The organism is Streptomyces tyrfis, assembly GCF_037034285.1.
Lineage (GTDB): Bacteria > Actinomycetota > Actinomycetes > Streptomycetales > Streptomycetaceae > Streptomyces.
In genome coordinates this window covers 112,263-167,292 of sequence record NZ_JBAGJZ010000011.1, presented here as the reverse complement: position 1 = coordinate 167,292, position 55,030 = coordinate 112,263, and the positions used below count along the sequence as shown (strand labels likewise).

Annotated in this window: 57 protein-coding genes and 1 pseudogene (1 of these 58 running past the window's edge); 32 read left to right on the top strand and 26 right to left on the bottom strand. The window is 71.6% G+C overall.

The window, feature by feature from the left end; all coding sequences use genetic code 11:
• Positions 1-101 precede the first annotated feature (101 nt).
• The 12 genes from pstB to WA762_RS11445 form a co-directional block, all read right to left on the bottom strand.
• Positions 102-878: a phosphate ABC transporter ATP-binding protein PstB gene (gene pstB, locus WA762_RS11500; RefSeq protein ID WP_335935395.1), complete on the bottom strand. Its 777-nt coding sequence runs from the start codon at positions 876-878 to the stop codon at positions 102-104.
• Positions 879-942: 64 nt separating this feature from the next.
• The gene (gene pstA, locus WA762_RS11495) at positions 943-2,022 is read right to left on the bottom strand and encodes a phosphate ABC transporter permease PstA (RefSeq protein ID WP_335935393.1); all 1,080 of its coding nucleotides are present in this window, start codon (positions 2,020-2,022) and stop codon (positions 943-945) included.
• Complete coding sequence (pstC, locus tag WA762_RS11490) at positions 2,019-3,014, bottom strand: phosphate ABC transporter permease subunit PstC (protein WP_335935391.1); 996 nt, start codon at positions 3,012-3,014, stop codon at positions 2,019-2,021. Before pstC ends, pstA begins: the two co-directional genes overlap by 4 nt.
• Before the next feature lie 226 nt (positions 3,015-3,240).
• Positions 3,241-4,374, bottom strand: a complete 1,134-nt coding sequence (gene pstS / locus WA762_RS11485) for a phosphate ABC transporter substrate-binding protein PstS (protein WP_335935389.1) — start codon at positions 4,372-4,374, stop codon at positions 3,241-3,243.
• A 375-nt stretch (positions 4,375-4,749) separates the two neighbouring features.
• Positions 4,750-5,148, bottom strand: coding sequence for an NUDIX hydrolase (locus WA762_RS11480; RefSeq protein WP_335935424.1), 399 nt, complete (start codon positions 5,146-5,148; stop codon positions 4,750-4,752).
• A gap of 113 nt (positions 5,149-5,261) precedes the next feature.
• Complete coding sequence (locus WA762_RS11475) at positions 5,262-6,260, bottom strand: CHAD domain-containing protein (protein WP_335935387.1); 999 nt, start codon at positions 6,258-6,260, stop codon at positions 5,262-5,264.
• On the bottom strand, positions 6,247-8,502 hold the full coding sequence (locus tag WA762_RS11470) for an RNA degradosome polyphosphate kinase (RefSeq protein WP_335935385.1): 2,256 nt from the start codon (positions 8,500-8,502) through the stop codon (positions 6,247-6,249). The genes WA762_RS11475 and WA762_RS11470 overlap by 14 nt, the downstream gene beginning before the upstream one ends.
• 353 nt (positions 8,503-8,855) lie before the next feature.
• Positions 8,856-9,830, bottom strand: coding sequence for an ABC transporter permease subunit (locus WA762_RS11465; RefSeq protein WP_335935383.1), 975 nt, complete (start codon positions 9,828-9,830; stop codon positions 8,856-8,858).
• Positions 9,827-10,777, bottom strand: coding sequence for an ABC transporter ATP-binding protein (locus WA762_RS11460; protein ID WP_335935423.1), 951 nt, complete (start codon positions 10,775-10,777; stop codon positions 9,827-9,829). Before WA762_RS11460 ends, WA762_RS11465 begins: the two co-directional genes overlap by 4 nt.
• A gap of 5 nt (positions 10,778-10,782) precedes the next feature.
• The gene (locus WA762_RS11455) at positions 10,783-11,193 is read right to left on the bottom strand and encodes a GntR family transcriptional regulator (RefSeq protein ID WP_335935381.1); all 411 of its coding nucleotides are present in this window, start codon (positions 11,191-11,193) and stop codon (positions 10,783-10,785) included.
• Between the two features lie 209 nt (positions 11,194-11,402).
• Entirely contained in the window at positions 11,403-12,326 is a 924-nt protein-coding gene (gene mshD / locus WA762_RS11450) for a mycothiol synthase (protein ID WP_335935379.1), read from the bottom strand.
• A 40-nt stretch (positions 12,327-12,366) separates the two neighbouring features.
• Positions 12,367-13,035 (bottom strand): DUF1016 N-terminal domain-containing protein, encoded by a 669-nt coding sequence (locus WA762_RS11445; RefSeq protein ID WP_335935377.1) that lies wholly within the window; start codon positions 13,033-13,035, stop codon positions 12,367-12,369.
• A gap of 299 nt (positions 13,036-13,334) precedes the next feature.
• Here WA762_RS11445 and WA762_RS11440 point away from each other — a divergent pair, with 299 nt between their 5' ends.
• Together WA762_RS11440 and WA762_RS11435 are read left to right on the top strand one after the other, a co-directional pair.
• Positions 13,335-15,182 (top strand): bifunctional metallophosphatase/5'-nucleotidase, encoded by a 1,848-nt coding sequence (locus WA762_RS11440; RefSeq protein WP_335935376.1) that lies wholly within the window; start codon positions 13,335-13,337, stop codon positions 15,180-15,182.
• Between the two features lie 262 nt (positions 15,183-15,444).
• A complete protein-coding gene (locus WA762_RS11435; RefSeq protein WP_335935374.1) occupies positions 15,445-16,221 on the top strand; it encodes a MerR family transcriptional regulator in 777 nt (258 codons plus the stop codon).
• 122 nt (positions 16,222-16,343) lie between these two features.
• On the opposite strand, the gene WA762_RS11430 is transcribed toward WA762_RS11435, so the two are convergent.
• Positions 16,344-16,997, bottom strand: coding sequence for a DinB family protein (locus tag WA762_RS11430; protein WP_335935372.1), 654 nt, complete (start codon positions 16,995-16,997; stop codon positions 16,344-16,346).
• A 178-nt stretch (positions 16,998-17,175) separates the two neighbouring features.
• Between WA762_RS11430 and WA762_RS11425 the strand changes: the two genes are divergently transcribed.
• On the top strand, positions 17,176-17,673 hold the full coding sequence (locus tag WA762_RS11425; protein WP_335935370.1) for an SMI1/KNR4 family protein: 498 nt from the start codon (positions 17,176-17,178) through the stop codon (positions 17,671-17,673).
• A gap of 170 nt (positions 17,674-17,843) precedes the next feature.
• Here the strand turns inward: WA762_RS11425 and WA762_RS11420 are convergent, their stop codons facing one another.
• From WA762_RS11420 to WA762_RS11410, 3 genes are all read right to left on the bottom strand, one after another.
• The gene (locus WA762_RS11420) at positions 17,844-18,218 is read right to left on the bottom strand and encodes an inositol monophosphatase family protein (RefSeq protein WP_335935422.1); all 375 of its coding nucleotides are present in this window, start codon (positions 18,216-18,218) and stop codon (positions 17,844-17,846) included.
• Positions 18,128-18,328 (bottom strand): hypothetical protein, encoded by a 201-nt coding sequence (locus WA762_RS11415; RefSeq protein WP_335935426.1) that lies wholly within the window; start codon positions 18,326-18,328, stop codon positions 18,128-18,130. The genes WA762_RS11420 and WA762_RS11415 overlap by 91 nt, the downstream gene beginning before the upstream one ends.
• Positions 18,329-18,540: 212 nt before the next feature.
• Positions 18,541-18,984, bottom strand: coding sequence for an ATP-binding protein (locus WA762_RS11410; RefSeq protein WP_335935368.1), 444 nt, complete (start codon positions 18,982-18,984; stop codon positions 18,541-18,543).
• A gap of 247 nt (positions 18,985-19,231) precedes the next feature.
• Here WA762_RS11410 and WA762_RS11405 point away from each other — a divergent pair, with 247 nt between their 5' ends.
• The 5 genes from WA762_RS11405 to WA762_RS11385 all read left to right on the top strand — a co-directional run bounded on the left by WA762_RS11405 (position 19,232) and on the right by WA762_RS11385 (position 22,248).
• Complete coding sequence (locus WA762_RS11405) at positions 19,232-20,083, top strand: helix-turn-helix domain-containing protein (RefSeq protein ID WP_335935366.1); 852 nt, start codon at positions 19,232-19,234, stop codon at positions 20,081-20,083.
• A gap of 13 nt (positions 20,084-20,096) precedes the next feature.
• Complete coding sequence (locus tag WA762_RS11400) at positions 20,097-20,291, top strand: DUF397 domain-containing protein (RefSeq protein ID WP_335935364.1); 195 nt, start codon at positions 20,097-20,099, stop codon at positions 20,289-20,291.
• Positions 20,292-20,624: 333 nt separating this feature from the next.
• Positions 20,625-20,750: a hypothetical protein gene (locus WA762_RS11395; protein ID WP_335935362.1), complete on the top strand. Its 126-nt coding sequence runs from the start codon at positions 20,625-20,627 to the stop codon at positions 20,748-20,750.
• 127 nt (positions 20,751-20,877) lie between these two features.
• Positions 20,878-21,771: a phosphatidylinositol-specific phospholipase C gene (locus WA762_RS11390; RefSeq protein ID WP_335935360.1), complete on the top strand. Its 894-nt coding sequence runs from the start codon at positions 20,878-20,880 to the stop codon at positions 21,769-21,771.
• Between the two features lie 117 nt (positions 21,772-21,888).
• Positions 21,889-22,248 (top strand): DUF1330 domain-containing protein, encoded by a 360-nt coding sequence (locus tag WA762_RS11385; RefSeq protein WP_335935358.1) that lies wholly within the window; start codon positions 21,889-21,891, stop codon positions 22,246-22,248.
• A gap of 108 nt (positions 22,249-22,356) precedes the next feature.
• Here the strand turns inward: WA762_RS11385 and WA762_RS11380 are convergent, their stop codons facing one another.
• Positions 22,357-23,040, bottom strand: coding sequence for a hypothetical protein (locus WA762_RS11380; protein ID WP_335935356.1), 684 nt, complete (start codon positions 23,038-23,040; stop codon positions 22,357-22,359).
• A 191-nt stretch (positions 23,041-23,231) separates the two neighbouring features.
• Here WA762_RS11380 and WA762_RS11375 point away from each other — a divergent pair, with 191 nt between their 5' ends.
• Positions 23,232-23,699 (top strand): helix-turn-helix domain-containing protein, encoded by a 468-nt coding sequence (locus tag WA762_RS11375; protein WP_335935354.1) that lies wholly within the window; start codon positions 23,232-23,234, stop codon positions 23,697-23,699.
• A 390-nt stretch (positions 23,700-24,089) separates the two neighbouring features.
• Here the strand turns inward: WA762_RS11375 and WA762_RS11370 are convergent, their stop codons facing one another.
• From WA762_RS11370 to WA762_RS11350, 5 genes are all read right to left on the bottom strand, one after another.
• Entirely contained in the window at positions 24,090-25,523 is a 1,434-nt protein-coding gene (locus tag WA762_RS11370; protein ID WP_335935353.1) for a sensor histidine kinase, read from the bottom strand.
• Entirely contained in the window at positions 25,520-26,251 is a 732-nt protein-coding gene (locus WA762_RS11365; protein WP_335935351.1) for a response regulator transcription factor, read from the bottom strand. The genes WA762_RS11370 and WA762_RS11365 overlap by 4 nt, the downstream gene beginning before the upstream one ends.
• Before the next feature lie 244 nt (positions 26,252-26,495).
• A complete protein-coding gene (locus WA762_RS11360; protein ID WP_335935349.1) occupies positions 26,496-27,512 on the bottom strand; it encodes a S1C family serine protease in 1,017 nt (338 codons plus the stop codon).
• Positions 27,513-27,856: 344 nt separating this feature from the next.
• On the bottom strand, positions 27,857-28,897 hold the full coding sequence (locus WA762_RS11355) for a LacI family DNA-binding transcriptional regulator (RefSeq protein ID WP_335935347.1): 1,041 nt from the start codon (positions 28,895-28,897) through the stop codon (positions 27,857-27,859).
• 51 nt (positions 28,898-28,948) lie between these two features.
• Entirely contained in the window at positions 28,949-29,773 is an 825-nt protein-coding gene (locus WA762_RS11350) for a winged helix-turn-helix transcriptional regulator (protein WP_335935345.1), read from the bottom strand.
• Between the two features lie 539 nt (positions 29,774-30,312).
• Here WA762_RS11350 and WA762_RS11345 point away from each other — a divergent pair.
• From WA762_RS11345 to WA762_RS11315, 8 genes are all read left to right on the top strand, one after another.
• Positions 30,313-31,251, top strand: coding sequence for an alpha/beta hydrolase family protein (locus WA762_RS11345; RefSeq protein ID WP_335935342.1), 939 nt, complete (start codon positions 30,313-30,315; stop codon positions 31,249-31,251).
• Between the two features lie 24 nt (positions 31,252-31,275).
• Positions 31,276-31,530 carry a MoaD/ThiS family protein gene (locus WA762_RS11340; protein ID WP_335935341.1) on the top strand — a complete coding sequence of 85 codons (255 nt, stop codon included), beginning with the start codon at positions 31,276-31,278 and terminating at the stop codon, positions 31,528-31,530.
• Between the two features lie 10 nt (positions 31,531-31,540).
• Positions 31,541-33,328 (top strand): hypothetical protein, encoded by a 1,788-nt coding sequence (locus tag WA762_RS11335; RefSeq protein ID WP_335935339.1) that lies wholly within the window; start codon positions 31,541-31,543, stop codon positions 33,326-33,328.
• A 183-nt stretch (positions 33,329-33,511) separates the two neighbouring features.
• Positions 33,512-34,204, top strand: a complete 693-nt coding sequence (locus tag WA762_RS11330) for an LmeA family phospholipid-binding protein (protein ID WP_335935336.1) — start codon at positions 33,512-33,514, stop codon at positions 34,202-34,204.
• A gap of 231 nt (positions 34,205-34,435) precedes the next feature.
• Positions 34,436-34,543 (top strand): putative leader peptide, encoded by a 108-nt coding sequence (locus WA762_RS35680; RefSeq protein ID WP_443080565.1) that lies wholly within the window; start codon positions 34,436-34,438, stop codon positions 34,541-34,543.
• Between the two features lie 170 nt (positions 34,544-34,713).
• Entirely contained in the window at positions 34,714-35,559 is an 846-nt protein-coding gene (locus tag WA762_RS11325) for a sulfurtransferase (RefSeq protein WP_335935334.1), read from the top strand.
• Positions 35,560-35,606: 47 nt separating this feature from the next.
• Positions 35,607-35,894, top strand: a complete 288-nt coding sequence (locus WA762_RS11320; protein ID WP_335935333.1) for a DUF1416 domain-containing protein — start codon at positions 35,607-35,609, stop codon at positions 35,892-35,894.
• A 419-nt stretch (positions 35,895-36,313) separates the two neighbouring features.
• Positions 36,314-36,571, top strand: a complete 258-nt coding sequence (locus tag WA762_RS11315) for a DUF3099 domain-containing protein (RefSeq protein WP_335935331.1) — start codon at positions 36,314-36,316, stop codon at positions 36,569-36,571.
• 107 nt (positions 36,572-36,678) lie between these two features.
• Here WA762_RS11315 and WA762_RS11310 read toward each other — a convergent pair whose 3' ends face one another.
• Entirely contained in the window at positions 36,679-37,041 is a 363-nt protein-coding gene (locus WA762_RS11310; protein WP_335935329.1) for a DsrE family protein, read from the bottom strand.
• Positions 37,042-37,372: 331 nt separating this feature from the next.
• Between WA762_RS11310 and WA762_RS11305 the strand changes: the two genes are divergently transcribed.
• From WA762_RS11305 to ygfZ, 3 genes are all read left to right on the top strand, one after another.
• Positions 37,373-37,945, top strand: coding sequence for a heme-binding beta-barrel domain-containing protein (locus WA762_RS11305; RefSeq protein WP_335935327.1), 573 nt, complete (start codon positions 37,373-37,375; stop codon positions 37,943-37,945).
• Positions 37,946-38,149: 204 nt separating this feature from the next.
• Entirely contained in the window at positions 38,150-38,665 is a 516-nt protein-coding gene (locus WA762_RS11300) for a Fur family transcriptional regulator (RefSeq protein WP_335935326.1), read from the top strand.
• A 21-nt stretch (positions 38,666-38,686) separates the two neighbouring features.
• Entirely contained in the window at positions 38,687-39,652 is a 966-nt protein-coding gene (ygfZ, locus tag WA762_RS11295) for a CAF17-like 4Fe-4S cluster assembly/insertion protein YgfZ (RefSeq protein WP_335935325.1), read from the top strand.
• Positions 39,653-39,714: 62 nt separating this feature from the next.
• Here ygfZ and dtd read toward each other — a convergent pair whose 3' ends face one another.
• A complete protein-coding gene (gene dtd / locus WA762_RS11290; protein ID WP_335935323.1) occupies positions 39,715-40,164 on the bottom strand; it encodes a D-aminoacyl-tRNA deacylase in 450 nt (149 codons plus the stop codon).
• Positions 40,165-40,294: 130 nt separating this feature from the next.
• Between dtd and WA762_RS11285 the strand changes: the two genes are divergently transcribed.
• From WA762_RS11285 to WA762_RS11270, 4 genes are all read left to right on the top strand, one after another.
• Positions 40,295-40,912 carry an RsiG family protein gene (locus WA762_RS11285; RefSeq protein WP_335935322.1) on the top strand — a complete coding sequence of 206 codons (618 nt, stop codon included), beginning with the start codon at positions 40,295-40,297 and terminating at the stop codon, positions 40,910-40,912.
• Positions 40,913-40,959: 47 nt separating this feature from the next.
• Complete coding sequence (locus WA762_RS11280) at positions 40,960-41,952, top strand: asparaginase (RefSeq protein WP_335935321.1); 993 nt, start codon at positions 40,960-40,962, stop codon at positions 41,950-41,952.
• 143 nt (positions 41,953-42,095) lie between these two features.
• The gene (locus tag WA762_RS11275) at positions 42,096-43,346 is read left to right on the top strand and encodes a GNAT family N-acetyltransferase (RefSeq protein ID WP_335935320.1); all 1,251 of its coding nucleotides are present in this window, start codon (positions 42,096-42,098) and stop codon (positions 43,344-43,346) included.
• 284 nt (positions 43,347-43,630) lie between these two features.
• On the top strand, positions 43,631-44,230 hold the full coding sequence (locus WA762_RS11270; RefSeq protein WP_335935421.1) for a TetR/AcrR family transcriptional regulator: 600 nt from the start codon (positions 43,631-43,633) through the stop codon (positions 44,228-44,230).
• A 94-nt stretch (positions 44,231-44,324) separates the two neighbouring features.
• Here WA762_RS11270 and WA762_RS11265 read toward each other — a convergent pair whose 3' ends face one another.
• The gene (locus WA762_RS11265; RefSeq protein ID WP_443080567.1) at positions 44,325-44,786 is read right to left on the bottom strand and encodes a DUF2199 domain-containing protein; all 462 of its coding nucleotides are present in this window, start codon (positions 44,784-44,786) and stop codon (positions 44,325-44,327) included.
• Between the two features lie 308 nt (positions 44,787-45,094).
• Positions 45,095-46,174, bottom strand: a complete 1,080-nt coding sequence (locus WA762_RS11260; protein WP_335935317.1) for a MerR family transcriptional regulator — start codon at positions 46,172-46,174, stop codon at positions 45,095-45,097.
• Positions 46,175-46,363: 189 nt separating this feature from the next.
• Here WA762_RS11260 and WA762_RS11255 point away from each other — a divergent pair, with 189 nt between their 5' ends.
• The 8 genes and pseudogenes from WA762_RS11255 to WA762_RS11225 all read left to right on the top strand — a co-directional run.
• Entirely contained in the window at positions 46,364-46,891 is a 528-nt protein-coding gene (locus tag WA762_RS11255; protein WP_335935316.1) for a DinB family protein, read from the top strand.
• 346 nt (positions 46,892-47,237) lie between these two features.
• Positions 47,238-48,056, top strand: a complete 819-nt coding sequence (locus WA762_RS11250) for a TnsA-like heteromeric transposase endonuclease subunit (protein WP_335935314.1) — start codon at positions 47,238-47,240, stop codon at positions 48,054-48,056.
• A complete protein-coding gene (locus tag WA762_RS11245; RefSeq protein WP_335935313.1) occupies positions 48,053-50,395 on the top strand; it encodes a transposase in 2,343 nt (780 codons plus the stop codon). The genes WA762_RS11250 and WA762_RS11245 overlap by 4 nt, the downstream gene beginning before the upstream one ends.
• A gap of 1 nt (position 50,396) precedes the next feature.
• Complete coding sequence (locus WA762_RS11240; RefSeq protein ID WP_335935311.1) at positions 50,397-51,698, top strand: ATP-binding protein; 1,302 nt, start codon at positions 50,397-50,399, stop codon at positions 51,696-51,698.
• A gap of 121 nt (positions 51,699-51,819) precedes the next feature.
• Positions 51,820-52,116, top strand: a pseudogene (locus WA762_RS35675) (TniQ family protein); the annotation flags it as partial.
• 129 nt (positions 52,117-52,245) lie between these two features.
• Positions 52,246-52,923, top strand: coding sequence for a hypothetical protein (locus tag WA762_RS11235; RefSeq protein WP_335935310.1), 678 nt, complete (start codon positions 52,246-52,248; stop codon positions 52,921-52,923).
• 2 nt (positions 52,924-52,925) lie between these two features.
• Positions 52,926-54,095 (top strand): TniQ family protein, encoded by a 1,170-nt coding sequence (locus WA762_RS11230; protein ID WP_335935308.1) that lies wholly within the window; start codon positions 52,926-52,928, stop codon positions 54,093-54,095.
• 130 nt (positions 54,096-54,225) lie between these two features.
• A protein-coding gene (locus WA762_RS11225; protein ID WP_335935306.1) for a dsDNA nuclease domain-containing protein crosses the window boundary here: on the top strand, positions 54,226-55,030 show its 5' portion. It continues 575 nt past the right edge of the window; 805 of the gene's 1,380 nt are visible here — the first part of the coding sequence; the start codon lies at positions 54,226-54,228; the stop codon falls past the right edge of the window.

Sequence of the window (55,030 nt, the reverse complement as noted above, 5' to 3'; positions counted from 1 at the left end):
GGCCAAAGGGGCCGGCGGCGCGTGTCCGCGCCGCCGCCTCCGGGCCCTCCGGTCCGGGTCGACCGGTCCGCGTCATACGAACCGGGCCGTCCGGGACCGGGTCATCCGAACCGGCCCGAGATGTAGTCCTCGGTGGCCTGGACGGACGGGTTGGAGAAGATCCGCGCGGTGTCGTCGATCTCGATCAGCTTGCCGGGCTTGCCGACCCCGGCGAGGTTGAAGAACGCCGTGCGGTCCGAGACGCGGGCCGCCTGCTGCATGTTGTGCGTCACGATGACGATCGTGAAGCGTTCCTTCAGCTCGCCGATCAGGTCCTCGACGGCGAGGGTGGAGATCGGGTCCAGGGCGGAGCACGGCTCGTCCATCAGCAGCACCTCCGGCTCGACCGCGATCGCGCGGGCGATGCACAGACGCTGCTGCTGACCGCCGGAGAGGCCGGAGCCGGGCTTGTTCAGCCGGTCCTTGACCTCGTTCCAGAGGTTGGCGCCCCGCAGCGACTTCTCGACGATGTCGGAGAGCTCGCTCTTCTTGTAGGAGCCGTTGAGCCTCAGGCCCGCCGCGACGTTGTCGAAGATCGACATGGTCGGGAACGGGTTGGGGCGCTGGAAGACCATGCCGACCGTGCGGCGCACGGTGACCGGGTCGACGTTCGGCCCGTACAGGTTCTCGTCGTCCAGCAGCACCTTGCCCTCGACGCGGCCACCCGGGGTGACCTCGTGCATGCGGTTGAGGGTGCGCAGGAAGGTGGACTTGCCGCAGCCGGACGGGCCGATGAAGGCGGTCACGGAGCGGGGCTCCACGGTCATCGAGATGTCCTCGATGGCGAGGTGGGAGCCGTAGTAGGCGGACAGGCCGCTGACGTCGATGCGCTTGGCCATCTGAATCACTGCTTCTTTCTGTGGCCGCGTCCGGCGGCCGGTCACGCGGCGCGAGCCGCACGTGTCAGTGCTTCGGGGCCTTCCAGCGGGCGATGCCGCGGGCCACGAGGTTGAGGATCATGACGAAGGCGATCAGCACGAGGGCGGCCGCCCAGGCGCGGTCGTACGACTGCTCGGTGCCGACCCTGTACTGCTCCCAGATGTAGAAGGGGAGCGAGGACTGGGCGCCTTCGAAGGGGTTGGTGTTGATCAGCTGGCTGCCGAAGACGAGCAGCATGATCGGCGCGGTCTCACCGGCGATACGGGCGATCGCGAGCATCACACCAGTGGTGATGCCGCCGAGCGCGGTCGGGAGGACGACCTTCAGGATCGTGCGCCACTTCGGGACGCCGAGGGCCAGCGACGCCTCGCGGAGCTCGTTCGGGACGAGCTTGAGCATCTCCTCGGTGGAGCGGACCACGACCGGGATCATCAGGATCGTGAGCGCCAGCGCGCCCATCAGACCGGACGGGTCGGTCTTCGTCATCAGCATGATCGAGAGGATGAAGAGACCGGCGACGATCGACGGGATGCCCGTCATGACGTCGACGAAGAAGGTCACGGCCTTGGCCAGCGCGCCCCGGCCGTACTCGACCAGGTAGACGGCGGTCAGCATGCCGATGGGGGCGGCGATGAGGGTCGCGAGGCCGACCTGCTCCAGCGTGCCGATCAGCGCGTGGTAGACGCCGCCGGTGGCCTCGGAGCCGAGCACCCCGGCCATCGAGTGGCTCAGGAAGTACCCGTCGAGGCGCTCGGCGCCCCGGCTGACCGTCGTCCACAGCAGGGAGGCGAGAGGCGCGACGGCCAGCAGGAAGCACACCCAGACGACGCTGGTGGCGAGCCGGTCCTTGGCCTGGCGCCGGTTCTCGACGACCGAGGTCGTGACGTACGAGATGACGACGAAGAGGAGGGCGGAGAACAGTCCCCACTGGGTGCGGCTCTGCCAGCCGGCGAAGGCGCCGGTGCCGATGCCCAGCACGAGCGCGACGGCCGCGAAGCCGAGCGGAGCCCAGCGGGGCAGCGCGCGCTTGCCGAGGGTGCTGCGGGGCGCGGCCGCGGCGGGGGCGGGGATCTCCTGGACGCCGGTGTTGGCTGCCTGGCTCATGCGTTGGCCCCCGAGTACTCCTTGCGGCGGGCGATGATGAGCCGGGCCGCGCCGTTGACCAGCAGGGTGAGGACGAAGAGGACGAGGCCGGAGGCGATCAGGGCGTCCCGCCCGAACTGGTCGGCCTCGTCGAACTTCGCCGCGATGTTCTGGGCGAACGTTCCGCCGCCCGGATTGAGCAGGTGCCCGGAGATGACGAAGCTCGGGGACAGCACCGTGGCGACGGCCATCGTCTCGCCGAGCGCGCGGCCCAGGCCCAGCATCGACGCGGAGATCACGCCGGAGCGGCCGAAGGGGAGCACGGAGAGGCGGATGACCTCCCAGCGGGTGGCGCCGAGGGCGAGGGCGGCTTCCTCGTTCATCCGCGGGACCTGGAGGAACACTTCGCGGCTGACGCTGGTCACGATCGGCAGGATCATGATCGCGAGCAGGATGCCGACGGTGAAGAGCGAGCGGGCGACGCCGACCTCGGTCTTGTCGAAGACGTACGTCCAGCCGAAGAACTCGTCGAGCCAGAGGTTGAGGCCCTCCAGGTACGGGACGAGGAAGAGGGCGCCCCAGATGCCGTACACGATGCTCGGCACGGCGGCGAGCAGGTCGATGACGTAGCCGAGGGGCGCGGCCAGCCTGCGCGGCGCGTAGTGCGAGATGAAGAGGGCGATGCCGACGGCGACCGGGACGGCGATGACCATCGCGACGATCGAGCTGGCGATCGTGCCGAAGAGGAGGACCGCGATGCCGAAGACCGGCGGGTCGCCGGCCGGGTTCCAGTCGAAGGCGGTGAAGAAGTTGCCCTCGTCCTTGGAGACGGCGAGCGTGGCGCGGTAGGTGAGGAACACGGCGATCGACGCCATGATCACAAGCAGCAGGATGCCCGAGCCCCGGGAGAGCCCCAGGAAGATCTTGTCGCCCGCGCGCCCGGTACTGGGGGCGCGGCGACCGGGTGCCGCCGGTGGGGCCGGCGGCGTGTCTATCGGTGTGGTGGAAGCCATGGTCTTTCCGGTCTGTGTGGGGGAGCGGAGTGGCTCCCCTGGCGGCGGTGCACCGGATGGGCGGTGGCGGGCCGGTCCGGAGGGGTGCGCCGGACCGGCCCGCCGGTTGTCGCTGGTGTCGCTTCTTCTGCTCTCGTCCCCGGTGTCGCGCGGTGCTCCGGGGCCCGTGTCCCCCGGCTCCGTGAGCACCGCGGCGGCGGGCCGTGACGACCGGCCCGCGTCCCGGTTACGAGAGGGAGGCGATGGTCTCGCGGACCTTGGCGTTGATCTCGGCGGGGATCGGCGCGTAGCCGGCCTCGGTGAGGAGCTTCTGGCCCTCGTCACCGGCGGTGTAGTTCAGGAAGGACTTGACCGTCGGCAGGGTCTCGGACTTGTTGCCCTTGTCGCAGACGACCTCGTAGGTGACCAGGACGATCGGGTAGGCGCCGTCGGCCTTGGTCGTGTAGTCGAGGTCGAGCGCCAGGTCCTTGCCGGTGCCCTTGATCTTGGCGGCGGCGATGGCCTTGGAGGCGTTCTCCGGGGTGGCCTTGACCGGGGCGGCGGCGCCGGTGGCGATGTCCACGGTGGGGATCGACTGGGCGGTGGCGTAGCTGAGCTCGAAGTAGCCGATCGAGCCGTCGACGGCCTTCACCTGGGAGGCGACGCCGGAGGAGCCGGACGCGGCCTGGCCGCCCGGGGCCGGCCACTTCTTCTCGGCCTCGTACTTCCAGTCGCTCGGCGCGGCGGCGCCCAGGTACTTGCCGAGGTTCTGCGTGGTGCCGGAGTCCTCGGAGCGGTGGAAGGGCTGGATCGCCTTGTCCGGGAGCGTGACGCCGCTGTTGAGCTTGGCGATCGCCGGGTCGTTCCACTTCTTGATCTTCGTGTCGAAGATCTTGGCGAGGGTGGGGGCGTCCAGCGTCAGGCTGTCGACGCCCTCCAGGTGGAAGCCGATGGCGATCGGGCCGCCGACCATGGGCAGGTTGATGCCCTGGCCGCCCTTGCAGATCTTCTTCGACTCGGCGACCTCTTCGGGCTTCAGCGCGGAGTCGGAACCGGCGAAGCCGACCGTGCCCTGGTTGAAGGCGATGATGCCTTCGCCGGAGGAGGACGACTTGTAGTTGATCTCGACGCCCGAGCAGCCGGCCATGTAGTTCTTGGCCCACAGGTCCATGGCGTTCTTCTGCGCGCTGGAGCCGGAGGCGAGCAGCTGGCCCTTGGCGTCGTCGCACTTGATGTCCGACGCGGCGCTCGTCTTGCCGCCGCCACCGGTGGACCCGTTGCTGTTGTCGTCCGAACCGCACGCCGTGAGGACCAGGGCGCCGGAGACGGCGAGGGCACCGAGCGCGGTGGCACGAAGCCGGTTCTTGCGCTGAAGCTTCACTTTTCGGGTGTTCCTTCCAGGAGCCGCCGATGCCTTTGTTGTTCTACGACGGCGCGCGATGTGGTGGGTGCCGCGGCATTGCGCCGTGCACCGTGCACCGCCGAAGTTAAGCAGGACAGGTGAAGCGGTTGACGGGGGTTGGTGAACGGGAGGTGAACCGTGTCGAACGGTGCGGTTCCGGGCCGTTCCGAGCGGTTCCGAGCGGTTCCGCACAGCCCCGGCCGCCGCGCGGGGGCACGGACCCGTTCGCGCGCCGGGGCACGCGGGCGTACGGACCCGGCCGCGCGCCGGGCGCACGCGGCGGGGTACGGACCGGGCCGGGCGCCGGGCGCACAAGGCGGGGTACGTGCCCGGCCGGGCGCCGGGCGCGCGGGCTCAGGCGTCCGGCAGGCCCGCCAGCCAGGCGTCGAGCACATCCCGGTCGTGGTCCCGGGTGAGGCGCTCCCGGGCCGCCGCCGGGGCGAGCCAGCTCACCCGGTCGACCTCGGCGCAGGGTGTGAACGCGCCGCCGGTGGCCTCGGCCGCCCAGTAGGCGACCTCCTTGGGCCGCCCGTTCACGGCGTACCGGACGGTGGGCAGGGCGGCGCCCAGCGCGCAGCGGTGCCCGGTCTCCTCCAGGACCTCGCGCAGGGCGGCGTCCCGCGCCGACTCGCGGCGCTTCAGCTTGCCCTTCGGATGCGACCAGTCGTCGTAGCGGGGCCGGTGGACCAGGCAGACCTCCAGCTCGCCGGAGCGCTCCGCGCGCCGCCACAGCACACACCCCGCGGCGAGCACCGGCCCGGCCGCGGGCTTCCCGGCCCGGTCCGGCGCGTCCCCGGCGTCGCGGTCCCGGGCGGCGTCGCGTCCCTTGGCGGGCCTCCTCGCGCCGCCGGGCGCGGGCGGCCGGCTCACGGCGCGCTCACCGCCGCCGTCGCGTACGGCCAGCTCGCCCGGAACATGCCGCGCGCCGCCCCCGCCTCGTGCCGCTGGTCCGCGTGCAGCACCCCCAGGGCGTACGCGGTCGCGGGCGCGATCCGCGGGGTGCGGGCCGCCGACGCCGCCGCCGCGGCCGCCTCCGCCGCGTCCCGGTGCAGGTCGAGCGCGCGCCCCGCCGCGGCCAGGACCGGGTCCGGGGCGCCCCGCACCACCTCGTGGGCGTACCGGTGCAGCCGCAGCAGCAGCCGGGTCCGGTGCCAGGGCGCGTCCTGCGCCTCGTTGTACGGTTTCGCCGCCCCGTCGGGCGGCAGCGCCGCCACCGCGCCCAGCAGCTGCTGCTCGGCCCGTTCGGCGGGGGCGCCCAGCATCTCCTCGGCTGGGGCGGTCGCCGACGCGGCCAGCGGCACCTCGGACGCCAGCAGCGCCACCGCGTCGGCCACCGCGTGGAAGCGGGAGGAGCCGAGCGCCTGGAGCGCGGCGGAGTGGGCGCGGGTCCGGGCCAGGGTCAGCTGCCGCTCCAGCAGGGCCCCGGCGCGGGCCGCGCCGACGCCGAGGGCGGCGCGGTCCTTGTCGTCCGGGCCGGCCCCCGGGGCCTGGCGGGCGGTCGGCAGGGCGCCGCCGGACAGGCTGTGCAGCGCTTCGAGGAGGCGATTCAGCCGGGTCGCGTAGGCGTGCTCCCGGGCCAGGGTGCCGGACAGCCAGGCGAGTTCGGCCCGGAGCTGTTCGGCCCAGGCCGGGTCCAGCACGGTGCGGAAGGTGTGCAGGGTGCCGCCGATCCGGCGGGAGGAGCGGCGGAGCGCGGCCGCCGCCTCGTCGGCGCCGCGGGTCCCGGCGTCCGAGGACGCGCTGTGCTCGCGGTGCAGGCGCAGGCTGCGGAGGAATTCGGCGGCCCGCTCCTGGAGGTAGGGCGCGAGGACCGCGCCCGCCGTGAGGTCCGCCTGCGTCGTCGTCTGCTGTTCATGGCGTCGCACGCCGGCGCCTCCGGGCGTCAATGAGCATTTCCTGTACGTGCCGCAGCGGTTGGCCGTCCCCGTCCATGGCGTGGCGGGTCCAGTTCCCGTCCGGACCCAGATGCCAGGAGGAGGTGGTGTCGGCCATGCCGGTCTCCAGGAGCCGGTTGAGCGCGGCACGGTGGGCGGGGTCGGTGACCCGGACCAGTGCCTCGATCCGGCGGTCGAGGTTCCGGTGCATCATGTCGGCGCTGCCGAACCATACTTCGGGTTCGCCGCCGTTGCCGAACGCGAAGATCCGGGAGTGTTCCAGGAAGCGGCCCAGCACCGAGCGGACCCGGATGTTCTCGGAGAGCCCGGGGACCCCGGGGCGCAGGGCGCAGATGCCGCGTACCCAGACGTCCACCGGCACGCCCGCCATCGCGGCCCGGTAGCAGGCGTCGACGACCGCCTCGTCGACCATGGAGTTGACCTTGATGCGGACGTAGGCGGACCGCCCGGCCCGTTGGTGGGTGATCTCCTTGTCGATCCGGGCGATCAGTCCGTCGCGCAGGGAGCGCGGGGCGACCAGCAGTCGGCGGTAGGTCTCCCGGCGGGAGTAGCCGGACAGCCGGTTGAACAGGTCGGAGAGGTCCGCCCCGACCTGCGGGTCGGCGGTCAGCAGCCCGATGTCCTCGTACAGCCTGGCCGTCTTGGGGTGGTAGTTGCCGGTGCCGACGTGCGCGTAGCGGCGCAGTGTGTCGCCCTCCTGGCGGACGACGAGCGAGAGCTTGCAGTGGGTCTTGAGGCCGACGAGCCCGTAGACGACGTGGCAGCCCGCCTCCTCCAGCTTGCGCGCCCACTTGATGTTGGCCTGCTCGTCGAAGCGGGCCTTGATCTCGACGAGCACCAGGACCTGCTTGCCGGACTCGGCGGCGTCGATCAGCGCGTCGACTATCGGCGAGTCGCCCGAGGTCCGGTAGAGCGTCTGCTTGATGGCGAGGACGTCGGGGTCGGCGGCGGCCTGCTCCAGGAACGCCTGCACGGAGGTGGAGAACGAGTCGTACGGGTGGTGCAGCAGCACGTCGCGTTCGCGCAGCGCGGCGAAGACGTCGGGCGCGGAGGCGGACTCCACCTCGGCCAGGTCGCGGTGGGTGCCCGCGATGAACTTCGGGTACTTCAGCTCGGGCCGGTCCAGGGACGCTATGCCGAAGAGCCCGGTCAGGTCGAGCGGCCCGGGCAGCGGGTAGACCTCGGCGTCGGACACCTTCAGCTCGCGCACCAGCAGGTCCAGCACGTACGGGTCGATGGACTCCTCGACCTCCAGGCGGACCGGCGGGCCGAAGCGGCGCCGCATGAGCTCCTTCTCCAGGGCCTTGAGGAGGTTCTCGGCGTCGTCCTCCTCGACCTCCAGGTCCTCGTTCCGGGTGACCCGGAACATGTGGTGCGCCAGGACTTCCATGCCCGGGAAGAGCTCTTCGAGGTGGGCGGCGATGACGTCCTCTATGGGCACGTACCGCTGCGGCGAGGCCTCCAGGAAGCGGGTCAGCAGCGGCGGCACCTTGACCCGGGCGAAGTGGCGGTGGCCGCTGACCGGGTTGCGCACCACGACGGCCAGGTTGAGCGAGAGCCCGGAGATGTACGGGAAGGGGTGCGCGGGGTCGACGGCCAGCGGCGTCAGCACGGGGAAGACGCGCTGCCGGAAGAAGGTGAACAGGCGGGCCTGCTCCTTCTCGGTCAGCTCCGGCCAGCGGATCAGCTGGATGCCCTCGTCGGACAGGGCGGGGGAGATGTCCTGCTGGTAGCAGGCGGCGTGCCGGGCCATGAGCTCGCGCGAGCGGGTCCAGATCAGGTCGAGGACCTCGCGGGGCTGGAGCCCGGAGGCGGAGCGGGTGGCGACGCCGGTGGCGATCCGGCGCTTCAGCCCGGCCACCCGGACCATGAAGAACTCGTCCAGGTTCGAGGCGAAGATCGCCAGGAAATTAGCCCGTTCGAGGAGGGGGGTCGCCGGGTCCTCGGCCAGTTCGAGCACCCGCTCGTTGAACGCGAGCCAGCTGCGTTCCCGGTCCAGGAAGCGGTCGCGGGGCAGCTCGTCGCCGTCGACGTCGGGTTCGTACGCGTCGACGTCGCCGTCGATGTCGGGATCGAGGTCCGCGGCGGTCGACAGCGCCGCGCCGCCTCGTGCGGGGGCGGCGACGGCACGCGGCCGGTGCGCGGCGAGCGAGCCGACCGACGGCTGAACGGCGGACCGGACAGGGACCTCGGAGCTGGACTGCTGCCTCATGGACCCATTCTTCCGCGTCCGGGGCTTCGAGGGCGCGCCGGAGGACGCGGAGACCACGGGGAACACGCGGCCCGCGCGGTCGCCGGGGTCCGCGCCCCCGGCCCGCTCGGCGCGCTCGTCGGGGGCCGTACGGTCCGCGCGGTCGCCGGGTCCCCGGCGGGCCGCGCGGTTCGGGTGGGCTCCGCGGTTCGCGTGGTCTCCGCCGTCGGGATCTCTCCCGCCGCGAGGGGTCGGCACAGCTGGCTGCATTCTGCGAGGGTGGCAAGCCCTTCTGAATGCTCGGTAACGGCGACATGACGTGCAGGAAGCGGTGTGCCGTGCGGGCCCGTACGGACCGGGGGCGGCGGGGCCGTTCAGCCGTGCCGGCGGCGCAGCACCCGGAAGGCGAGGAGCACGGCGAGCCCGGCCAGGGCGAGCAGGATGCCGGTCTCGACGAGCTGGAGCGGCCAGAAGTGCGAGGCGGGGTGGTAGTCGACGTAGCCCCGGACGATGTGCTCGTCGGCCAGGCACTGTTCGAGGCCGGCGCCCCCTCTCGGGCAGGTGCTCCAGGGCAGCCGCGCGCCGTCGGCGGTCAGCCAGCCCGACGCGACGGAGGAGGCCCCGCCGGGCAGTTCGGGCGTGCTCTCCGGGGCGTACGTGCTGTGCGCGGTGGGCCACAGACCGTCGCGCACGGTGTTCAGGGCCGCCGCCAGCACGCCGTAGCCGATCACGGTCGTGACCATCGCGGCCACGGTGCGCCGCAGCACCAGCCCGGCGAGCGCGCCCAGGGCCAGCATGCACAGGGCGTAGCCGACCGGGACCGTGCCCATCGAGCCGTACGCCATGCGGTCGTCCCAGTCGACCGGGTAGTGCGTCCGGTCGGTCCGTGACCGGGCCCAGGAGCAGACCGCCGACAGCACACCGACTCCGACCAGGGTCAGTACGGCGGGCACCGCGAGCTTGGCGGCGAGCCAGCGCGCCGGTGAGACGGACTGGGTCCACGCCAGCTTGTACGTGCCGCTCTCCAGCTCACGGCCGATCACCGGACCGGCGACGAACAGGCCGACGAACGCGGGCAGGACCGTCATCACCGCGGCCGCGCGGCCGACGGCCTGATGAATCCGGTACTCGGAGTCGAGGAAGTCGCGGACGATGTCACCGCAGCCCCGGACCGTGTGCTCGACCGAGCAGCCGGAGTCCGCGAACGCGCCGGCGGCGGAGTCCGGCCACAGGAGGAAACCGGCCAGCGCGGCGATTCCCGCGAGCGCGAGGACGCCGGCGCCCCACAGGGGCCACCGGTGCTGGCGGATCACGACCCGGGCCGGGCCCGGCAGGGAGAGCGCGCTCACGCCGCCACCCCCTCGCCGGTCCCGGCCGCGGCGCTCGGCGTCAGCAGGGCGGGCGCCTCCGGCGACCGCAGGTGGGCCAGCAGCAGCTCCTCCAGCGAGGGTTCCGCCGCCTCCCAGACGTCCGCGTCCACCGGGCCCCGCCTGCGGACCAGCGCGGTCCGCACCCGCCCGGTCGTGCGGGACTCGACGACGGTGTGCGGGGCGGTGTCCCGCGCCGGGCCGGTGAGCACGGCGTGCGCGGCGAGGAGGTCGTCCGTCTCGCCGCCCAGGCGGACCCGGCCGCCGTCGACCAGCAGCAGGTAGTCGCAGGCGTTCTCCAGCTCGCCGAGGATGTGCGAGGACATCACGATGGTGGTGGCGTGCTCGGCGGCCTCCGCCATCAGCGCGCCCATCAGCCGGTGGCGGGCGAGAGGGTCGAGGTCGGCCATCGGCTCGTCCAGCAGGAGCAGTTCGGGCCGCTTGCCGAGGGCGAGGGCCAGCGCGAGCCGGGTGCGCTGGCCGCCGGAGAGGGTACGGACCACGGCGTCGCGCGGGAGGTCCCCGGCGATCCGCTCGGCGGTGTCCTGGTCCCAGGTGCCCGGGTTGAGCTCGGCGCCCGCCCAGAGCGTCGCGGCGACCGTCAACTGCGGGTACAGCGGCTTGTCCTGGGCCACGAACGCCACCCGCGACCGCGCCTCGCCGGGCGGCGCGCCCAGCACCCGTACCGTCCCCTCGGCGGGCCGCAGAAAGCCCGCGGCCAGGGCGAGCAGGGTGGACTTCCCCGCGCCGTTGGGCCCGACCAGGGCGCACACCCGCCCGGCCGGCAGCCGGAACGAGCAGTCGCGCAGCGCCCAGCCCCCGCCTCTCCTGTTCCGGTACTTCATCCCGAGGCCGACGGCCTCGATCGCGGTGCCCGCCGTCGTGGCGTCCGCCGTCGCGACGCCTGTCCTCGTCGTGGCGCCTGTCATCCGGGTCATCCGGGCTGATCCCCCTCGAAAGTCCTGTCCAGTACGGCGGTGAAGAGCGCGCTCACGTCGTCCTTCTCCAGACCGGCCGCGCGGGCCCGCCGGGCCCACTCGGCGAGTTCGGCGCGCAGCGGGCCGTCGTCGGCGGCCGCCGCGCCGCCGAGCGTCCGCGTGACGAAGGTGCCGAGGCCGCGTCGGCCCTCGGCGAGGCCCTCGCGCTCCAGCTCTCGGTACGCCTTGAGCACGGTGTTCGGGTTGATGGCGGTGGCCTCCACGACCTCCCGCGCGGCGGGCAGCCGGTCGCCGGGCTCCAGCAGGCCGAGCCGGAGGGCCTGTTTGGTCTGCTGGACGATCTGGAGGTACGTGGCGACGCCGCTCCGCCGGTCGATGCGGTACTGGATCGCCGCGGGCCCTGCCATACTTTCCCCCTTTCACTAAGCAAGTAGTGAAAGACTGGGCCGGAAAAGGGGCGGTGTCAAGCGGACCACCGCTCACCGGAGTCCGCTCGACACCGCCCCGCACGCCGCGCCGGACGGCTCCGCCCCCACGCCGCGCCGGACGGCTCCGCCCCCACGCCGCGCCGGACGGCTACCGCCCCCACGCCGCGCCGGGCGGTCCCCGCTCCGGCTCAGGTCTCCGTGCGGTACATCAGGTCCACCTCGTGCGTCGCGAAGCCCATGCGCTCGTAGACGCTCAGGGCGGCCTTGTTGTCCGCGTCGACGTAGAGCATCGCCGTCGGCAGCCCCTGGGCGGCCAGGTGGCGCAGCCCGATCGCGGTGAGCGCCTTGCCGAGGCCGCCGCCCTGCGCGTCGGGCCGGATGCCGAGGACGTAGACCTCGCCCAGCTGCTCCTCGGCGTGCACCTTCGTCCAGTGGAAGCCGATGAGCTCGCCGTCGCGCTCGGCCAGGAAGAAGCCCTTGGGGTCGAACCAGGGCTGCGCCCTGCGGTCGTCCAGGTCGCGCTGGGTCAGCGCGCCCTGTTCGGGGTGGTGGGCGAAGGCGGCGCGGTTCACCGCGAGCCAGGCCTCGTCGTCCTGGCCGGGGACGAAGGCGCGGACGGTGACACCGGGCGGAAGCGTCGGCTCCGGGATGTCCCGCAGGGCCAACGGTCGGCGCAGCTGCCGCAGTTCGCGGAAGAGGGAGAGGCCGAGGACCTGGGCCAGGTGCCGGGCGGCGGACTTCCCGCCGTGCGCCCACACCCGCAGCCGCTTGCCGGTCAGGGCCAGCAGTGCCGCTCCCAGCGCCCGCCCGTGCCCCTGCCCGCGGTACGAGGGGTGGACGACCAGCTCGGCGGCCGGCGCCTCGACGGGGTCGGTGTCCTCCAGCTGCGCGTACCCCACCAGGGCCGGCCCGCTGCTGAGCAGCAGATGCCGCACCCCCTCGCGCCGGCCGCCCCGCAGCTGGAGGCGTCCCTGCTCGGACACGGCCTGCCTGCCGTCGGAGGCGGCCGCCTCGTCGAGCAGACCGGACACCGCGTCGGCCTGTTCGGGGGAGAGCACGTCGAGCGTCTGGATCTCCCGCCCGGGGGCGGGCAGCGGTACGTCAGTCGTCATGTGTACGAGCGTACGGGGGCGAGGCGGCCGCCGGGGGCTGTCAGGGCCCCGGGGCGGCCCCCGGGGGCGTCCGGCAGGGCCCCGGGACCCCGCCGTCGTCCCTGCTGCCGTCCCCGCCGTCGCCGCTGCCGTCCCCGTCGGCGTTCCCGTCGGGGCGGAGCGCCTGCCGGGCGACCCGGAACAGGTCCTCCGAGGTCGGCATGAGCTCCCGCACGCCCGGCGGGAGAGTCGCGTACGGGCTGACCGCGAGCGGCTGGTTCCGCAGCTGAAGGGCGAACTCCACGATCGTCTCGTCCCGGCTCTCCGCGACGAGGATGCCGAGGGTCTGGTCGTCGCGCTCCGGGTCGCGGTAGACGGCGTGCTGGGCGTGGAAGTCCAGCACGAAGCGGGTTTTGCAGGTGCTCATGAGGGTGATGACGTGCCCCCAGGGCATTTGCGCAACAGCCTGTTGCGCAAATGACCCGTCCCACTTCCTGGCGAGCTGCTGCATGTACTGGAGGTTGCGCGTGTTGAAGCCGCGCTGGTCCGGGAAGTCCGTGCGCAGCTCGGTCGCGATCCGCTCGGTGATCTCCGCCACCCACTTCTCCCGCCCCTGCCGTTCCAGGACGACCCGTCCGATCTCCCAGTGCATCCGGAGCATCTCGGTGTTGACCTCGAGCTGAGCGCGGACGCGCGAGCCCCGCACGATCGACTTGAGGTCGGCGCCCATCTCATGGAAACCGGGCGGAAGTTCCGAGGCCGGTCGTTGCCGGGCGGGTACGGTCGGCCGGGGTCATGGGTTCCTTCTCCATGCCGCACAGGCTTCCGGAGGCCATGTGTGCGGTGACGTTTCTGCCCGCATATGTAAGCCGTACGGGTGATAAGAGTGCCTCGGTCATGATTCCGGCCGCATGGCAACCAGTTCGTAACCCTGTACGTCTGTCGCGCTACGCGCGTTGAACCTAGGCTGCGCACGAAGTCTCCCGACTCGTCACCACTTTGACCTCCGCTGAACTCACAAGGGGACCGATGTCAGCGAAACCGCAGAAGAACCGCGCGTCCCGGCGGGTGCTCGCCGCCGCGGCCGGGCTCGCCACCGTCGGCGCGCTCGTGGCCGCGATGCCGGCCGGCGCCCACGACCGTGGCCATGGCCACGGTCACGGCAACGGGCACCACAAGCCGGCCCGTACCGTCGACGTGCAGCTGCTGTCCTTCAACGACCTGCACGGGAACCTGGAGCCGCCGGCCGGCTCGGCGGGCACGGTCACCAAGACGCGGCCCGACGGCACGACGGAGGCGGTCCCGGCCGGCGGCGTCGAGTACCTCGCCTCCTCGCTGCGCACGGCGCGCAAGGGGCACCCGTACTCGATCACCGCGGCCGGCGGCGACATGGTCGGCGCGAGCCCGCTGCTGTCGGGGCTCTTCCACGACGAGCCGACCATCGAGGCGCTCAACAAGCTGGGCCTCGACGTCACCAGCGTCGGCAACCACGAGTTCGACGAGGGCGCCACCGAGCTGGCCCGCCTCCAGAACGGCGGCTGCCACCCGGTGGAGGGGTGCTACGAGAAGGGCAAGAAGTTCAAGGGCGCCGACTTCCCGTACCTCGCCGCCAACGTGACGAACGAGAAGACCGGCAAGCCGATCCTCAAGCCGTACACGGTGTGGAAGAAGAACGGCGTCAAGATCGGTTTCATCGGTGTGACCCTGGAGGGCACCCCGGACATCGTCACGGCCAACGGCGTCAAGGGCCTGAAGTTCCACGACGAGGTCGAGACGATCAACAAGTACGCCAAGGAGCTCGACCGGCAGGGCGTCAAGTCCATCGTCGCGCTGATCCACGAGGGCGGACAGCCGGCCTCCGGTTCGTACGACTACGACTGCGACAGCTCCGGCCCCGGCAGCGGCATCTCAGGTCCGATCGTCGACATCGCCAAGGGCATCACGCCCAAGGTCGACGCGCTGGTCACGGGCCACACCCACCAGGCGTACGTGTGCACGGTCCCGGACCCCGCGGGCAACCCGCGCATGGTCACCTCGGCGTCCTCGTTCGGCAAGCTGTACACGGACACGACGCTGACGTACGACCTCCGCACCAAGGACATCGTCCGCACGTCGGTGAAGTCGGCCGGCGCGCTGAACCCGCGGTCGGCGAACCACATCGTCAGCCGTGACCAGCCCAAGGCCAACGACATGACGGCCCTGATCGCGCGCTGGAACGCCCTCGCGGCGCCCATCTCCAACCGGCCGCAGGGCTACATCAGCGCCGACATCAACGGCCGCGGCTCCGCGGCGCCCGAGAAGCCGCTCGGCGACCTGATCGCGGACGCCCAGCTGGAGGGCCTGGCCCCGGCGGACAAGGGCGGGGCGGTCCTGGCCCTGATGAACCCGGGCGGCATCCGCGCGGACCTGGTGTACAAGGCGTCCGGCGGCGAGGGCGACGGCGTGGTGACGTACGGCGAGTCCTTCACCGTGCAGCCCTTCACCAACATGATGAACGTGGTCGACCTGACCGGCGCCCAGCTGATCACCGCGCTCCAGCAGCAGGTCAGCGGCCCCAACGAGGCGAGCCCGAAGATCCTCCAGATCTCCGAGGGCCTGACGTACACCCTCGACATGACGAAGTCGGGCGCGGCCCGGGTGGTCGTCGACACCGTCAAGCTGAACGGTGAGGCGATCGACCCCGCGAAGACGTACCGCGTCGCGATGAACGAGTTCCTGGCGGGCGGCGGCGACGGCTTCGCGGCCCTGGGCCAGGGCACGAACAAGCTGGTCGGCCCGTCCGACCTGGACGTGTTCAACGCCTACCTGGCGGCCCACTCCTCGGCCTCCGCGCCGCTGGACCCGCCGGCGGCGAACCGGATCACGGTCATCCGGTAACCCTCTCACGGGGAGACTCCGTCACATGGATCTCGGGGCGGCGGGCCGGACGGGCCCGCCGCCCCTCGGCGTTCCCCGGCCCCCTCCGGACCTTCCCGGACCGGACACGGCGCGCCCGGCGTTCCCGGTGTTCCCGGCGGGCGGGAGCGCGGCGAAAGGCGGGGGCGCGTCAGCGGTTGAAGTTGCCGTTGCGGCAGCTTCTACCGTCCTCACCAGGGCCGGAGAAGCCGGCCCTGGTGAGGCGGTTCGTGAGGAGGACGTCGTGGAGGAGAAGACGAGGGAGTGGCCGATCGAGGAGGTCGCCCGGATGTCCGGGGTGACGGCGCGGACCCTGCGCCACTACGACGAGATCGGCCTGCTGCCACCGGCCCGGATCGGGTTCAGCGGCCACCGCTACTACGAGGAGCGCCAACTCCTGCTGCTCCAGCAGATCCTCGTGCTGCGGGCGCTGGGCGTCGGCCTGGCCGACATCGGCCGGATCCTGACCGAACAGGTCGACGAACTGGAGGCCCTGCGCGGCCACCACCGTCGCCTGCTCGCGGAGCGGGACCGGCTCGACGCCCTGGTCGCCACGGTCTCCCGCACGATCGCCGGACTGGCAGAGTCCAGAAAGGACGGCAGACCCGTGACCACCATCAACCGACCGGAGAACCTGTTCGAGGGCGTGGAGCCTTCCCAGTACGAGGAGAACCTGCGCGACTTCCCCGAGCTCGCCGAGGAGGTCGGACGCCGGGCCGCCACGATGGGCCCGGCCGAGGCGGAGGCGGGACACCGCCGGCGCACGGAGCAGATGATCCGGCTGGCCGAACTCATGGCCGCCGGTGTTCCGGCCGGCGCCGAGCCCGCGCAGGCCGAGATCGACGCCCAGTACCGCACTCTGTCGGAGCTGCGCACCGCGTCCGCCGACGAGTTCCGGGCGATCGGGCGGGCCTGCGTGGACAACGAGGTCTGGCGTGCCGCGTACGAGGCGATCGCCCCGGGCCTGGCCGCCTACCAGCGTGACGCCGTGGAGGCGTACGCCACGCACCGCCTGAGCTGAACCACGGCGGGGCCGCTGCCGTCCGAGGCGCACCGGCAGCGGCCCCGCCGACCAGGCCCGAGACCGGCCCCGGGCCCGCGTCCCAGCTCCGGCCCCGGGGCCAGGCATCTGTGCGGGCTTGCTCAGGTGTTCCGGCCTGCTTCCCGACCGGCCTCCCGGGCCACGCGCTCCAACCGGTTCCGATGCTCTTCCCACCACTGGGCGTCGCCCGGCGGCATGTTGTCGTTGTCCTTGTTCATCCCGACTGCCCCGTCCGTGAGTTCGCGGAGGATGTCGGCGTGCCCGGTGTGCCGGTGGGTGTCCGCGATCACGCGGACCACGGCATGGTGCAGGGTCACCTCGTCCCGGCCGGCCGGCCACCACGGCACCCTGCCGACCGCGTCCAGCGCCAGCGCGTCGAGCGTCGCGTCCGCGTGCGCCCATGCCCGGCGGTAGAAGCTCACGATGTGCTCGCGCGACTCGTCGGCGGTGGCCCACATGTCCGCGTTGGGCTCGGCGTCGGCCTCGACCCAGGGCAGGGATATGCCGGACGGCCGCCCGAAGGTGTCGCCGAGATAGCCCAGTTCGGCCCCGGCCACGTGCTTCACCAGGCCCAGGAGATTGGTGCCGGTCGGCGTGCGCGGGCGGCGGACGTCGTACTCGGAGAGCCCTTCGAGCTTCCACAACAGGGCGTCGCGGGCGGTCTGGAGGTAGTAGCGGAGATCGCTCTTGGCGCTCTCGGCGCTTCCCGCGTTCTCGGCGTTCTCGGCCTTATCGGCGTGTTCCGGTGTGCTCATGGGGCCAGTCTGTGGTCCGGGCGACCACTGTGCACCGGCTTTTGCGCCGCTCGCGCCGGAGTGCCGGAGCGCCGGAACGGCGGCGGGCCCAGTGACGCTCACCGACGAACCGACGAACCGACGGGCCTACGAGCTGACGAGCCGACAAGTCGACGAGCCCCGGTCGTAGGATGCGCTGGTGGCTCGGTTCGAGGAGATCAAGACGACGTTCTGGGGCGAGGGCCGGTACGGAGCGCAGGCGCCGCTGACGGACACGGCCGTCCAGGACGCCGGGCTTCGGCTCGGAGTCCGTCTGCCGACGTCGCTGCTGGAACTGCTGCGGATCCGGAACGGCGGCCCGGTCGCGGAGTCGTGGAACGCCTTCCCGACCGACGCGCCGACCTCGTGGAGCGAGAACCACGTCCCATTCGACGAGCTGATGGGCATCGGCCACCGTGACGGCTGCACTTCGATGCTGGACTCGGCCTACCTGATCGAGGAGTGGGGCCTTCCCTCACCGCTGGTGCTGCTCTCGGGCGACGGCCACTGGTGGATCGCGCTCGACTACCGGGAACGCGGGACACAGGGGGAGCCCTCGGTGACATGGTTCGACGCGGAGGGCGAGACGGAGCTTCCGCTGGCCCAAGACTTCCGGACGTTCGTCGAGCGTCTGACCGCGGCCGACCGCATGGCCTGACCCGGGCCGGCCCTGTCGGCTCGATTCGGCGGTCCGGCTGAACGGCAGGCTCTCCGGCGACTTCACCTTCGCGCTCAAGCGCTGAGCAGCCCCCTTCGCTGCCACGGGCCTGTCCGGCACGATCCGCCGGACAGGCCCGGTCCTGGCTGTACGCGTCCAGGGGGTACGGGTCAACGTGTTCGTGGCGGGCGGAGGGGAAGTCCGGGGCCCTGGGAGAGGGCCTGGAAGTCGCGGCTGTGCGGCAGGCCCTTCACCAACTCCAGGAACTCGTCGTGCAGCCGACCGTTGGTGACCAGCACGGACATGTCGCCTTCCAGCACGGACGCCCCGTTCAGGTCGGTGATCCGGCCGCCCGCTTCGGCGACGATGACCGGCATGGGGGCGACGTCCTCGTAGCCCATCGACGGACCGGCGATGACGCCGGCGTCGGCCCGGCCCGTCACGAGGTCCACGATCACCTCGTCGAGGGCACACTGATCAGCTCCTCGACCGCGACATCGATCTCGGTGACCTCGGTGCCGTCCGCCTTGAGGCGGCTGTGCCAGTCGTCGCTGAAGAACCCCTGAGCGGACATCCACCCGGCACGACCGAGCAGGCGAACAGCGAACTCCAGAAGCTCCCGGTCGACGGGAGGAGCGTCGAAGGCGTAGTCCATGAGGCCGAGGCTTTCACGGCTCCCCGTGCGTGTGGCACGAAGCGGGGGACGGACGAGGACACAGAGAGGGCAGACGGCAGAGGCGGCTCCGGGCCCGATCCTTTCTGGAACATCGATGCGGAGAGAGGGCGAGCGCGACGATCTGGCCTGAAGTCCGACCGTGATCAGGCATGGGGGTCCGTCAGCGCGCCACTGACGGACTCCTCCACATGTCAGGCAGCCGCCCCGAGCGTGAACCAGACCGCCTTCCGGCACGTAACACCGCCGCCGAGGACGGTTGCGCCCCAGGCCAGGGTCAGCCGCTCCACGAGCAACAGACCTTGCCCGCCGACCCGTTCGGGTGCGAAGTGGAAGTCCGTCGGCTTCGGCAGCGCCCAGTGGGCGTCGTCGGTGACCGCGACCGTGACCCGCGAACGCCGGACGACCGTCTGGACGCCGATCACCGACGTACGCGTATGACGGTGTGCGTTGGTGACCACTTCGGTGACGCAGAGACGCGCGTCGTCGACGAGATTGCGGTGGCTGCTGAGGTCGAGCAGCGACGCGAGGAAGTCCCGCGCGAGCTTCGCGGCACAGGCGGTGCTGGGCAGGGCGAGTCGGTAGAAGTCGCCATCGAGTGGGCCCGGCGGCAGAGGAGTTGCGGTGACGGTGCTCATGTCGTTCTCCCAACGCGGTGCGGTCTGAACGGGTGGGTCGCTCGTTGTACGTGGCGATGGCCGTACGAGAGCGCGGCGCAACACGCCTTCCACCGGCTCTGCTTCGGATGTGCCGGCGTGCGGCGCGGGTGCTGTGGCCACGCTAGCGTGGCCGTATCAACCGTTTAAGGGGAACCGATAACTAGTGTTCTGATTAGGCCCCTTCGAGGGATGTGGCCACACTGGGATGCGACAAGAGGAGAGGTTGATGCCACCGAGGAAGCCCCCTACCGCACGGCAGCGTCGACTGGGCGCGGAGCTGCGCAAGATGCGGGAGCACGCCGGCCTGACGCCGACCGAGGCGGCGGGTCTGCTGGGCACGGACCGGACCACCATCAGCAACACCGAATCGGGCCGGTTCGGGGTGAGCGGCGCGCGGGTGCGTGCTTGGGCTGACCACTACGCGTGTCACGACACCGCCTACGTCGATGCGCTGGCTGACATGGCCGAGGAGCGGATAAAGGGTTGGTGGGAGGACTACCGCGGCGAACTTTCGGGTAGCGCGCTCGATTTGGCCGAGCTGGAGCACCACGCGGTCAGGATCCGGGCGGTTCAGATCATGCATATGCCTGGCCTGCTCCAGACCGAGGACTACGTGCGCGCTCTCTACGCGGAAGCCATGCCCGCGCCGACCCCGGCGAGTCTGCGACGGAGGCTCTCGCACCGGTTGAGGCGTCGGGACATCCTCGACCGGCCGAATCCGCCCCTCTGTACGTTCCTGATCCACGAAGCGGCGCTGCGGATGCAGTACGGCGGGCGCAAAGTGGCCGCCGGTCAGCTCGAACACCTGCTGAAGGAATCGGAGCGCGACAATGTCACCGTGCGAGTGATCCCGTTCGCGGCGGGCGGCATGCCGAACTCCGGCAGCTCAACCCGCTATGTCTACGGGCCAGTTTCGCAGCTCGATACCGTCCAGACGGATACCCCGATGGGTTCGACGTTGATCGATGCCGAGGCGTGGCTACGGGTCTTTCGAGGGGTGCTCGACCGTACGGAAGGGCGCTCGCTCGACCCGCAGAGTTCGAGAGACTTCATCAAGGAAGTCGCAGATCAAGTATGAAGGCGTGAAAATCATGGGAATTCAGTGGCGGAAGTCGTCCAAGTCGGCGGACGCGGACGGCAACGACTGCCTGGAACTGGCCGAGTACGGGGGAGAGATCCTCATGCGCGAAAGTGACAACCCGGATGTGGTCATCCGTACGACTCGTGCCAAGCTCCGTGCCTTTCTCGGTGGCGCGAAGGAAGGCGAGTTCGACGATCTGGTCTGATCTCTAGCGTTCCCGCCCCGGGCGGTCTCCATCGGCGCAGGTGGAGGCCGCCCGTTGTGTTGTGCGGCTGGCTCGAATCAGCCAGGACGTAGCACCGGCGCAGGGGGTCCGCATCACTCGTTAGATGTACAACGCTTGATACGGACTTGCTCAACGGGCTAGCTTGCGGTGTGCCGCCTGCTGGGCCCGTTCCTTGAACGAGCCCGGTCCGGGCCGCGCAACTCTCCGACTCTCTGCGCCAGTCGGGGAGCCCGCAAGGGCCGCCCCTTGCCCGCGCTCGTCACGCCGGTGACGGGCAAGGGGTGGCGGCGACATCGCACCGGAGGGCCTGCCATGGACGACGCCGAGGACTGGGAACGCGCCACCGCCCCCATGGCATGGGAGTTCCGGTGGGAACGGGTCGTCTACCGGTCCATGGGAGCCGACGAGGTGGCCGGGCCGTCCGTCGGTGTGGTGTAACGGCCGCGTCCCGCGTGCGGGGCCCGGTGGGATCGATGAGGGCGCCGGTCGGCGCTGTTCCGACACTGACGTGCGCCCGTCATAATCCGAGGGCCCGAACCCCCACCACCGACGGAGGCACCCCCGCATGAGCCCGTACGCCGGTTCGCGTCGCACCTTCCTCGCAGGCGCACTCGCCGCCACCGCCACCGTGCTCCTGGGCGCGGGATCCGCCGGGGCCAGTGGCCGGCAGGCCCTCACCACGCAGGACTGGATGGGCGCCATAGCCGGTGACACCGCACTGCAACGACTCACGATCCCCGGCTCGCACGATTCCGGCGCACGCTTCGGCGGGCCATGGGCGGAGTGTCAGAACACTACGGTCGCCGAGCAGTTGAGCGGCGGAATCCGATTCCTCGACGTGCGGTGCCGGGTAACCGACGGCTCGTTCGCGATCCACCACGGGGCCTCGTACCAGAACATGATGTTCGGGGACGTCCTCGGCGCCTGCTGGGACTTCCTGGCCGCGCATCCCACCGAGACCGTGCTGATGCGGGTCAAACAGGAGTACTCGGAGGAGAGCGACGACACGTTCCGGCGCGTCTTCGACGACTACCTGGACGTCCGGGGCTGGCGGCCGCTGTTCCGTATCGACCCGTCGCTCCCGTCGCTGGGGCAGGCGCGCGGCAAGGTCGTGCTGCTGGCGGACAACGGCGGGCTGCCCGGCGTCCGTTACGCGGACTCCGCGCTCTTCGACATCCAGGACGACTACATGGCCGAGCCGATCGCCAAGTACCGCAAGATCGAGGCCCAGTTCCGCAAGGCCGCCCAGCAGCCCGGGAAGCTGTACATGAACTACGTCAGCACCGCGGCCCTGCTGCCCCCGCGCTGGAACGCGGACCGGCTCAACCTGCAGGTCCACTCGTTCCTGGACGGCTCCGAGGCGGCCGGCTGGACCGGGCTCGGCATCGTCCCGCTGGACTTCCCCGCCACCCGCTCCGGCCTCGTGGAGTCACTGATCCGGCACAACCCGGGGCTCTGAGGGGCCCGGAGCGGAAGCGGTTTACCTCGGGAGTAATCGCCGCGCGCCGACGCCCGCGGCTACGTTCGGAGCGTCGTCCCACGCCGGGACGTGGACGAGCCGAGGAAGGGATCCGACGTGACCGCTTATGGCTTCGCTCATTTCCGCAGCCGTCGTAGCCGGCACCCCGACATCCTGGAGTACTTGGAGCGCATCCAGGCCACTCTCGACCCTTTTCACGGGCGCTTCGTCATCCACGGGCCGCCGGCCGAGGTGCTGGAGGGCGCCTGGCCCGGCAGCATGGTGATGATCGAGTTCCCCGGCATGGCCGAGGCCCGCGCCTGGTACGAGTCCCCGGCGTACCAGTCGATCCTGGGGCTCCGGACCGCCCACATCGAGGGGGACGTGGTGCTGGTCGAGGGCGTGGGTCCGGACTACGACCCGGGCGCACGCGCGGCGGTGCTCCGGGCGGAGGCCGAGGGGGAGGGGAAGGCGTAGGGCGGGGCGGAGCCGACGGAGTCCGGCCGGGGCCGGGACCCGGGCGAGGCCGGAGCGGAACCCGGGCGGGACGGCCTGTCGCCGCCTGGACCGCTGCCCGGCCGTCGGTCAGCCTCCGCTTCGGCCCCGGCTCGGGGCCGTCGCCAGGCGCAGGCGCTGGGTTCCCCGCCGTATCAACGGCATGCCGGTACGAGTCACCAGGTCGTGCGCGGCGGGGCCGATCCGCGTGCCGCTGATCTTCCGGCCCGTCGGATCCGCGAGCGCGGCCGGGCGCGTCGCGGATCGCAGCGCCTGCCAGATCCGGCGCGTCTGCTCGGTGAGGAGCGGGTGGAGTTCCGGGCCGACTTCGGGTTCGTTCCAACTGACCGCCAGGCGACCGGCCTCGAAGACCTCGCCGGCCCGGACCTCGCCGTGCCGGGAGGCCTCGCCGTCCCTGATCTCGCCGTGCCGGGAGATCTCGTCGCACCGGTCCGGGACGTGGCGGGAGCGCAGGAGTTGAACGGCGGCCGCGTGCCGCAGACCGGGCCGGGCGATCGCCCCGGCGGTCGTGACGACCCCGGGCGGAGCCGCCGCCCCCACCGGCAGGAGCAGGAACGCCTGCACTCCGCCACAGCTCAGCGCCTCCTCAACCGTCGGATGCAGATGCACCTCGTGCAGACCCACGGGCCCCGGCTGGCTGCACAGCCACCCGGCGTCGGGGAGAACGTCGCGAATGCGCTGCCCCATGAGGGCCTCGTCCTCCGGCAGCAGCCAGGCATCCGTCGTCTTCGTACGGGAACCGGGAAACGTCACCCGCACAGCATCGCAGCCCCCGAGCCCCGCCGTCGGTTCACCCGAGTGCCGCCGCCCCCGGCGGTCGGGCCGGGCGAGACGAATCGGCCGACCGGGTGATTCTCGGACGTTCCAGGAGCGCCGAAAGGGGATGGATTGCGCTTGCTTCGTTGGTTGCGAGTAATTCGAATACAACGTTGGAGGGCGACGCTATGGGTGCTGCCGCGGGCAAGAAGATCGAACCGGGTGCGGTCGACGCGCATCAGGCGCAGCGGGCGCTGCGCAGGATCAACGACTACTTGGCACGTACGGACCGGGGAGACGACGAGGACATTCAGGTCCACCTCGAAACGGGGGCGGCCGATGAGACGCTGGTCCTGCCGCGGCCGGTGGCGGAGATGTTCGCGTCGATGCTGGCGGCCCTCGCCAATGGGCAGGGCGTCCAGGCCATGCCGGTGGACGCGGTGCTGACGACTCAGCAGGCCGCCGACATGCTGAACGTGTCCCGCCCCTACCTGATCAACCTCCTGGAGGCTGGCGAGATCCCCTACCGGCTTGTGGGCCGCCACCGTCGCATCCGTCTCGTCGATCTGCGTCAGTATCTGCGCGAGGATGACGCGCGCCGCAAGGATGCGGCCGACGAACTGATGGGTCTGGACCAGGAGTTGGGTCTGCTCTGACATGTCGGTTGTCGTGATCTACGATGCCTGCGCGTTATACCCGAACACGTATCGTGATCTCCTGATCCGTGTCGGTCAGAAGGGATTCGGTCCGTGCCCGGTGGACCGACATGATCCTCGATGAGGTCGACCGGAACATCGCGCGGGACTGCGGCATTGCTCCGGAGAAACTGGAGCGCCGGAGGGTCAGCCCTCCGCCTGGGGCCGGGAGCCGTCGGCTGACGGGACGGCTCCCGGGTCGTGCCTATCGGGCCTCGGCCGCGGATCGGGGTCCTTGGCGACAGAGCCGTGCACACACCGTCGAAGACTGGACCCCGGCGAGGCGCCGCCGCAGCTCGTTCCGCCGAGGTCCGGCGCCGGCTCTGAGCCGCGGGCCTGCGGGAGGCCCGCTCACAGCTGCGGCGGGGGGTGCGGGGCGCCCGGGAGACGGATGGAGGCCACCGTGCCGCTTTCGCCCTCGCCGTCCGCCGGGCGCAGGGCGACCGTGCCGCCCGCCTGCTGGATCGTGCGGGCGACGATGGACAGGCCGAGGCCCGAGCCGGGGAGCTGGCGGGCGGACGGGGAGCGCCAGAAACGCTCGAAGACGTGCGGGAGTTCCTCCGCCGGGATGCCGGGGCCGTGGTCCCGCACCGTCAGTTCGCCGTCCCGCAGGGCGACCTCGATCGTGCCGCGCGGCGGGCTGAACTTGACCGCGTTGTCCAGGAGGTTGACCACCGCCCGTTCCAGCGCCGCCGATTCGGCCCGTACGTACCAAGGGGTCAGGTCGGCCCGGATGGTCAGCTCGGGGCCGCGCAGCCGGGCGCGTTCCAGGGCGGTGTCCGCGATGTCGTGCAGAGCGACGACCTGGAGCGGGCCGGGGGTCGCCGCGTCGGGGCGGGCCAGTTCCTGGAGGTCGCCGATGAGCGACGCCAGCTCCGTCATCTGCGCCTTCACCGACGTCATCAGCGCCTTGCGGTCGTCCGGCGGGATGGCCCGGCCGGTCTCGTCGCTGCGGGCCAGCAGGTCGATGTTGGTACGCAGCGACGTCAACGGGGTCCGCAGCTCGTGGCCGGCGTCCGCGATCAGCTGCGCCTGGCGGTCCCGGGAGCTGGCCAGGGAGGCGGTCATGGAGTTGAACGAGCGGGACAGCCGGGCGATCTCGTCCTCGCCCTCGGCGGGGATGCGGACGGTGAGGTCCTCGGTGCGGGCGACGTGCTCGACCGCCTCGGTGAGTTCGTCGACGGGCCGCAGCCCGGTGCGCGCGACCCACAGACCGGCCGCGCCCGCGCCGACGGCGCCGATGCCGGAGACGACGAGCAGGACCCACGCCAGGGTGGACAGGGGGTCGTTGATCTCGCTCATCGGGCGGGCGATGGACACCGCGATACGGCCGGTCGCCCCGCCGGGAAGCTGGGTGACCTGCACCAGCGGGTAGGTGTAGACCCGCATCCGGGTGCCGTTCGCGGCCGTGGCCGAGTGCAGGGCGTCGGGCGCCTCCTGGTCGACGACCGCCATGTCGGCCGCGCTCACCGGGATCGGGGACATGTCGGGGGCGTTGCACACCGCGCCCTGGGAGTCGACGAGCTGGACGGTGTACTTCCCGGTGAACGTCCGGGGCGGCAGCGCGGTCGTGCCCCGGCAGTAGGCGTACAGGTCGGACAGGTACCTCGTGTCGACCTTGGCGCTGCGCAGCGAGGAGTCCAGCTGGGCCTCCAGCTGCGCCCGGGTCACGAACCAGCACGCCGCCGCCACCGCCGCCACCGCGACCGCGACCGCCGTCGCCACCAGCAGGGCGAGCCGGGTGCGCAGCGGCAGGGCGCGGAGCCGGCGCAGGACGCCGGTCATCCGTCACCGCCGCCGGAGCGGAGCGCGTAGCCGACCCCGCGCACCGTGTGCACGAGGCGCGGCTCGCCGCCCGCCTCCGTCTTGCGACGCAGGTACATCACGTACACGTCCAGGGAGTTGGAGCTGGGTTCGAAGTCGAATCCCCACACGGCCTTGAGGATCTGCTCACGGGTCAGTACCTGGCGCGGGTGCGCCAGGAACATCTCCAGCAGGGTGAACTCGGTGCGGGTCAGCTCGACCCTGCGGGCGCCCCGGGTGACCTCGCGGGTGGCCAGGTTCATCCGCAGGTCCGCGAAGGCCAGCACGTTGTCGTCGGCGTCCCCGCCGGCCGCCGCGGCGGCGTACGAGCTGCGGCGCAGCAGGGCCCGTATGCGGGCGAGGAGCTCGTCCAGCTCGAAGGGCTTGACCAGGTAGTCGTCGGCGCCCGCGTCGAGGCCGGTGACCCGGTCGCCGACGGTGTCGCGGGCGGTCAGCATCAGAATGGGCGTGGTGGTCCCGGCGGAACGGAGCCTGCGGGCCGCCGTCAGCCCGTCCATGCGCGGCATCTGGATGTCGAGAACGATGAGGTCGGGGGCGTACGACTCGGCCCTGGCGAGGGCGTCGACGCCGTCGACGGCGACCTCGGTGCCGTACCCCTCGAACGCGAGGCTGCGTTGCAGCGCCTCCCGCACGGCCGGTTCGTCGTCGACGATCAGGATGCGCTGGGGATCGTCTTCGGCGGGGCTCATCGCTGCTCGTCCTCTTCTCGTTCTCGCTCCGGCACTCGTCCCGGCGCTCGCTCCGGTCACGGGGGCGGGGCCGCGGTCGGCGCGGGCCGCCTGCCGTGATGCCTCCAGCGTCGCACGGCCGGGCCCGCCGCAGGACGGCGGTGCGGGGCGGTGTGGCGGCACGGGGCGGTGCGGGGCGGCGTGGCGGTACGGAGGGGCGGAGGGGGGAGGAGTGGAAGGGCGGAGGGATGCCGCGGTGCGGGCGTTACCCGTTGCCGCCGGCCCGCAGCGTCCCGAGGTCGGCCTTGAGCGTGTTCACCGGGATGGCGAAGCCGAGACCCACGCTGCCCGCGTCGGAACCGCCCGATCCGCTCCCCGAACTCGCCGAGTACATCGCGGAGTTGATGCCGATGACCTCGCCGTTCATGTTGATGAGCGCGCCGCCGGAGTTGCCGGGGTTGAGCGAGGCGTCGGTCTGGATGGCCTTGTACGTGGTGGTGGACTCGCCGGTGTCCCCGTTGAACTGCCGGCCGCCGAACTCGAACGGCCACTGCCCGCCGCCCGGCCCGTTCCACCCCTGGCCCTGGCCCTGGCCGCTGCCGCCGTCGTCCTTGGGGACCGTGACGTCACGGCCGAGGGCGGAGACGATGCCGCTGGTGACGGTGCCGGTGAGGCCCTCCGGGGAGCCGATCGCGACGACCTGGTCGCCCACCGCGAGCGCAGAGGAGTCGCCCAGCGTGGCGGTCTTCAGACCGCTCGCGCCCTGGAGCTTGATCAGCGCCAGGTCCTTGGCGGCGTCGGTGCCGACGACCTTCGCGGTGTACGTACGGCCGGTGCTGAGCGTCACCTTGATCGAGGAGGCGCCGGAGATGACGTGGTTGTTGGTGACGACCTCGCCGTCGGAGGTGATGACGACCCCGGAGCCGGTGGACTGGCCCGCGCTGGAGTCCGCCTTGATCTCGACGATCATCGGGGAGACGGCCTTGGCGACCCCGGCCACGGTTCCCTTGCTGCTCTGCGAGACCGTGGTGCCAGGGATGACGCCGCCGCTCGCGGCGCTCGGTGTGTCGCGGGTCAGCTGCCCGACGACGGTGGCGGTGCCGCCGCCCACGATCGCCGCCGCGAGCGCCACGGCCGCCAGGAGGGCCACCGGCCGCTTGGCCCGGTGCCGGGGCGCGGGGGGCGCGGGGGAGTAGGACGGCGGCGGCGGGTACGACGCGTCACCGTTGCCGTACGAGGGGTACATCGGGTACTCGCCGCTCGGGCGCTGGCTCTCTGTCATGTGCTCCAGCGTCATCGGCGAACATGAGAGAAGCCTGAGCGAGCCCTGAGAAGCCTGGCAGAACCTCGTATGCCCGAAATAAAGGGCGGAAGGGGCCCGGCCCAGGCGCACCGACCCACGGCCCGACCACCGGACGTATGGGCCCGACAACCGGACATCCGGGCCCGGCACACGGACATCCGGGCCCGGCACACGGACGTACGAGCCCGGCACACGGACATCCGGGCCCGGCACACGGACGTACGAGCCCGGCACACGGACATCCGGGCCCGGCGCACGGACGTACGAGCCCGCACACCGAATACGGGCCCGACCGCCGGACCCCGCGGGCCCGGCCACCGTCCTCACACCGCGGCGGGCGACTCCCCGCAGCCGCACGAGCGCCGGACCACCAGCGCCGAGGGAAACTGCTTCAGCCGTTCCCGCCGCGACCCCGACACCCGCAGCGAGTCGTCGAGCACCAGGTCCACGGCGGCCCGCGCCATCGCCGGGCGGTCCGAGTGGACCGTGGTCAGCGGCGGGTCGGTCAGCCCGGCTTCCTTCACGTCGTCGAAGCCCGCCACCGCGAGCTCGCCCGGCACGTCGATGCGCAGCTCGCGCGCGGCCCGCAGCACCCCGATGGCCTGGTCGTCCGTCGAGCAGAAGATCGCCGGCGGCCTGTCCGGCCCGTCGAGCAGCTTCAGCGCCACCTGATAGGCGTCGTAGCGGTTGTACGGGGCCTGGAAGAGGCGGCCCTCCGTCGAGCGGCCCGACTCGTGCATCGCGCGCCGCCAGCCCTCGACGTGGTCCGCCACCGGGTCGCCGACCACCGGGGTCGACTCGACGCCGCCGAAGCACGCCACGTATTCGTTGCCGTGCTCCAGCAGGTGGCGGGTGGCGAGTTGGGCGCCGCCGATGTCGTCCGTGACGACCGCGACGTCCTCGATCGCCTCAGGCCGCTCGTGCAGCAGCACCACTCGCGCGTCCCACGCCTCGATCTCGGCCGCCGCCCGCTCGCTGGGGCCCTGGCTGACCAGGATCAGCCCGGAGACCCGCATGCCGAGGAACGCCCGCAGATAGTGCACCTCGCGCTCGTCGCGGTAGTCGGAATTGCCGACCAGCACCATTTTTCCGCGCTCGGCGGCGGCCTGTTCGACCGCGTGCGCCATTTCCGCGAAGAACGGCTGCCGGGCGTCCGGAACGATCATCCCTATGAGATCGGTCCGCCGCGAGGCCATCGCCTGGGCGACCCGGTCGGGCCGATAGCCCAGCTCCTTGATGGCGGCGAGCACCCGCTCGCGGGTGGCCGGGGCGACCGGCCTCGGTCCGTTGTTGATGACATAGCTGACCACCGCGGTCGACGTACCCGCCAGTCTCGCCACATCGTCCCGCGTCACCTTGGCCACGAGCGGCAGTCTACGCGGATCGACCCGCCGGAAGGCAGGCCGTACAGGGGCTCAGTCCGCGGCCCCGGCCCCCGTCGGCCGGCCCGGACGCGCGGCGGACCCGGCGGCGGTCCGCGCGGGGGCGTGCGCCGGATCCTGCGTCGGGGCGTGCGCCGGCTCCTTCGCCTTCGCGCGGGTCCGGCTCTCCTCGGTGGCGCGCTCCCCCTTCTCCGGTACGACGAAGCGGTAGCCGACGTTGCGGACCGTGCCGATCAGCGACTCGTGCTCGGGGCCGAGCTTGGCGCGCAGCCGCCGTACGTGGACGTCGACCGTCCGCGTGCCGCCGAAGTAGTCGTACCCCCAGACCTCCTGGAGGAGCTGGGCGCGGGTGAACACCCGGCCGGGGTGCTGGGCCAGGTACTTGAGCAGCTCGAATTCCTTGAAGGTCAGGTCCAGGACCCGGCCCTTCAGCCTGGCGCTGTACGTCGCCTCGTCGACCGACAGGTCGCCGTTGCGGATCTCCATCGGGGAGTCGTCGGAGGTCAGCTGCTGCCGCCCGGTGGCCAGCCGCAGCCGGGCCTCGACCTCGGCCGGGCCCGCCGTGTCCAGCAGCACGTCGTCGATGCCCCAGTCGGCGGTGACGGCCGCGAGACCGCCCTCCGTCACGACGAGGACCAGCGGACAGCCCGGCCCCGTGGACCGCAGCAGCTGGCACAGCGACCGCACCTGCGGCAGATCGCGGCGGCCGTCGACCAGGATGACGTCGGCGCCCGGGGTGTCGACGAGCGCGGAGCCCTCGGCGGGGGCGACCCGGACGCTGTGCAGCAGGAGACCGAGGGCGGGAAGCACCTCCGTCGACGGTTGGAGCGCGTTCGTCAGGAGCAGCAGTGAACTCATCGCCGCGCACCTGCCCGGGGCGTCGGTCGATGATGGTGCGGGGTTCGCTCGCCCATTACGTCGGTCCTCCTCGTTCCCTGCGAGAGGGGCACTCCCGGGACGGGCCCGGGGGAGTATGCGGCACTTCTTCGTCGGAGATCTCGTCCTCGCCGGAGATCTCGGGTGGTTCCGAGCCGGTGGTCCCGGTCGTGGTTCCCGGCCGTTGGTTTTCGGCCGTTGGTTCTCGATCGGGGTTCTCGGCCATTGGTCGGTGGTCGGTGGTCGGTGGTTCTCGGCCGGTGGTTCCCGGCCGGTCCGGCTTTCCGTGCCTTCCTTTCCTTTACACCCGCGCCGTTCCCCTTTACACCGTCGCACTTCGCGCGGGCCCGCACACCGTCACGCCTCAGTGCGGTGCTTCACACCGATGCGCGGTCCGCCCGGCGCGGATCGCGCACCGGGCCCGCTGAGCTTCCGGAAACGCCGTCGTAACAACGCCCGGAAAGCACTAAAGGACCCGGGGGCTGCGTCGCCCGGATCCTCTTCCCAGCAGAATAGCCCACATGAGTTCTGTGTCCGAGGGACGATTTCGGAGTTCCGCTGTTCCCTTGATCACGCCGGGTGCCGCGCGCACCACACTGCTGACCGACGACGGCGTCCCCCTTGAGGCGCTGTACGAGCCGCGCGCGCCGTACGAGCCCGAGCCGTGCGCGCCGGGCAGCGAGGCCCCGGACGGTACGGCGATCGTGATCGCGCACGGGTTCACCGGTTCGCTGGACCGGCCGGCGGTGCGGCGGGCCGCCCGGGTGCTGGGGCGGCGCGCGCCCGTGATCACGTTCTCGTTCCGGGGACACGGCGGCTCCGGCGGCCGGTCGACGGTGGGCGACCGCGAGGTGCTGGACCTGGCGGCCGCGGTGCGCTGGGCGCGGCTCCTGGGGCATCGCCGGGTGGTGACCGTCGGATTCTCCATGGGCGGCTCCGTGGTGCTGCGGCACGGCGCGCTGTACGCGGCCGGACCGGCCGGGCACGGCGCGGCCGCGGAGGCCGGAGCGGCCGGCCACGTCCCGACGGCGGCCGCAGCGACCGGCGCGGACGCGTCGGCCCGCGCGGACGCGGTGGTCGCGGTGAGCGCCCCGGCCCGCTGGTACTACCGGGGCACGGCCCCGATGCGCCGTCTGCACTGGCTGGTCACCCGGCCCACCGGCCGGCTGGTCGGCCGCTACGGCTTCGGCACCCGCATCGACCGGGACGACTGGGATCCGGTGCCGCTCTCGCCGGTCGAGGCGGCAGGGCTGATCGCCCCCGCCCCGCTGCTGATCGTGCACGGCGACCGGGACCCGTACTTCCCGCTGGACCACCCCCGGATGCTGGCCGAGGCCGCGGGCGACGGCGCCGAGCTGTGGCTGGAGCCCGGCATGGGGCACGCCGAGAACGCCGCGGACGAGAGCCTGCTCACCCGCGTGGCGGACTGGGCGGCGGCGTGCTCGATGATGGACAGCTGACGCGAGACGAGAGGAGCCGCCGTCATGCCTGCGGGAACGATCCGCTACTGGGCCGCCGCCAAGGCCGCCGCCGGGACCGCGGAGGAGCCGTACACGGCCGCGACCCTGGCAGAGGCCCTGGACGCGGTGCGCGAGCGGCACCCCGGCGAGCTCACCCGAGTGCTGCAACGGTGCTCGTTCCTCATCGACGGCGACCCCGTGGGGGGCCGCGGTCATGAGACCGTACGCCTTGCCGAGGGCGGCACGGTCGAGGTGCTCCCGCCGTTCGCAGGAGGGTGAACCCCAGAACATGAGCAGTAACGATCAGCAGTACCCGCACGGCCTGACACCGGGTCAGAGCCACGGGTACGGGCCCGGGTACGAGGAGCCGCCCAGCGGCCCCGGGCCGCGGCCCGAGCAGCCCTACGCGTACGGCGACGGGACCGGGGCCCCCGGCGCGCAGCCGCACGCCCCCGCCCCCCAGCCCCCGGCGCCCCAGCCGTACGGCGGCGGGCCGTCGTACGGGAACCAGCAGCAGCACGGGCACGAGACGCACGGCGACCAGCAGCGCGGCGACCAGCGGTACGGGACCGGGAATCAGCCCTATGGGAGCCACCCGTACGGGAACCAGTCCTATGGGAATCAGTCGTACGGGAACGAGTCCTACGCGGGCGAGCCGTACGCGCCCCAGCCGTACGGCGGGCCCCATGGCGCCGGGGCATACGCGCCCCAGGGCCACGCGCCCCAGGGCCACGCGCCCCAGGCCCACGCGCCTCAGCCCGAGGCGCACCGGCCCCACGCGCCTCAGCCCCACGCCCACGCGCCTCAGCCCCACGCGTCCCAGGCCTATGGCGATCAGCGCTACGGGAGCGATCCGCACGCGACCCATGCCCGGCCCGGCGGAACGCCCGGGGCCGGGGCCGAAGCCGGGGCCGTGTGGCCGACCGGGGCCGGGCAGGAGTCCGCCGCCGCGGCCGCCGCGCACGACGCGCAGGACCTCGGGGTCGCCCAGACCTGGGAGGGCCAGACCTGGGACACCCAGTACCAGCCGACCATCCGCCGCGCCGAGCCCACCGGGCCGGGGACCCCGGCGGAGGAACCCGTTCCGGCCGCCGCCGAGACCGCGTACCTTCCCCGGCACCCCCAGCCGCACGCGCCGGGCGCCACCGGATCCCGGCCGTTGCCCCCCGAGGCGCCCACCGCCCCCGCCTCCGCCCCCGTCGGCGCCGGGCCGGTGCCGACGGCCGGGCCCGCCGACGGCGCCCCGGCCGCCGCCGCTCCCGCGTCCGGGCTGGACACCAGCGGGTACGGCACGCCCACCACCCTGGGCAACAGCCGGGTCACCGACGCCCAGCGGGCCCGCGCCGAGGGCCGTTCGCCGATCATCCCGCCGGGCATCCAGCCCGCGGGCCTCACCGCGGCGCTCGGGCTGCTGCTCGCCCTCGGCGCAGCGATCGGCTCGTACGCCCTGCTCGTGCCGCTGGTGCTGCTCCAGGCCGTGACCGCGGCCGGGTGGTTCCGGCTGAACGGGATGTGGCCCGCGCGGCAGGGCATCGCGCTCGCGTTCGCGGGCGGGGTCGTCGCGGACGTCGCGCTGCTCGCCGCGGGCCGGCAGAACGGCCCGGCCGCCATCCTCGGCACCCTCGGCGTCTGGGTGCTGCTCACCCTGGTCCTCCAGCTGCGCAGTCAGGCCGATCCCGACGAGCGGATGTACGGGCTGATGGCGACCGTCGCCTCGGCCGCCCTCTCGGTCCTGGCGGCCGGGCACCTCGCGGCGGTCCCGGACGCGGTGACGGCCGGGGCGGTGGCCGTCGCGGCCGCCGTGGTCGTCCGCGCGCTCCCGCTGCCCGGACCGGCCTCGGTCGTGGCGGCGCTGCTCGCGGGCGCCGGGGCCGGGGCGGCGGCCGGGGCGCTCACCGGTGTCGGCGGCACGCACGCCGCGCTGCTGGGGCTGGCAGCGGGCGGCTGCGCGCTGATCGGGCTGCGGGCGGCGAGCTACGACTACCCGTCGCGCTTCGTCCACATGACGGCCGGCGTGGCGCTGCCGCTGGCCGCCGCGGCCCCGGCGGTCTGGCTGGTCGGCCGCGTGCTGATCTGAGGCGCGTCCGGTGACCACGTCCCATGGCATCGGCCGCCGGGCGTGGACCGGCGTGCGCCGCCGACGAGCGGACGCCCCCTCGGGAACCGAAGGGGGCGTCCGCTCGTCGATCATTCAGGACGGTCGGCGTGCTTGGGGGAGCACGGGCGCCGTCGATCCGGAGGCAGGGGGGAAGAAGCGGTCATGCGAGCATTGCGAGCACTGCTGATCACGTTGGTGGTTCTGGGCGGGATCTTCGTCGCCGTCGACCGGGCGGTGGTGTATTTCGCCGAGTCGGAGGCCGAGAAGCGGGTGAGCATCCCCGGTGCCACGATCGGCGACACGGACGTCTCGATCAAGGGATTCCCGTTCCTCACCCAGGCGGTCGCCGCCGAGCTCGACGAGGTCGACGTCTCGATATCCGGCATCCAGACCGACACCGAGGGCCGCCGCATACGGATCAGCAGGATGGACGCCACTTTGCGCGACGTGCGTCTGACCGACGGCTTCTCCGGCGTCACCGCCGCCGCTGCCGACGGCAAGGTCCTGCTCACCTACGGCGATCTGAGCAGCACCGCCGGGGACGGGATCGCCATCGGGTACGGCGGCGACGGCAAGGTGAAGGTGACCGCCTCGGTCGCCCTTCCCGGAGGCCAGCCGCTCTCCCGCAGCGTGCTGTCCTCGGTGACCCTGGTCAACGGCAGCACCCTCCGGGTGCGCGCGGACAAGGTGCCGGGCGAGGGCATACCCGTGGTGGAGGACCTGGTCCGCAAGAAGACGGACTTCGAGCGGCAGGTCGGGGGGCTGCCCAGCGGCCTGGAGTTCCGGAAGATCCAGCCGACCGCCGAGGGCATCGAGGTCACGGTCGCGGGGACGAACGTGAAGCTCGCCGGCTGATCCCGGCGCACCGAGCCCGCCGGCCGATCCCGCGCATCGCCGTTCCCTCGTGCCGTTGGTCATATGGTGAGACGGTCCTGTCCGAACCGCAGATGGGCGGGGCGAACCGGGCCTGACGGAGAGGCCCGAAGGGCGCCCGGACTCGCTGGTCGTTCCATATCGCGGACGATCGCGTCTCAAGATGCGACACTACGGTGACACGGCCGTCGGAACGTCCCTACGATCGGTCCCATGCAGCGCTCTCTTGGCGGTCTCCCTCACGGGGGACGGGCGAACCTCACGAAGCGGCGGGCAGTTGACCTGTGCCGCGTCGCCGCCATGCTCTGTCGCGCTGCCTGAGCGGGAGCCCTCGGCACCCCGCGTCTTTCCCGGCCCTTCGACCGGATTCTCAGGGCCCAGCCCCCTATCCCGATGCCTCGTGTACGTGCGCCGCACTCCGCGCAGCCGTACATCCGCATCACGCACCGTCTCGCATCATCTCGCCGCAGACTGCCCCGGAGGAGAACAGAATGAGCCGCAGCGACGTCCTGGTTGACGCCGACTGGGTCGAGGCCCACCTCGACGACCCGCAGGTCGCTCTCGTCGAGGTCGACGAGGACACCTCGGCGTACGAGAAGAACCACATCAGGAACGCGATCCGGATCGACTGGACGAAGGACCTCCAGGACCCGGTCCGCCGTGACTTCATCGACCAGGCCGGTTTCGAGAAGCTGCTGTCCGAGAAGGGCATCGGCAACGACACCACCGTCGTCCTGTACGGCGGCAACAACAACTGGTTCGCGTCCTACGCGTTCTGGTACTTCAAGCTCTACGGCCACCAGGACGTCCGCCTGCTCGACGGCGGCCGCAAGAAGTGGGAGCTGGACTCCCGCGACCTGGTGGACGGCGACCAGGTCCCGTCCCGCCCGGCCACCGAGTACAAGGCCAAGCCGCAGGACCAGTCGATCCGCGCCTACCGCGACGACGTCGTGGACGCCATCGGCAGCCTGAACCTGGTCGACGTGCGTTCGCCCGACGAGTTCAGCGGCAAGCTGCTCGCCCCGGCGCACCTGCCGCAGGAGCAGTCGCAGCGTCCCGGCCACGTGCCGACCGCCCGCAACATCCCGTGGTCGAAGAACGCCAACGACGATGGCACCTTCAAGTCGGACGAGGAGCTCAAGGCCCTCTACGAGGCCGAGCGGGTCGACCTGTCGAAGGACACCATCGCGTACTGCCGCATCGGTGAGCGTTCCGCGCTGACCTGGTTCGTGCTGCACGAGCTCCTCGGCCAGGAGAACGTCAAGAACTACGACGGTTCGTGGACCGAGTACGGCTCCCTGGTGGGCGTGCCGATCGAGCTCGGCGCCAACAAGTAACTCCGCGCGATCCGGACCAGCACGACCCCGACCCAGAAGGACAGAACATGTGTGGAGCACAGGCCGGCGGCCCCGACGCCTCGACCATCAAGCCCGGTGAGACGACCATCCAGGGCAGCGTGACCCGTGACGGCGAGCCCGTCACCGGCTACGTCCGCCTGCTGGACTCGACCGGCGAGTTCACCGCGGAGGTTCCGACCTCGGCGACCGGACAGTTCCGCTTCTACGCGGCGGAGGGCACCTGGACGGTGCGCGCCCTGGTTCCGGGCGGCAGCGCGGACCGCACGGTCGTGGCGCGGACCGGTGGCCTCTCCGAGGTCGCGATCGCCGTCTGACCGTCGGCCGATCACCGTTTGATCGTTGTCCGCTCGCTGTCCGGCGCCGAAGACGGCCACCCGGGCCGCGCGACACCGGCCGAAGGGCCGTACCCCAGGGGTTGGACGCTTCTGGAAGGGGTACGGCCCTTCGCGCCGTTCGCGGGGTGTGCGCCGAGGATGTGCGCCGGGCGCTCACCGGGCCGTGCACGGGGGTGCGTACGGGGGCGTGCACGGGGGTGCGTACGGGACCCGCCTGCGGGACCTGCACGCGCCCGCCTACGGGACCCGCGCGCATATCGGGCCTACAGCCCCGCGTACCGGCGTGCGGGACCCGTTGTACTGGGCCCGCGCGCCGGGGCGCGGAGGGGCCTGCGCGGCGGTTCCGTACGCCTGCCACGCGCTGTTCGCGCGGGCGGGAAACGGCCTACGCTTGAACCATGTACGCCCGACGCCGTCGCGGCTATTTCCTGATGATGGGCGGCTGCCTCGTCCTCTTCGTCTCGGCCTGGGCCTTTGTGCGGCTGTGGTCGATGCCCGCGGCGATAGCGATGTGCGTCGTGGCGATGGTGATCCCGCCCGTCGCGGCCATGATCGCCAACCGGCGCGGACCGGAGGACCGCTGGTGGGACGACCCGTCCGGCGATCCGCAGTCCGACGAGTGGTGGGACGAGCTGGACGGCAAGAAGCGCCGGTGACCTCCCGTGACCCGCGGCGGCGACCGCCGCGAGCCGTCGCGGGAACGGCGGGCCGGCGTCTCGTCGGAACGGCGTGTTGCCGTCTCGCGGGAACGACGGGGCCGGCGTCAGTAGACGAGCGCCTGCACGTCGTCGGCCATGATCTCGCTGACGAAGACCTGGGCGCCCGCGATCCGCACCCCCTCCAGCACGTCCTGCTCGGTGATGTCGCGGCGTGCCGCGCACTGGGTGCAGAGGGTGATCCGCCCGCCCGCCTGGATCGACTCGATCAGGTCCGGCAGAGGGGCCGCGTGCGGCAGTTCGAACTCGGCGGCGCGCCCCGGCAGCGCGAACCACGAGGACTCCCCGGTCAGCCAGAGCGAGACCTCCACCCCGCTGGCGACGGCGACCGCCGCCACCGTGAACGCCTGTGAGCAGCGCTCGGCAGCGTCGGCGCCGGCGGTCACCTTGATCACGAGCTTCTTCGACATGGGTCGCACTGTAATCGCGGGCCGGTCCCGGTGCGCGGGCGCGTCGCCGGGGGCGTGCGCGGCGCGTGCCCCCCGCCCTCCCGCCAAACCCCGAACCGCCGTGCCGGGCCCCAACCCATTAGGCTGGAGCCCGGCGCCGTACCGCTGCCCTACCGCTCGTACCAAGGAGTTCCCGTGCTCGAGGCATTCTTCTCCGCCCTGCTGGTCCTGGTCTGCGTCGGCGTCCTCGCCTTCGCCGGCGTGACCGTGAAGAAGCTCTACCAGGGCCAGCGCTGACCGCCGCGGCCCACCGCCACCCCGCCTCCTCCCTCACAGATCGTCTGAGCCACTCATGATCGAGATCCCGTCCGACCTCCACCCGGACCTCGTCCCCCTGGCCTTCCTCCTCGGCAACTGGGTGGGCGCGGGCGTCTCCGACTTCCCCGGCGCCGAGAAGTGCAACTTCGGCCAGGAGGTCTCCTTCCGTCATGACGGCCGGGACTTCCTGGAGTACGCCTCGCACGCCTGGGTGCTCGACTCCGAGGGCAACAAGGTCAGGCCGCTGGAATCCGAGTCCGGCTACTGGCGCATCGACAAGAATCGCAAGGTCGAGGTCGTCATGGTGCGCGACCAGGGCGTGGTCGAGGTCTGGTACGGCGAGCTGGCCGACCAGAAGCCGCAGATCGACCTGGTCACCGACGCGGTGGCGCGGACCGCGGCCGCCGGGCCGTACAGCGGCGGCAAGCGCCTCTACGGCTATGTGAAGAGCGACCTGATGTGGGTCGGCGAGAAGGCCACTCCCGAGGTGGAGCTCCGCCCGTACATGTCGGCCCACCTGAAGAAGGTCGTCACCCCGGAAGAGGTCGAGGCCATGGCGAAGAGCCTGGGCGACCTGCCGGACGACGGCATCGCCTTCTTCAAGTAGCCCCGTACTCTCTCCCGGAGCGCTCGGGCCTCCGCCCAGAGCCCCCGCGTCTTCTCCGGAGCGCTCGGGCCTTCTCCCCGGCCCCCGCGTCTTCTCCGAGAGGCTTCCGCGTCGACGCGCCCGCGCGCTTCGCGCGGCCCGCCCGCAGCCGGCCCTTTCGCGTTCGGCCGCGGGCGGCGGTGTTCCCGGACCTACACTGAGCCTGTGGTGAGCACCGACTGGAAGACCGACCTGCGGAAGCGCGGCTACCGGCTGACGCCGCAACGGCAGCTTGTCCTGGAAGCCGTCGACACCCTCGAACACGCGACGCCCGACGACATCCTCTGCGAGGTGCGCAGGACCGCGTCCGGAGTGAACATCTCCACCGTCTACCGGACGCTCGAACTTCTGGAGGAGCTGGGGCTGGTCAGCCACGCGCACCTGGGGCACGGCGCCCCGACGTACCACCTGGCCGACCGCCACCACCACATCCACCTGGTCTGCCGCGACTGTGCCGACGTCATCGAGGCGGACGTCGAGGTCGTCACGGAGTTCACCGCGAAGCTCCAGCGGGACTTCGGCTTCGAGACCGACATGAAGCACTTCGCGATCTTCGGCCGATGCGCCGACTGCACGGCGAAGGCGGCGTCCGGGAAGCCCGGGAGGTCCGGGAAGTCCGGGAACGACGGTGCGCGCACGGCGTCCGAGGGGGCCGCCGACGGCGCGGCTTCCGGGAAGTAGCCCGCGTCGTACGCTGGTCGCATGAAGAGCCCCCTGCTGTCCCTGCCCGGCGCCGTACCCGCCGAAGGCCGCGACGAAGGCGTCGCCGCGCACTACGGCGACCTGTTCCGCGAGCAGCGCGCCCTGGCCGACGGTTCCGGTCTCGTCGACCTCTCGCACCGTGCCGTCGTCACCGTCACCGGCAGCGACCGGCTGGCCTGGCTGCACCTGCTGCTCACCCAGCACGTCAGCGAACTCGCCCCGGGCCAGGCCACCGACGCTCTGATCCTCACCGCGCACGGGCACGTCGAGCACGCCCTGTACCTCGTCGACGACGGCGAGACCGTGTGGATGCACGCCGAGCCGGGCACCCAGGACGCCCTGGTCGCGTACCTGGAGTCCATGAAGTTCTTCTACCGGGTCGAAGTCGCCGACCGCACCGCGGAGTTCGCCGTGGTGCACCTGCCGGCGGGCTCCATCGCGGAGGTCCCGGACGGTGTACGGGTGCGGGAGACGGCGTACGGCCGCGACCTGTTCCTGCCCCGCGCGGAGCTGGAGGCGTACGCGGCCGGGCACGGCCCCCTGGCCGGGATCCTCGCGTACGAGGCGCTGCGCGTCGAGGCGCACCGCCCGCGCCTGGGCTTCGAGACCGACCACCGCACCATTCCGCACGAGGTCGGCTGGATCGGCACCGCCGTCCATCTCCAGAAGGGCTGCTACCGGGGGCAGGAGACCGTGGCCCGGGTGCAGAACCTGGGCAGGCCGCCGCGCCGGCTGGTCTTCCTGCACCTCGACGGCAGCGAGGTCGTGCTGCCCGGGCACGGCACCCCCGTACGGCTCGCTGCCGACGGCGCCGAGGGGCGGCAGCTGGGCTTCATCACGACCTCCGCCCGCCACCACGAACTGGGGCCGATCGCCCTGGCCCTGGTCAAGCGGAACGTCGCGGTGGACGCGGAGCTGCTCGCGGGGGACACGGCCGCCGCGCAGGAAGTCGTCGTGGAGCCGTAGGCCCGAGCCCTGACCCGGGTCGTGTGCCACGCACCGTGCCCGCACGGACCGGCCGGGACCGCTCAGACCTCGACGAGGACGGTGAACGGGCCGTGATTCGTGAGCGAGACCCGCATCTCGGCCCCGAACCGGCCGGTCTCCACCCGCGCCCCCAGCGCCCGCAGCTGCGCCACCACCTCGTCGACCAGCGGCTCGGCGGTCTCGCCCGGCGCGGCGGCGTTCCAGGTGGGCCTGCGCCCCTTCCTGGCATCCCCGTAGAGGGTGAACTGCGAAATCACCAAAAGCGGTGCATTCACGTCGGAGCAGGACTTCTCGCCCTCTAGAATGCGGACCGACCAGAGCTTGCGGGCGAGCTGGGCCGCCTTCTCCGGAGTGTCGTCGTGGGTCACTCCGACCAGCACACACAGCCCCTCGCCGACGATCTCGCCGACCACCTCGGGGCCGCCCGACGCGCCCGTGCCGTCGGCCACCGTCACGCTCGCGCCGTCCACCCGCTGAATCACTGCACGCATACAGACCAACCTAACTTGGCCAACCCGCCTTGGGCTGAACGGGTACAGAGCATCCCGACGGGCCCACTGGAGTGGCACCATGCTCGGAAGGCGGTGTGCCGACGCACCGGTCGAGGGGATGGACACAAGCATGAGCACCTATGGAACCGGGCGTTCCCCCGGCGCCGTGCCGGTCACGTGCGACGGCAGCGGCAAAGGCAGCACCAGCACCATGCGCCCACCCGTTCAGCGGACCGTTCACGGCGGTGCGGATGCCCCACCCGGCGGGCCCCGGCCCGAGCTGGCCGGCCTGCGCCTGGCCGAGCTGCGCACGCTGCGCCGCGACTCGCAGCGCGACGAGGCCGACCTCAGTTACGTACGGCGGCTGGTCCAGGGCCGGATCGACATCCTGCGGGCCGAGCTGGCCCGGCGGCTGGACCCGGAGACCCCGGTGGTCGACCGGCTCTCGGAGATCCTCGCCGACACCCCGTCCCAGCAGCGTTCCTCCGCCCGGCACGTCACGCTCACCACGCCCCGGAGCGACGAGTACCGGCAGCTGGCGGCCGAGACGCTCGCCGAGGTCGAGCTCTCCGACCTCGACGCCCGCACCGACGAGGAGCTGCACGAGGCGATGGGCCGCCTGATCCGCTACGAGCAGCAGGTCTCCCGCCGCCGTCACCAGCTGCAACGCACCGCTGACGATTGCGGTGCGGAGATCGCCCGCAGGTACCGTGACGGGGAAGCACAAGTAGACGACCTGCTCGCCTGAAGCGATCCTTCCGGGCGGCGGGTCCGCCCCGCCCCCGGAAGGCCACCATGATCCCCACCGCCGCCTCCTCCGCGCCCGCCGCCCCCTCCGCCATAGCCCCCGTCCACCCCGTTCTGGCCGAGGTCGTTCGGTCCGGCTTCGTGGAGGGCGGCCATCGCGGCTCGCTGGTCGTGCTGGGCGCGGACGGCGGCGTGGAACTGGCCCTGGGCGATCCCTCGGCGCCGGTCTTCCCGCGTTCCGCCAACAAGCCGATGCAGGCGGCCGCCGTGCTGCGGGCCGGACTCGACCTGTCCGGGGAACGGCTGGCGCTGGCCGCCGCGAGCCACTCGGGCGAGGGCTTCCACCTGGACCTCGTCCGCACCATGCTCGCCGAGCACGGCCTGACCCCGGGCGATCTGCGGACCCCGCCCGACCTGCCGCTGGACCCGGCCGAGGCGGAGACGTACCTGGCCGCCGGGAACGTCCGGGAGCGGATCACCATGAACTGCTCGGGCAAGCACACGGCGATGCTCGCGGCGTGCGCGCTGAACGGCTGGGACCGGGCGTCCTACCTCGACCCGTCCCACCCGCTCCAGCGCCTGGTCCACCAGGTGGTGGAGGAGGCCGCCGACGAGCCGGTCGCGGCGGTCGGCACCGACGGCTGCGGCGCACCGCTGATGGCGATCAGCCTGACCGGGCTGGCCCGGGCGTTCCGTTCCTTCGCGCTGGCCGGGCCGGGCACGGCGGAGCGCCGGGTCGGGGACGCGATGCGCGCCCACCCCGAGTACGTGGCGGGGACGCGCCGCCCCGACACCTGGCTGATGCGGGAGGTGCCGGGCGCCCTCTCCAAGATGGGCGCGGAGGCGGTGCAGGCGGTGGCCCTGGCGGACGGCCGGGCCCTCGCCTTCAAGATCGACGACGGGGCGGGGCGGGCGCTGGGCCCGGTGCTGGCCCGGTCGCTGCGGCTGCTGGGCGTCGACGCCCCGGTGGTCGACCGGATCGGGCGCGCGCCGCTGCTGGGCGGCGGCGACGAGGTCGGCGAGGTCCGCGCGGCGTTCTGACGCGGCCGACGGGGTCCGCGCCGCGTTCTCATGGGGCCGGCGGGATCCGCGCGGCAATCCGGGGAGGAGAAGTCCGAGGGGAGAGAAGTCCGGGGAGGAAAAGCGGACGACAGGCGTCGGGCCGGATGGCTAGCGTGAGGCGCATGCCCTCCCCTGATCTCCGCACGCTCACCGCATCCGACTTCCCCGACTGGCTCCGGGCCGTGAACACCGGCTTCCTGCGCCCGCCGACGGTGACACAACAGGAGATCGACTCCCGCCTCCCGCACGTCGACTTCACGCGCACGCGCGGCGTGTTCGACGAGGGGCGGTGCGTGGCCACGTACCGCTCTTTCGCCCAGGAGATCACGGCGGTCGGCGGCGCCCCGGTGCCGGCCGACGCGATCTCCAACGTCACGGTCTCGCCCACGCACCGCCGCCGCGGGCTGCTCAGCCGGATGATGGCCGAGGACCTGGCCGAGGCGAAGGAACGCGGCGACGTGGTCGCCACGCTGATCGCCGCCGAGTACCCGATCTACGGGCGGTACGGCTTCGGCCCGGCGGTGTGGACCACCGAGTGGGAGATCGACGTGCCGCGCACGGGGCTGGACCCGCACCGGCCCGCCCCCGCCGCGGACGGCGGCCGGATCGACCTGGTGACCGGCGCGGAGGCCCGGAAGCTGGGCCCGGCGATCCACGACCGGCTGCGCGCCCGCCAGCACGGGGTCACCGACCGCGACGCCCGCTGGTGGGAGATGACCACCGGCGTGAACCGTCCCCGCCCCGAGCCCTGGACGGAACCCTTCTACGCGATCCACCGGGACGCGGACGGCGAGCCCGACGGCCTGATCGCCTACCGCGCCGACGAGCGCTGGAGCGACGCCAAGCAGCCGCTGAACCGGGCCACGGTGGTCGAGCACATCGCCGTCACCCCGGCCGCGGAACGCGCGCTGTGGCACTTCGTCTGCTCGATCGACTGGATCACCACGGTCCGCACCGGTTACCGCGCCCCCGACGACCTGCTGCCCCTCCTCCTCCCGGACCCGCGCGCGGCCCGCGTCGTGACCCACTCGGACTGGCTGTGGGTGCGGGTCCTCGACGTCGTACGTGCCCTGGAGGCCCGCGCCTACGCCGTGCCCGGCACGCTCATCCTGGACGTCCACGACGCCGCGGGCCTGGCGGGCGGACGCTATCTGCTGGACGCCTCCCCGTCCGGCGCGACCTGCGCCCCCACCACGCGGAGCGCCGACCTCGCCCTGGACGTACGGGAGTTGGGGACGCTCTACCTGGGCGACGAGTCCCCGGCCCGGCTGGCGGCCCTGGGCCGCGTCGAGGAGTTGACACCGGGGGCGGTGGCGACGGCGGAGGCGATGTTCCGGGCGGCGCGGCGGGCGTGGTGCCCGGACATGTTCTGACATCCGTCCCGTACCGCTACCGCCTTCGCACGCGGGCGTGCGCCCCTGTGTACGCCCGCGCACGTCCCCATGCGCTTTCGCGCGCCCTCCTGCCTGTTGCGCGGGTACGTACGCGCTCATACGTGTTTGTGCTTACTCGTGCGTGCTCGTACGTCGAGCCCGTCGGTGGCCGGGGCGTACGCTTCAGGGTCATGAACGGTGAGAACCCCGGCCCCCGGACGCCCCCGCGCTCGGCGCAGCCGGGCGGCCGCCCGGCGCAGGCGCCGCGCGCGCCCCACGCGCCGATGAGCCTGCGTGAGCGGAAGAAGCAGCTGACGTACCAGGCGGTCTCCGACACCGCGATCGCGATGTTCCTGGAGCGGGGGTTCGACAAGGTCTCGGTCGCGGAGGTCGCGGCGGCGGCGGACATCTCCAAGCCGACGCTGTTCCGCTACTTCCCGACCAAGGAGGACCTGGCGCTGCACCGGTTCGCCGACCACGAGGACGAGGCGGCCCGCGTGGTCGCCGCCCGCGCTGACGACGAGTCCCCCCTGGACGCCCTGCACCGCCACTTCCTCGACGGCCTGGAGCGGCGCGACCCGGTGACCGGGCTGTGCGACGCGCCGGAGGTGCGGGCGTTCATGGGGCTGTTGTACGGAACGCCGTCCCTGGTGGCCCGGCTGTTCGCGTACCAGAGCCGTTCGGAGGCGGCGCTCGCCCGTGCCCTGGGCGACCGGATGCGGGACCGGCTGGCGGCGGGCCAGATCGTCGCCGTGCTGCGCATCCTGGCCGAGGAGAACTGGCGGCAGGTCGACGCGGGCGTCGGCGTCGACCGGGTGTACCCGGACGCGGTCGAGGCCGCCGAGGCCGCCTTCGAACAACTGCGGTCGGGCATCGGCCGCTGACCGCTCGGGCCCGTACCGCTGAGGGGTGTACGGCTCAGGCCTGTACGGCTCAGGCCCGTACAACTCGGCCCCGTACCGCTGAGGCCCGTACGGCTCAGGCCCGTACGTCCGTACCGTGCAGTACCGCCTCGGCGATCGCCCGCACCCGGTCCAGCGTGATCCCGGTGCGCTGCTCCACGGCCAGCGGGTGGTCGGTGGGTTCCAGCTCGACGCCGGGGCGGCGGCCGACGGGCCGGGTGTGCACATTCGTCCTGAGGTTGGTCGTGCGCGGCGAGTACAACCCCAACTCGGTGCTCAGCCAACCGAAGTACGGCTGTTCGGACTCCCGTCCGGAGGTCTCCCACACATCGAGGGCACGCGCGAAGTTCGTCCGGCTGAGAGAGACCCACACGCCCCAGGAGAAGGGCTCCTCGCTGCCGAGCACGGGTATCTCGATCAGCCCCTTGATGAAGAAGTGCTCGTTTCTGACCACGCACTGCTCCGAGGAGAGCATGCTGTCGGGATCGCTCTCCAGGCTCGCGTCCCAGACGTCGGGCGCCATGGTCGAGTACCCCATCGGGAGTTCCGCGTGGTGTTCACCGCAGCAGGAGCAGGTGTAACCGGGGTCGATAGCCATGGGCGGGATACTAAGGGCTGTCCCGTGAGCGCTTTCCCCGAACCGAGATCGCCGGACCGGCGCGGTCCCGGCGACCGGAGAGGCGGCGGGGACCGTTGCGGCCTCGGGGGCTGGAGAGGCGGCGGGACGCGCCTGCGGGCGTTCGGGCCCGCTCGGCGGGCGTTCCGCGCCCGCCTGCGGCCGTTCGCGCCCCGCGTGCAACGGTTCGCGCCTCCCTGTCGGCTTTCGCGTCCCGCCGCCCCTCGCGGTTACGCGGCCGCCAGCACGTCCGCGATCACGCAGCTGACGTTGTCGGGTCCGCCGGACCGGTTGGCCAGGGCGACGAGTTCGCGTACGGCCTGCTCCGGGGCGTCGACCGTGGTGACGACCCGGCGCACCTCCGCGGCGTCGACCACCGCGGACAGGCCGTCGGAGCAGAGCAGATAGCGGTCCCCGGCCCGGACCTCGTGCAGACGCATGTCGGGGGTGGCGTCGGCCCCTCCGCCCAACGCCCGTACCAGCAGCAACCGCTGGGGATGGGAGACGGCCTCCTCCGGGGTGATGCGCCCCTCGTCGACCATCGACTGCACCACGGTGTGGTCGTGCGTGATCTGGAACAGCTCGCCGTCGCGCAGGAGATGGGCGCGGGAGTCGCCGATGTGGACGAGAGCCAGCTGCGAACCGGTCCAGAGCATCGCGGTGAGCGTCGTACCGGCCTCGTCCGGTGCGGAGGCGGCGGCCCCGGTGACGTCGCGCACGGCCCGTTCGGCCCGTTCGACGGCGTCCTCCAGGACATTGAGGAGACCGTCCGCCGGGATGTCGCCGGTCTCCAGGCGCCGGAACGCGTCGACGGCGGCGGCGGCGGCGGACGCGCCCGTGTCGCCGAAGCCGTCGGCGACGGCGAACAGGCGCGTTCCGGCGTAGGCGGTGTCCTGGTTGCTCGCGCGCACCCGGCCGGTGTCGGACAGCGCGGCGTAACGGATGTGCGGGGATGCGGCGGTCGGGGACATGGCGGAGTCCTTTCTCGACAGGTGATCGATGAGGAGGGCGGCCAGATCCCGCCGTGCGGCGGTGTCGGCCTCGAACCGGGCCCGGAACGCGCGGACCTCCTGAGCCGCCGCGCCCGCGTCCAGCGCGCAGACGTGCCGGATACGGGCCAGCGGCATCCCCAGACGCCGCAGCCAGGCGACCAGCCGGGCCCGCTCCAGCTGCTCCGGCGCGTAGAAGCGGTAGCCGGTCACCGGGTCGACGCGCGCGGGCGGCAGCAGGCCGAGCCGGTCGTAGAGGCGCAGCGCCTTCGGCGACAGCCGGGACGCCCTCGCGAACGCCCCGATGGTCAGCAACCCCATGGCCCGCCCCTCTCCTCCCCGTACCGGGTCCGTTCCTCGTGCGGGGTCCCGTCCCCCGTACCGGGTCCTCCCCGTACCGGGCTCTCCGCCCGGTACCACCGATGCTGAGGCCTCCCCTGGGGACAAGGTCAACCCGGAGTACCGGCGAAGATGACCGTGGATCGCGGTCGTTCCTGTCAGGGTGGGACCATGACGACCACACCGGATGGACGCCCCGTCCCGCCCGCGCACGCCGACGAACGCGCCATGCTGGAGGCATGGCTCGACTTCCACCGTGCGACCCTCGCCCTCAAGTGCGAGGGCCTGAACGATGAGCAGGTACGGACCGCGGCGGTGCCGCCGTCGTCGATGACGCTGCTCGGCCTGGTCCAGCACCTGGCCGAGGTGGAACGCAACTGGTTCCAGCGGGTGTTCGCGGGCCAGGACGCACCCCGGCTCTTCGAGGAGGACGACGACTACGGCTTCGCCCTCCGCCCCGACCGGGGGATCGACGAGGCGTGGGCCGCCTGGCGGGCGGAGGTGGCCCGGGGCCGCGAGCTCATCGCCGACGCGTCGCTGGACGACTCCGGTCGACTGTCCGCGCGGGACGCGGAGCATGTCGGCGGCCGGGAAGTCTCGCTGCGCTGGATCATGGTGCACATGATCGAGGAGTACGCACGTCACAACGGTCATGCCGACCTCATCCGCGAGCGGATCGACGGAGTCGCCGGCACGTGAGCCGTGCGCGCGGTCGCGGAGGCCCGCGCGTTCGGCCCGGCGCCCCGGTCGGCCGACCGCGCGGTCCTCTTCGCGCGGTCCTCTCCGTGCGGTCCTCTTTGCGTGGGCCTCTCCGCGCGGCAGCCGGTCGACCGGGCCGTTCCATTACGGCATCGGGTTGGGTGAGATTGAGCACGATAGGTGTCGTCATCCTCCCATCCCGACCTGGCCTTTCTTGAGGCTCTGAGCACGACATCTGTCGGCAGATTCGCATCGTTCTTGACGTGTTCCGTGCTCTTTGCAGGCAAGTTGTCGCCAACTTCGGAGATCGCCCCTCCGAGGGGGAGCATGCGGCTTACCTGGGGACATGAGCGATAGCTGGGGCTCCTTGTGGTCCCACCGCTGTACGTGGACGGATCTGATGGTCCCGGTCTCGCTAGACCGTGGGTGGGGCGGCCTGGACCTGTCCGACGGTTGGTTGGACCGGTGGACGGCTACGTGGAAGTACGCGGGGGACGAGGTCACGGGGCCGGTGAGGCACCTGGGGCGGGTTCCGGTGGCGAGCCGCGGGCCGATGCGAGGGTTCACCTGGCGGCGGGAGCAGCGGCACAGGCCCGGTCTGGAGTCGCTGGTGTCGACGGGGCGGCTGCATGGGTTCGAGAGCCTCGAAGAGGACCAGTTACTGGTGGCTCTGGACTTTGCCGGTGATCTGGTGGAAGTGCTGTCGCAGCCGTTGCGTATCCGGTTCCGTACAGCGGAGAAGTGGCGTAACCACACGCCGGACTTCTTCGCGCTCACGCGGGCCGGGACCTGGCTGATCGACGTGCGGCCCCGGGATCTGATCGAACCCGAGGATCTGGAGTCGTTCGCGGCCGCGGAGGAGGTGGCGTTGGTCTGCGGGTGGCACTACGCGGTCGTGGCCGAGTGGCGGCCGCATGTCCGGTCCACGCTTGGTGCGTTCTACGGGAAGCGTCGTCCGACGCGTGACATGCTCGGGGTGCAGCCCGGTCTGCTTGCTCAGGCCGAGGAGGGCGTCACGTTCGGGGAGTTGGCGGACGCGCATATGTACTGGCCGGTGGCACGGGCCCAGTTGTTGCATCTGCTGTGGCACCGAAGGCTCGGCATCGACCTTGCTCAGCCGCTGACGGACAGGTCGCGAGTGGTGCTGGCAGAAGGCGTCTCATGATGGGGGCGGCGGAACTGGACCTCTCGCCCGGCGCGGGCGTCGTGCTCGATGAGGTGGAGTGGCTGGTCGAGCGGCAGGAGCCGCATCTGGGGCGGGTCCACCTGGTGCGGTCGGACGGCGAGCGGCAGCGGGTGAGCTTTCGATTTCTGGTCAATCATCCGCGGTGCCGGTCATCGTCGCGCACGGCGGCGGAGGGCGCCAACCGTGGGCGGCAGGCGGCTTCGTGGAGTGATGTGAAGCCGGAGAAGCGACCGCTGATGGAACAGCGTTTCGCGCATCTGATGGAGGTCAACTGGGGATTCCGCAGCGGTGATCCGTTCCGGCCCGAGCCGGGGGAGCCACGCCCCGAGTACAACCCGGACCGTACGACGCTGACCGAACGGCGGGAGGCGAAGGCCACCGAACTGTCGGCGCTGCGGCCCGAGGAGGCCAAGCTACTCCTGGGAGTCGCGCATGTCGGGGTGCGCACGCTGGAGCGGTGGGAGCGTCGGCGCAGGAAGTACGGGATCGTGGGCTGCGCCGATCACCGGTGGCTGCGGGCGAGCGGCGGGCACCCGAGTATCAGCGAGGAGGTCCGTGAGGCGATCTTCGCGGTTCGCACGGAGACGCAGCAGCACCGGTCCCGGGTGAGCGCGCGGACCCGCGAGAACATGATCCGTCGCTATGTGCGGGAGACCTTCGAGAAGGAAGACGAAGGAGAGAGGGACAAGGGCGGGGGCGGGGAAGAGCGCGAGAAGATCGAGGTCCCCAGCTATCACACACTGCTGCGGGTGTGGAAGGAGTGGTTCGGGCCGGGCGGCGCGCGACCGAAGTACGAGCGTTCGGCCGACCTGCCCACCAAGAACGGGCATGTGCTCGTGACTCGCCCCGGCCAGGTCGTCGCGCTGGACACGACCATCCTGCCGGTGATGGTCCGCGAGAACGTCTTTGGTGACCCGGTCACAGTCCACCTCACCTTGGCGCTGGACGTCTACACCCACTCCATCTGCGCGTTCCGGCTGACGCTGGTGTCGGACTCCTCGGTGGACGTCGCGATGGTGCTGCGCGACGTCATGCTGCCGCTGCCCATGCGGGAGGAGTGGGGCGAGGACATGGAGTGGCCCTATCCGGGGCTGCCGGCCGCGATGGTCTCGGAGTTCGCCGGGTACGAGGTGGCCGGGCTGCCGTTCTTCACTCCCGAGACCGTCACTTCCGACCACGGCTCGGTCTACCGCAACCATCACCTGGTGGATGTCCAGGAGGCGATGGGCTGCCGGATTCTGCCGGCGCGTGTGCTGCGCCCGCAGGACAAGAGCGCGGTGGAGCGCGTCTTCGGCAGTATCCGTTCGCTGGTGTTCGAGAAGCTGGCCGGATACACGGGAGTCGACGTTGCCGACCGCGGCGCCGACCCGGAGGGCGACGCGGTGCTGACCATGGCCGAGATGGAACACCTCATCGCGACCTGGGTCGTGAAGGTCTGGCAGAACCGTCGTCTCGGCGAGTTCGCACCCAGCTGGGATCCCGGTGGTGACCACAGCCCCAACACCCTGTTCGCCGCCTCCTTCGCCCAAGAGGGCTTCGACCTGGACATCCCGTCCCCGGAGACGTACTACCGCTTCCTGCCGGAGCACCATGTGAAGCGGATCTACCGGCGGGGCGTGAAGGTCAAGGGGCTCTGGTACGACGCGGAGCTGCTGCACCGTCCCGACCTGCACTCTGCTCGCGGGGGGCGCTACAAGAAGCAGTGGGTCATCCACCGCGAACCCCGCGACCGGAGGGTGGTGTACTTCCAGGACCCCGACACCCATAAGTGGCACGAACTGTGCTGGACGGGCCTGCCGCCGGAGGGCGAGATGCCGGCCTTCGGGGACGCCAGGGTCGAGGAACTCCTCACCCGCGTACGGGAAGCGGGTCTCAAGCCGCGTTCCGACAGTGACCTCGTCCCGATTCTCCTGGAGATGCTGGGGGCCGTCGATCCGGTCGAGAACTGGCCGTCCCAGCTGACCAAGTCCCAGCGGGTGCAGCATGCGCGGGAGATCACCCAGGCCCGGGCAGCCACCGCGGACCGGCCGCAACAGCCGCCGAAGCCGGACGAGTCGCCGCGCCTGACGGCCGTCGGCGCCCCGGATACGGAGCCGCTGTGGCGGGAGCGGGCCCGGGAGGCTACCGACAGCCTGGACGCCCACCGGCGTCGGCGGCGGGAGGCGGCGACATCCTCGCGGACGCCGTCGGCACCCGCCCCGCTGGGATCGAGCCACAGTCGCCGCAACCTCTTCGTCATCGCCGACGACGATGACGGCCCCGACGACGCGGCCCCGCCGCCACCGAGTCCCGGTCGGCAGCCGACGGAGGAAACGTGAAATGAGCAACCTGCACCCCGAGCCGTCGAACGCGCCCGTGCCGTTCCTGCGCTTCGGCCCGAGGCCGGACCGGACCCGCCACGAGGGCTGGCGGGAGTTCCGCCGCACGCGGGATCTGTTCGTGCCGGTCAAGAAGATCCCCCTGGCCGAGTACGCGCTGATGAGCCCACGCAAGAAGTCGCTGTACGACCTGCACCGCGCGGCCACGCACGTCAACATGCAGATGCTGGACACCCCGATGAGCGAGGTGGTCACCACGCTGATGCGTTCGCGGATCCAGAACAACGCGATGCGTATCGGCCCGAGCACGCTGGACGGGCTGATGATCAACGGCGGTGGCTACCAGGGTAAGACGGAGACCGCCTGCCGGACCGCCGCCGAGTTCGAGGACACTTGGCGCGCCCTATTCGAGCAGTACCCCGAGTGCTACTTCGACCCGATGCCCGGCACCCGGGACCTGATCGCGCCGGTCGCCTACTGCCAGACCCCGGTGAAGGCCACTCCGATCGGCCTGTGCGAGGCGATTCTCGACTACTACGGCGCCCCCTACGGCAGAAACCTGCGCGGCATGATCCGCAATGTCCGCGAGTCGATCAGGGCGCACGCCACCACCGTCCTGATCATCGACGACATCACCCGCCTGAAGATGCACCGAGAGGACGACCAGGACACCCTCGACCTGATCCGCGGCCTGATGGACCTGGACGTCACGCTCGTCCTCATCGGCGTGAACATCCCCCGCTCCGGTCTGCTCAGGGAGGGCTGGCACGACCCCCGCACCAACCAGTGGGTCTACGCACCCCTGAAGAAGGGCAAGAGCTACAACCCCGACGCCTCCACCCAGACCGAGCGCCGCTTCGACCTGGTCACCCTCGACCCTTTCGACTACAGCAACAACGCACGCACCGGCGCCTTCATCGACCACCTCGTCGGCATCGAGAACCAGATCCGGCTCTTCAACGCCGGCCCCGGCACGCTGTCCGAAGGCCGGATGCCCGAGTACCTCTACCGCCGCACCCACGGCATCGTCGGCCTCCTGAGGCGCCTGATCGAGGACGGACTGACCAAGGCCATCGAAAGCGGCCTGGAGGACCTGACCATCGACCTCCTCGACGAGATCACCATCAACCTGGGCAATATCCCCGGCAAGGACGGCGTACGCGACGCCGAAGCCGGAGAGATCCCCGACGTGGACACTGCCCCACAGCCGAAGGTGAAAGCAGCCCGGAAGACCCCGAAGGCCCGGAAGGGGCGCAACACGGTTCTCGACGACCGCGGCACACCTCCGGCGGCTGAGGCATGACCCTGCGTCCCCTGCCCCGCAGCCTTGACCCGCTCGAAGACGAAACCCTTGTTGGCTTCATTCTCCGCCTCGCCAGTCACAACGGCACGACCCGGAGCAAGTCGCAGCCCGTTTGGGATTGATGGACGGACCGGGCGAGACTCCCGGCGTCCTCTCGCCCTGGCTGCTGGTGGACATGGACAAGCCACGCCTTGCCCGGGCGGCACACGCGGCACACCTGACCGTTGCGGAGGCCGACAAGTTACTGCTAGCCCCCATGGGGCATCAATACGGTCTGTTGAGCAGGAGATACCGGCCGTGGACGAGTCCCCGCCAGCTGGACCGCCCCAATCGATGGATCCTCGTACGGACATCCCAGTACTGCCCATCCTGCCTCGCGGGCGACGGAAGTCCGCAAGAGGCTCTGAACGGCGGTGCCTGGAGACGGTCATGGCGCCTGCCGGTGGTCTTCGCTTGCGTTCGGCACCGGCAGTTCCTCCATCGGGTCTGTCCTGCTTGCCGCACTCCTAGTCAGTTCGCCCGCGCCGGCCTGATCGCTCGCCCGGGGATGGAAGAACTCCACCCGGCCCAGTGCCGATCGCCGTCCGTTCCGGGCTCGGGCGGGGTCCGCCTGTCGGTCTGCGGGGCCGACCTCTCCCGCGTCGGTCCAGCTCGTAGCCCGGAGGGCGCCGACTCGCTCAAGGCTCTGCTGGCCCTCCAAGGACGCCTCGACGAACTGCTGGCCACCAACGGGCCTTCGAGCGTGGGGAGTTGCGGCCGACTCGTGCCGGTCGCCCAGTACTTTATCGACTTGCGGGTGGTGGCCACGTTGATCCTCGCCTCCTGGCCAGAGGCAAGCCGTTTCGCGGCGACACCCGCCCTGGCACAGGCGATCGAACGGGAGGCGGTGCAGCGAATGCGCGATAGCCGACGCCGCACGCGGCGGGGCGGATCGAAGAGCCCATACGGGATCAACTCGCTGCTCTCGCCTATGGAGTCTGCCCTGACCATGGGCGCGGTACTGGGCATCGCTGTGTCCGTGCTCGAAGCCCGCGACAAGAACTGGACAGAGCGAGTGCTACGCCCGTTCTACGACGCCGCCCTCGCACTGAACCGGGACACCTTCCGGCGCCTTGCACGCCTCCCCGGCACATCCCTTGCGCTGCAGCAGGTGCTCGGAGTCGCAAAGGAGACAGCGGACACTCTGAGCCCCGAGATCTACGTCCGCGGTCCACGAAACGGCTGACCATGCGCTCCCTGCCCCGCAGCCTCGATCCGCTGCCCGACGAGACGATCACCGGATTCGTGCTGCGCCTGGCCCATCGGCTGGGCACAACCCCCGCAGAGATCCTGCTCCGCACCGGTCTGGCACCCGGCGGCAGTCCTGGTCTGCCCACCCGCCTGCCCCTGAGCTTCCAGCACCACTTGGACGACGCCCACCTCACGGTCTTTGCCCGCGCCACCCTTCTCATGCCCGCCGAGGTCGCCGACATGCTCCTCGCTCCGCTCGGGCAGCGGTATGGGCCACTGAACCCCGCGTTCACGCCACGCAGCACCCCAGCCCGGATGATCTACGACAACTCGTGGGTGCTGACCCGCTCCACGCGCTACTGTCCTCACTGTCTCACCGGGAACGGCGCCCCCATCCAGGACCGGCACGGCGGTCCTTGGCAACGGCTGTGGCGCCTTCCCGTGATCTTCCTCTGTGTCCGACACCAACGACTCCTCGCCCACCAGTGCCCCAGTTGCGGCGCACTCGCGCAGTCCCCCCGTGCAGGCAGCGCCATCGCCCGCCTGTCGGACGATGCTCTGAACCCGTGGCAATGCCGGTCGGCTGAGGCGCGTTCGGCACCGGCCGAGCATCCCGCACATGCCTGCGGAGCCGACCTGACCCGGGAAAGCGCCCCCGCCGGGAAACTCGATTCGGCCACTATGGCCGCGCTCGTCCGAGTGCAACGACACCTTGCGGGCTTACTCGCTGCAGGAGGCCCCGAGAGCACGACGAGCGCGGGGGCGCCCGTCCCCGTCGCCCACTACTTCGCCGATCTGCGCGCGACGGTCGCCATGATCTTCCGAACCTGGCCCGAAGCACGCCCGTACGCCGGCACATCGTTCCTGGCCGCCGTGCTCGATGCCGAGCATGCTTCCCGCACCGCGGAGGCTCAGCCCTTGCTCAACACCGCCGGGAAGAAGAAGACCTCCAAGCCCTACACCGCGCCGCCGACCGACTCCCTGGCAACGGGCGCGGTTCTGCAGATCGCGACGCGGTTGCTCCAAGCGTCGGATCCCTGCCAGGCGCGAGAGTCGATGACCCCGCTCGTTCACAGACTTCGCGATGCCGACCGTGCGCTCAGCGCCTACTTGTGCCGCGATGCCTGGATCTCAACGCCCATGAGGACTGCGGTCGGCGACTGCTGAAGGCGCCAAATTGCGACGGACTGTTACGTGGCGATGCTGGAGTGTGATAGAGGTAGGGATCTTCACTCCCGGTGCCGGGATGGAAGCGGCGGGGGACGTGCCCTGATAAGGGGCCGGATCGGGGGCGTCGATGGTCGACACGGCGGGCATGGGCGTTGGGGCTGAAGGCGCCAGAGCGCCCGCTGAGTCGGAGAGTTCAGACGGTTCAGCGCACGCCATCTTCGAACTGGCTCCGGAGGAAGACAGCGGCTCGGACACGCTGGGCCGTTACCGGTACCAGGCGGAGGTAGCCGCCCGAGAGTGTCTCGCCATGCTCACGGAGGACGCAATTGACTTCGTCGTCTGCGAGTGGCACGAGGACTTCGTCGTGGCGTGGGCCGATGGATCAGTGGAACTGGTATCGGTCAAGCATCGCGAAGAGAATCAGGGCACGTGGTCGCTTACGGAGCTGTGCAAGAGCGGCGGCCTGACCCATCTCTTCGACCGCTGGTGCGCATGCGAGTGTGCCGCCAATGTCCGACTCAGACTGGCGACGAACGCGGCGCTGAGTCCGATCAAGGGTAATGCCGGCACGCTGGCTCGGATGTGCGGCCCGGAGCCGGAACTCACGGATGGGCTGTCCTCTATGGCGGAGACAATCGCCCGTCAGATGCTCAAAGTCCGTTGGAAACAGCCCTATCCCAACGTCCCGGACACACCCCAGGTGAGCAAGCTCGCGGACATCCAGGTGCCAACGGGGTTCGTGGAGAGGGTTCTTCGTTTCCTTGCAGTCCTGGAGATCTCCTGCGATCCACCCCAGCGCGCACACATCACCGACGTCAACATCCAACGGCTTCTGGTGCCTGCCGTCGAGCAACTGCAGCTGGGGCATGTCGACCTTGAGAGCACGTACCGGGCCGTCGTGGACCGGATCGAGCGTGCCAACCGTGATGAGA

Coding starts and splice junctions, on each gene's coding strand:
- WA762_RS11330 (WP_335935336.1), top strand. CDS start 33,512: ATGCGAGCATTGCGAGCACTGCTGATCACGTTGGTGGTTCTGGGCGGG.
- WA762_RS11285 (WP_335935322.1), top strand. CDS start 40,295: ATGAGCACCTATGGAACCGGGCGTTCCCCCGGCGCCGTGCCGGTCACG.
- WA762_RS11445 (WP_335935377.1), bottom strand. CDS start 13,035: ATGGGCGCCGACCTCAAGTCGATCGTGCGGGGCTCGCGCGTCCGCGCT.
- dtd (WP_335935323.1), bottom strand. CDS start 40,164: ATGCGTGCAGTGATTCAGCGGGTGGACGGCGCGAGCGTGACGGTGGCC.
- WA762_RS11370 (WP_335935353.1), bottom strand. CDS start 25,523: ATGACCGGCGTCCTGCGCCGGCTCCGCGCCCTGCCGCTGCGCACCCGG.
- WA762_RS11415 (WP_335935426.1), bottom strand. CDS start 18,328: ATGGACTACGCCTTCGACGCTCCTCCCGTCGACCGGGAGCTTCTGGAG.
- WA762_RS11470 (WP_335935385.1), bottom strand. CDS start 8,502: ATGAGGCAGCAGTCCAGCTCCGAGGTCCCTGTCCGGTCCGCCGTTCAG.
- WA762_RS11325 (WP_335935334.1), top strand. CDS start 34,714: ATGAGCCGCAGCGACGTCCTGGTTGACGCCGACTGGGTCGAGGCCCAC.
- WA762_RS11455 (WP_335935381.1), bottom strand. CDS start 11,193: ATGGCAGGGCCCGCGGCGATCCAGTACCGCATCGACCGGCGGAGCGGC.
- WA762_RS11335 (WP_335935339.1), top strand. CDS start 31,541: ATGAGCAGTAACGATCAGCAGTACCCGCACGGCCTGACACCGGGTCAG.
- WA762_RS11430 (WP_335935372.1), bottom strand. CDS start 16,997: ATGAGCACACCGGAACACGCCGATAAGGCCGAGAACGCCGAGAACGCG.
- WA762_RS11315 (WP_335935331.1), top strand. CDS start 36,314: ATGTACGCCCGACGCCGTCGCGGCTATTTCCTGATGATGGGCGGCTGC.
- WA762_RS11245 (WP_335935313.1), top strand. CDS start 48,053: ATGATGGGGGCGGCGGAACTGGACCTCTCGCCCGGCGCGGGCGTCGTG.
- WA762_RS11360 (WP_335935349.1), bottom strand. CDS start 27,512: ATGACAGAGAGCCAGCGCCCGAGCGGCGAGTACCCGATGTACCCCTCG.
- WA762_RS11375 (WP_335935354.1), top strand. CDS start 23,232: ATGGGTGCTGCCGCGGGCAAGAAGATCGAACCGGGTGCGGTCGACGCG.
- WA762_RS11440 (WP_335935376.1), top strand. CDS start 13,335: ATGTCAGCGAAACCGCAGAAGAACCGCGCGTCCCGGCGGGTGCTCGCC.
- WA762_RS11265 (WP_443080567.1), bottom strand. CDS start 44,786: ATGGGGTACTCGACCATGGCGCCCGACGTCTGGGACGCGAGCCTGGAG.
- WA762_RS11260 (WP_335935317.1), bottom strand. CDS start 46,174: ATGGGGTTGCTGACCATCGGGGCGTTCGCGAGGGCGTCCCGGCTGTCG.
- WA762_RS11240 (WP_335935311.1), top strand. CDS start 50,397: ATGAGCAACCTGCACCCCGAGCCGTCGAACGCGCCCGTGCCGTTCCTG.
- WA762_RS11460 (WP_335935423.1), bottom strand. CDS start 10,777: ATGACAGGCGCCACGACGAGGACAGGCGTCGCGACGGCGGACGCCACG.
- WA762_RS11235 (WP_335935310.1), top strand. CDS start 52,246: ATGGAAGAACTCCACCCGGCCCAGTGCCGATCGCCGTCCGTTCCGGGC.
- WA762_RS11340 (WP_335935341.1), top strand. CDS start 31,276: ATGCCTGCGGGAACGATCCGCTACTGGGCCGCCGCCAAGGCCGCCGCC.
- WA762_RS11400 (WP_335935364.1), top strand. CDS start 20,097: ATGGGAATTCAGTGGCGGAAGTCGTCCAAGTCGGCGGACGCGGACGGC.
- WA762_RS11390 (WP_335935360.1), top strand. CDS start 20,878: ATGAGCCCGTACGCCGGTTCGCGTCGCACCTTCCTCGCAGGCGCACTC.
- WA762_RS11365 (WP_335935351.1), bottom strand. CDS start 26,251: ATGAGCCCCGCCGAAGACGATCCCCAGCGCATCCTGATCGTCGACGAC.
- WA762_RS11305 (WP_335935327.1), top strand. CDS start 37,373: ATGATCGAGATCCCGTCCGACCTCCACCCGGACCTCGTCCCCCTGGCC.
- WA762_RS11395 (WP_335935362.1), top strand. CDS start 20,625: ATGGACGACGCCGAGGACTGGGAACGCGCCACCGCCCCCATGGCATGG.
- pstA (WP_335935393.1), bottom strand. CDS start 2,022: ATGAGCCAGGCAGCCAACACCGGCGTCCAGGAGATCCCCGCCCCCGCC.
- WA762_RS11230 (WP_335935308.1), top strand. CDS start 52,926: ATGCGCTCCCTGCCCCGCAGCCTCGATCCGCTGCCCGACGAGACGATC.
- WA762_RS11350 (WP_335935345.1), bottom strand. CDS start 29,773: ATGAGTTCACTGCTGCTCCTGACGAACGCGCTCCAACCGTCGACGGAG.
- WA762_RS11275 (WP_335935320.1), top strand. CDS start 42,096: ATGCCCTCCCCTGATCTCCGCACGCTCACCGCATCCGACTTCCCCGAC.
- mshD (WP_335935379.1), bottom strand. CDS start 12,326: ATGACGACTGACGTACCGCTGCCCGCCCCCGGGCGGGAGATCCAGACG.
- WA762_RS11320 (WP_335935333.1), top strand. CDS start 35,607: ATGTGTGGAGCACAGGCCGGCGGCCCCGACGCCTCGACCATCAAGCCC.
- WA762_RS11310 (WP_335935329.1), bottom strand. CDS start 37,041: ATGTCGAAGAAGCTCGTGATCAAGGTGACCGCCGGCGCCGACGCTGCC.
- pstC (WP_335935391.1), bottom strand. CDS start 3,014: ATGGCTTCCACCACACCGATAGACACGCCGCCGGCCCCACCGGCGGCA.
- WA762_RS11345 (WP_335935342.1), top strand. CDS start 30,313: ATGAGTTCTGTGTCCGAGGGACGATTTCGGAGTTCCGCTGTTCCCTTG.
- WA762_RS11410 (WP_335935368.1), bottom strand. CDS start 18,984: ATGAGCACCGTCACCGCAACTCCTCTGCCGCCGGGCCCACTCGATGGC.
- WA762_RS11250 (WP_335935314.1), top strand. CDS start 47,238: ATGAGCGATAGCTGGGGCTCCTTGTGGTCCCACCGCTGTACGTGGACG.
- WA762_RS35680 (WP_443080565.1), top strand. CDS start 34,436: ATGCAGCGCTCTCTTGGCGGTCTCCCTCACGGGGGACGGGCGAACCTC.
- WA762_RS11405 (WP_335935366.1), top strand. CDS start 19,232: ATGCCACCGAGGAAGCCCCCTACCGCACGGCAGCGTCGACTGGGCGCG.
- ygfZ (WP_335935325.1), top strand. CDS start 38,687: ATGAAGAGCCCCCTGCTGTCCCTGCCCGGCGCCGTACCCGCCGAAGGC.
- WA762_RS11270 (WP_335935421.1), top strand. CDS start 43,631: ATGAGCCTGCGTGAGCGGAAGAAGCAGCTGACGTACCAGGCGGTCTCC.
- WA762_RS11255 (WP_335935316.1), top strand. CDS start 46,364: ATGACGACCACACCGGATGGACGCCCCGTCCCGCCCGCGCACGCCGAC.
- pstB (WP_335935395.1), bottom strand. CDS start 878: ATGGCCAAGCGCATCGACGTCAGCGGCCTGTCCGCCTACTACGGCTCC.
- WA762_RS11280 (WP_335935321.1), top strand. CDS start 40,960: ATGATCCCCACCGCCGCCTCCTCCGCGCCCGCCGCCCCCTCCGCCATA.